This is a genomic window from Marinimicrobium sp. ARAG 43.8 (genome assembly GCF_050113635.1).
In the GTDB taxonomy this organism is placed as follows: Bacteria; Pseudomonadota; Gammaproteobacteria; order Pseudomonadales; family Cellvibrionaceae; genus Marinimicrobium.
On sequence record NZ_JBNJLT010000010.1, the window covers coordinates 1 to 57,671 of the forward strand.

Here is a 57,671-nt window from a genome sequence, read left to right on the forward strand (position 1 = left end):
TGGCGTCGCGTCCTTTAAACGATGCCCAATTTTATCAAAAAAGGCCTTGTTTTTGGAGTTTTTCTACGGCTTCAACGTGCTGTATATGTCCGAAGGTCTGGGCCGCACTTATCAAGCGGGTGTCAACATTCGTTTCTGATAACGCTTATACGTTTGGGCCAGGGCACGAGAACCGGCGCCTGGCCTCCTGAGAAAACACCGTATATAAGAATTAGGAGATCAACCAATGAACATGAAACTCAAAACACTGGCCGCGCTGATGCTGGGTGGAAGCCTGGTCGCCTGTGGCGGCAGCAGCAACGATGGGGACGCAGGTTCCGATCCGCGTGAGGGCGATGATGTGACCTGTGTGGATAATGCGTTTCAGGATAAATGCATTATCCTGCCGCGGGTCACTGAAATCGATATTACCAACGAGCCGGTGCCATTGCATGAAACCTTTGCGGTGCAAGGCGCAGGCAACCAGGCGGGGCAGTTCTTCTCGACAGACTACAAGAGCCTGAATACCGCACTGGAAAATGATCAATACGAAGATGACTACCCGTCTTTTTACTACCCGACCTGCTGTTTCTGGGAAACCGACGAGACCACGGGCGAACCCACCGGCAATTTGATTGAAGACCTGGATGAGCGTTTGTTCGTGGGCACGGATGCGGAAGGCGTGGGCTACCTGGCCATGTCCAGTTCGCGCTGGACGGTTGCCCAGCTGCAGCCCGACCTGGTGACCGATGCCGAGTCCGATGATAACGACGCAAAAAGTAAAACCACCGATGCCCCGGTGGCAAGCAGCTGGGGCGAACTGGATTTGAGCGTTCCCTATCGCGTGTCTTTCTGCCTGAAAGACAGCGGAAGAGCGGGTATCGGCACCGGCGGTAATCTGGAGTTGTACGTCGATAACAACTCCGGGGGCAACCAGGGTCAGTCCATTCACGGTAACCAGTCATTGCTGTTGCGCACAGCAGTACTGGATCTTGAAGCCGGCAACCGCCTCGTGGTGGATGTGCCCGGTGACGTTCGTGTGCAAAACAACGATGGTGAAGAAGTCAATCTTCTGGGGACTACCGCCGAGGTGTACGGCACGGAAATCTCGTTCCTGCAATTCCGGGTCAGCTCCGGTGGTTATGCGGTCATCAGTGACTTGATGGTAGAGCATCAAAGCAACCTGGCCAGCAGCTATATGCCCTGTACGGCGGACGATACTTTGTTTGAACCGGAAGCACTGTCCGGCGTCGCCTTTGCCGGGTTGCCACACAGCGTGAACTTCAATGTCAGCGAAGATGACTTCTTCGGCGGCGGCGAAAGCGCCAGCTTCGTGGCGTTTCCGGACAGTCTCACCACACCGTTCTATGCGCCGATCAGCGGTGGCAGTCGCACCTTGCTGGAAGAGGGCACCATTCGGTTCGGCAATGCCTATTGGAGTATCGGTAATCGTGGCGGAGCCACGACCAGTGAAGATACCGTGGACGATCTCACCGGTGGCCTGGATCTGAGCGAGCCTTATCGGGTTACGATTGAGATCGCCAGCTTGACCAACCCGGAAGAAGCCGGTGCGCAACTGCAAGTCTTCGTGGATAACAGCACCAGTGGTGCAAGCAACTCGATATGGGGCAGCGACTCGCGCCTGGTGCAATTTGAGCATCAAGAGTTGGAAACCGGCGAACTCATTATCAATGTGCCGGGCGATGTCACTTTGAATGGGACCGTGATTGGCACCGTCGATGAGCATTTCGGTACCGAGCGTTCTTTCCTGATGTTCCGCTGCCCCGGTAACTGCGGCAATGCGGAAGAAGGTAACGACCTGGGTGTGGCGTTCAGCGGTTTGCTGATCGAACAACAAGATGACGGCTCTGATCCGAGTGCCCTATGGCCAGCCAATACGTATGTATTAGCGGGCGGAACCATCGATGCAGAAGGGAGTGTTGATACCGAGTCGGAAACCTCCATTACTGTAACGGCTAGCGGTGGGAAAGCGGATTCCAGTGACCTGAATATTTTCTTTGCGGGACGGCAGGTGGAAATGAGTGATTTTGCGTTTACAGCGCGTATTGCCAGTATAGAAGGCGCAGTTGAAGATGCAGAGAACAGTTACCGGTTCGGTATTATGGCAATCGCTGGTTTGGAGCCCGGGGGTGTCATGAGTAACGTTGCGCCCTGGGCTGCGGCTGGCTTCTTTGCAGACGCAGTAGAAGATAATCCGGTGGAGCTGTTCGGCTCGCGTTCTAACATGAAAGCGGACGGCAGCCGCACCCGAAGTAATATTGTCGATCTGGAGGTGGGTGACTATCTTCGTATCGAAATATACGACGACCTCGATGAGCCGGGTAAAAAACGCGTGCGTCGCTGCACATCGCCCGATGGTGTAACCTGGACGCAGGCAAACAGTACCAACGATTTCAGTGCAACCGATGAGACAGACAGCTGGTACTACGGTGTCTGGGCAGCACCGGGAAGCAACGAAATCACCATGGAGGTGGACAATATCAGTATCGAGCCTTACGCAACGAGCTGCGAGAATTTGTAATCCTGATGGTTGTTCGTTAAACCCAAACCCCCGGCGTCAACCGGGGGTTTTTTATAGGCTTGAACGAAATTTTTATCGTTCTTCTTGGGCACCAGTTTACCGAAGTGACCGCAACAAATCCCTCGTCAACCGAATCCCCTCCGCTTCCGAGTGCTTTTCACCCTCGTATTCAACACCGACCCAACCGCTGTACCCCGTGGCCATCACAATGTCCATCATGCGTGGAAAATCGATGCTGGTTTCCTGCCCCTGTTCATTGAAGGCATAGCTTTTGGCGCTGACCGCTTTCGCGTAAGGCATTAATTCGCGCACGCCCTGGTAACGGTCGTAGCTTTCTCCGGTATCCCGGTCAATTACGAAATTACCAAAATCCGGCAGGGTGCCCACGCGCGGATGATGCGCGGTTTCCATCACCTGGCTGAGCCAGCGGGCGTTGGAGGACAGGCCACCGTGGTTTTCCACAATCACGTTCAGCCCCAGCGGATCACAGTATTCGGCGAGTTTGACCAGGCCATCCGCCGCCCGCTCGCGCTGCTCATCGTAGCTGCCTTCGCTTTGGGCGTTGACTCGAATCGAATGACAACCCAGCTGGCGAGCGGCGTCCGCCCACTTCTTGTGGTTGTCGACGGTCTGCTGGCGCTGGGCTTCGCTGGCGGCGCCGATGGCGCCTTCGCCGTCGATCATCATCAACAGGCTGCGCACGCCGGCGTTATCCGCACGGGTTTTCAGTGTGTTGATCAGGGCGTCGGACAAGCGGTCCTTGTAGAACTGGTTGACGTACTCCACGCCGCCGATATCAAACTCGTCCCGGGTAATAGTGGCGAATTCGTCGGGGTTGGCCTCACCGCTAAAAAACCGGCGGTGCAATGACCACTGAGCCAGGGAAATATCGAAATGGCGGCGCGAGACGGTGAGGTTGCCACAGCCGGGCAACGCGCTCACGGCGGCGGCGGTAGTGAGGATGGCAGCCTGTTTGAGGAACTGACGCCGTCCGGTATTGAGCCGGTCCATAAAGGCCTCTCCTATCTAAATGTGGTTGTTTTTAGAGGTTTTGGCGGGAAAATGAACAAAAATTAACCATGGAACCGGTTTCATTTGAGGGCTTCCTGGGTAATAATGGCCCGCCAGAGGGGGAGTGTACCCCCAAATGTGGTTAATAACGATAGAGTGATTAGGGTGCGGTTATGTCTCAAACCAAGGTCCGTTCGACCATTCTCGGTCCCGGCAAGCAATCCCATACCTACGATGCCATTGTGATTGGTTCTGGTATTTCCGGCGGCTGGGCCGCCAAAGAGCTCTGTGAGCAGGGTCTTAAAACACTGGTGCTTGAGCGCGGTGGGCACATCGAACATATCGAGGATTATCACACCGCACACAAAGAGGCCTGGGAGCTGCCCATGAACGGCGAGCTGTCAGCGGAGTTCCGGGCGGCCAATCCGGTGCTGTCGCGCTGCTACGCGGTAAGTCAGTCCACCAAGCATCATTTTGTCGAGGATAACGACCACCCCTACCGGCAGAGCAAACCGTTTGACTGGATTCGCGGTTATCAGGTGGGCGGGAAGTCCCTGATGTGGGCGCGCTGGGTGCAGCGCTGGAGCGATTTCGATTTTGAAAGCAACGCCAAGAACGGTGTCGGCGTCGACTGGCCTATTCGCTACCAGGACATCGCACCCTGGTATAGCCACGTCGAAAAGTTTGCCGGTATCAGTGGTAACAAAGACGGCCTGCCGCAAATTCCCGATGGTGAGTTTTTACCGCCAATGGAAATGAACGCGGTGGAAAAGTATTTCAAAGGCGCCATCGAGAAGAATTTCCCTGGCCGCCATCTGGTTATTTCCCGCACGGCCAACCTGTCGCAGCACCACAAGGGCAGAGGCCCTTGCATGTATCGCTCGCGTTGCGCGCGCGGGTGTCCGTTCACCGGCTACTTCAGCAGTAACGGTGTCACGCTGCCCGCGGCGGCGGCTACGGGTAACCTGACCATGCGCCCGAACTCGGTGGTGCACTCGATTATCTATGACGAGAAAAGCCAGCGGGCCACGGGCGTGCGCGTCATTGATTCGGAAACACTGGAGGCGACCGAGTTTTTTGCGAACGTTATTTTCGTGAACGCCAGTACCCTGAATACCACACTGATTCTGAAAAATTCCACGTCGGATCGTTTCCCGAATGGCTTGGGCAATGACAGCGGTGTGCTGGGCCACTACCTGATGGACCACAACTATCGCGCCCGCGCCAGCGCCCACGTCGAAGGCATGGAGGAGCTGTATTACTACGGTCGCCGTCCTACCGGCACCTATCTGCCGCGGTTCCGAAATTTGCCGGGCGATCAGCGCGATGACTACATCGGTGGTTTTTCATACTCCGTGGGTGCCTATCGCCAGCAAGGAAATGTGCAGCCCGGTGATGCACCGCTCGGTGCCGCCTTCAAGGACAAAATGAGTGAAGTGGGTCCCTGGCGGATCAACATGACCGGCATGGGCGAATTCCTGCCCCGGTTCGACAATCGCGTGACCTTCAGTAAGGACAAGACGGATCGCTGGGGCATGCCGATCATGGATATGCATTGCGACTATTCCGAGAACGAGCACAACATGACCAAGGATATTCGTAACAGCGCGGCGGAAATGTTGGAGCGAGCGGGCTTTACCAACATTGAAACCACCGACAGTATGCAAGCGCCGGGCCTGGCCATTCATGAAATGGGCACCGCCCGAATGGGTCGCGACCCGAAAACGTCCATGCTTAATGGTCACAACCAGTTGCATGCCGTGCCCAATGTCTTCGTTACGGACGGGGCCTGTATGACCTCCACCGCTTGCCAGAACCCGTCGCTGACCTACATGGCACTCAGCGCCCGGGCCGCGCATTATGCGGTTGAACAACTGAACAAGCGCAATATTTAAGGGGGTTGCTGTGAATCGTAGAGATGCATTAAAAACGATGATGGGGGCGTTGGGGCTGGCCTCGGCATCGCAGGTATTTGGCGCGTCGGCTTTTTTGGCGGGAGCGCCACCGGCGGCGGGTTCTCTGCTACTGGCGAAGTCGGACCTCCAGTTAGTGGAAGAAGTGGCGGACACAATTCTTCCCACCACCGAGAGTTCCCCCGGTGCCAAGGCCGCGGGCATCGGGGCGTTTATGCAGGATATCGTCAGCCACTACTACGGCCCTGCCGATCAGAAACAGTTTCTGGATGGCCTGGCGGAACTGCGCGAGTACGCTCAGAAGCACGCCGGTAGTGGCTTTATTGAGCTGGCTCCAAAACAGCGCGAAGCGCTGTTGCTGGAACTGGAGAATGCCGATGAGACACCGCCGTACTATCGCATGATCAAGCAGCTCAGCGTATGGGGCTATTTCAGCTCGGAAGTGGGCACCAAACAAGCACTGCGGTTCCTTCCCATTCCCGGTCGCTACGACGGAGAAGTGAAAATAGAGCCGGGTACCAAAGCCTGGGCAAACCTGCTGGCCTGATAGCGGCTCTACCGGGCCGGGGCTTTAACGCTCCGGCCTTTTTTGTTCCAGCAGCCACTGGTATAAGTCATCGCTCTGATACACCCGCACCCAGGCGTCGTGGCCCATGTCTTCATGGTTGGTAAAGCGCACAGCCGGATGCCCGAGTGTTTCCAGCTCGTTCAGTCCCGGATAAAAATGTTCAATGCTGACCACCCGATCCCGGCCCGCGGCAAACGCCCACAGAGGTAGCCTGGCCTCGGCAATGGGCGCCATCAGATCGGGATGTCCCCAGCCGACCACCGGGGCAATCGCCGCGAAGCGCTCCGGATGCTTGCTGGCGATATACCAGGTGCCAAAGCCGCCATAACTCAAACCGGTCAAATACAGCCGCCGGGAATCCACCTGATATTCGCGCTCGACGCGCGCGAGCATGCTGATTAAATCCGTCTCGATCCGGTCCCACCCGTTCGGCAGGGTGATTGGAACGTCCGCCATGGACTCCGGTGCAGCGACGCCGTCCATTGGTTGCGGGGTGGCAAATCGCGCTGGACGTGCCGGTACACCACCGGGCATCCGCTGGGGTATATCAGACAGTTTACGGTCCCGCAGATAATCGGCGTGCTCGTCCATACCGAACATGGGAAGTTGCGGTACGATCATAATAAAGGGCAAATCTTTTTTCTGAATCCAGGCTTCGTACAGGGGACCGTGGTTCAGCACATACCCGAGTTCGTCCCTTCCGTTACCGCGCTCGCCATTGCCGTGCAAAAACATCAGGACCGGCCACTGACGATCCGGGTCGGAGTAATAGCCCGTGGGTAAGTAAACAAAGAATTGCCGTTCGCTTTGGTCCAAGGCACTGGTGTAGTCGAGCCGTTGCAATGTGGGAGGCGAGATCATCCCGGTCGTGTGGCTACAAGCAGCCGTCAGCGCGACGAGCACGGCGATGCACAGACAAGTGAGAGATTTCATGGCAAATATCCTGTAGGGAGCCAGTGATGTGGTTTAAAACGAATCGCTCCGTACATTAGCAGAAATTCACGTCCCTGCGGTGTGATCGCCTGGAATGTCAGGTAGATTTTGAACTCAGTCATCAAGTTCGACGCAAAGCGTATTTTTAGGAGTGTAACCGATTTCATCGTAGTTGATAAGGCATAAATTTATGCTCAGTTTTTAACCATACAAAGCGATAAAGCAAGTGTGAGAATCGGTTACATTGCGGTTTTGGCGGTCTCTTGAACTATTGACCGCTCGCCTGGCAGGTTTCATAGTAATTTTGAACGTTGCGGATCAGCGCTCGCAAAAACATCACAATGAATAACAAGGGCTCGCCGCTTCAGAGCGGAGTCCAATAAGAGAGAGAATCCATCATGACCTTCAAAAAATGTGTTTTGGTGGCTGCCATCAGTGCAGCCCTGACGGCTTGTGGCAGCTCAAGCGATCCGGATCAGCCCGGCTCGCTTAATAGCTCCTCCTCCAGTAGCGGCGATGAAATCGCGTGGGACTCCTGTGAGCGATTCAATACGGCACAAGGCTTCGCCACACTGGGAGACGGCACCACTGGTGGTGCTGATCTGGGGTCGGGTAACCATGAAGTGGGTGCGACCACCGGGGCGGAAATTGTGGCGCTTCTCGCCAGCGATGAGTACGCCGACCAGCCGTTGACGATTTATATCGATGACTTGATCACCTGGGAAAACTCCGACAACAGTTCAGTAAAAATTACCCGCAATAACGTCAGCCTGATCGGACGTTCAGAGAATGCGGGTTTTGAAGGCGTGGGTATTGAGCTGCGCGAAGGTGCCAGCAACGTGATCATCCGCAACCTGGAGCTGCGTCTGGTGCCGCAGTCTCACAGTCCGGGCGACTTGATCAGTCTGGATGGCCGCAACGGTGCGATTTCCAACGTCTGGATTGACCACAATGAAATGTACAACAGCCGCACGGCACCGGACAGTGCCAATTGCTCAGACGAAGATTGCCACAAAGACTACTACGACGAATTAGTAAGCGGTCGCAGTGAAGTCCATAACGTCACCATTTCCTATAATTACATGCACGATAGCTGGAAGACGTCACTGTGGGGTTCTTCGGATGATGCGGCGGAAGACGTTGGTCGCAACATTACCTTCAATCATAACCTCTGGGAAAATACTAACTCCCGTTTGCCGCTGTTCCGCTACGGTGAGGCACACTTGTTCAACAACTACTTTGTGGATGTCGATGGCTCGGCGATCAATATGCGCATGGGTGCGGAAGCCCGGGTCGATGGAAATGTCTTTGAGAATGTCAGTCATCCCATCACCTCCCAGTTCAGTTCGGAAAGAGGTTATTGGGACGTCGAGGACAACATTTTCAACAATGTGTCTGCCGAGGGCGACTGTCCCACGACCGGTGGTGAATGCAAGGGTGCCCACGAAGAATCCACCACAGCCTACACACCCGGCTATACCTATGATCGCCTACCGGCCAGCGAGGTGAAAGACTACGTCACCACTTATGCCGGCCTGGGTGTTCTGGATGATTGCCTGGATTTACCGCCGGTATCCGAAAGCCGGTAACACAGAGTTCAACCTCCTAATGGCTTGAGACAGCGGCAACGCTGGTTGGCCCCACCACCAAACGGTAGTGGGGCTTTTTTTGGGTGCGATGATGTCTCAACGTCGCCAGAACATCGGGCTGAACAAGACCAGCAGTGTAAACACCTCCAGCCGACCCAGTAGCATGGCAAAAGAGAGAATCCATTTGGCGGGGTCGCTGATGTTGCCGTAATTATCCGTGACGGCGCCCATGCCGGGACCCAGGTTGGTGATACAGGCTCCCACGGCGGAGAACGAGGTTTCCAGATCCAGACCGGTCATTAGCAGCAACAGGAACATCACAATGTAGGTGACCACGTACATGGCGAAGAATCCCCAAACGGATTCAATGACGCGGTCCGGGACGCTGATTTTCCCGATCTTCACCGGAATAACCGCATTGGGATGAATCAATCGGTTAATTTCCCGCACGCCCTGCTTATACAGCAGCAGTACGCGGATCATTTTGATGCCCCCACCCGTAGAGCTGGCACAGCCACCGAGAAAGGCCAGGATGAACAGCATATAAGGCAAAAAGGAAGGCCAGTAATTGAAATCGGACGCAAAGCCTGCGGTAGAGAGCGTGGAAGCGAGATTGTAAAAACCGAGCACCGAGCTATCGAGGCCATTCAGAGTGTTGCTCACATAGAGCACCGTAATCGTCACCGCCGTGCCAAACACAATCCAGCCAAAGTAAAACCGGAACTCCGCATCGCGCATGTAGTGCCACAGGCTTTTATCCCGCCAGGCTACAAAATGCAGCGCAAAGTTAGCCCCGGCGATCAGCATGAAAACCCCGCAAATCAATAAAATGGCGGGGTTATCGTAGTAACGCAAGCTTTCGTCGTGACTGGAAAAGCCACCGTTGGACACAGTGGACATGCTGTGGCCCAGCGCTTCGAACCAGCCCATGCCGGCGATTTTGTAGGCGACCAGACAAGCGATGGTAAACATCACATAGATAAGGAACAGGGCTTTGGCGGTTTCGGTAATACGTGGAGTGAGCTTGTTGTCTTTCACCGGCCCCGGTGCTTCGGCGCGATACAGCTGCATGCCACCAATCCCCAGCAGCGGCAGAATCGCCACCGCAATCACAATGATCCCGATCCCGCCCAGCCATTGTAGTTGGTGACGGTAGTACAGGATGGAGGGGGGCAGTTCATCGAGTCCGCTGATGATAGTGGCCCCGGTGGTGGTCAATCCGGAGAGGGACTCGAACATGGCATCGGTGACGGAAATATCGAGACCGAGCGAAAAATACAAAGGGATGGAGCCGAAAGCGCCCAGTACAAACCAGAACAGCGCGGTAATCAAAAAGCCGTCGCGTGAACGCAGTTCCTGGCGCCGGCCCCGCACGGGGAGCCAGACCGAGACGCCGACACCGAACGTCAGGGCAAACCCGATCACAAAGGTAAGGTAGTTATGGTCGTGGAACCACAGCGACACGGCGATGGGCACCAGCAACGTCAGGCTGAACAACATCAGCAAAACGCCCAATACCCGGGCAATGGTCGCAAACTGCATAGCGGTTCCGAACTTAGAAGAAGGTAAAACCGACCTGGAAGAGTTTTTCCAGATCCCGAATGTGTTCTTTTTTCAGCAGGAAAACAATCACGTGATCGCCCGGTTCCACCACGAGGTGGTCGTGCGCAATCAATACTTCGCTGCTTTCGTCATCTTTCTCCCGCACAATCGCACCGATGTTGGCGCCTTCCGGCAGATCAATGTCTTCCAGGGCGCGGCCCACCACTTTCGACGAACTCGGGTCGCCATGGGCAATCAGCTCAATGGCCTCGGCGGCCCCACGGCGCAGAGAGTACACGTTCACCATGTCGCCGCGTCGCACGTGAGTCAGCAGGCTGCCGATGGTGGTGCTCTGTGGTGAAATAGCGATGTCGATTTCGCCCCCCTGCACCAGATCCACATAGGCGGGGTTGTTGATCAGTGCCATGACTTTACGCGCACCGAGCCGCTTGGCCAGCATCGATGACATGATGTTGGCTTCGTCGTCGTTGGTCAGTGCCAGGAAAACATCCGTATCCTCAATGTTTTCTTCCAGCAGGAGATCTTTGTCGGAGGCGTTGCCTTGCAAAACAATCGTGCGTTCCAGTTGCTCGGACAGACGATTGCAGCGCAGTTTATTGTGCTCGATCACCCGCACGTTGTAACGGCCTTCGAGCTTTTTCGCCAATCGCTGACCGATGTTCCCGCCGCCGGCAATAATGATGTGCTTGTAAGCAGTTTCCAGTCGGCGCAGTTCACTCATCACCGTGCGAATATCATTCTTGGCGGCAATGAAAAATACTTCATCGTCGGCTTCAATCACGGTGGAACCGTGAGGCATGATGGCGCGATTGCGACGGTAGATGGCCGCCACGCGGGTGTCCACGTTGGGCATGTGCTGCCTCAGAAAGTGCAGCTCCTGTCCCACCAGAGGCCCGCCGTGATAGGCCTTGACCGCGACCAGTTGCGCCTTGCCGTTGGCGAAGTCCACCACCTGCAGCGTACCGGGCTGCTCAATCAAGCGAAAGATGTAATCCGACACCAGCTGCTCGGGGCTGATCAGCACATCAATGGGGATGGCGGAATCATCGAACAGTTTGTCGTAGGTGAGATAGGCGGTGGAGCGCACACGGGCGATTTTGGTCGGCGTACGGAACAGGCTGTAGGCCACCTGGCAGGCGATCATATTGATCTCATCATTGCTGGTGACGGCGATGAGCAGATCGGCATCTTCGATGCCGGCCTGAACCAATATATCCGGATGTGACCCTTCGCCGGTGACGACACCGATATCGAGCCGGTCGCGCAGTTCGCGCAGGCGGACTTCGTTGGTATCGATGACGGTAATGTCGTTGTCTTCACTGGCGAGGTGTTCGGCAACGCTGCCACCGACTTGCCCAGCGCCAAGAATAATGATTTTCATAGATCAGGGCCTGTCCGTACCACCGATGTAAACATGCGATTCAAACCTGTCGGGTGCCACTATCATGGTTTCGCCAGCGGAGAGGTCGAAACGTTATCGCTCTGACAAGGCATAGCGCGCAGTATAGCAGTGTCTGCCTCTATCCGGTCTTGAGCTATCCCGCCGGCGGTTTGCGCAGCCGGGCGTAATAAAAACCATCGTGCCCGCCGGGGTCGGGCAGCAGTTGTCGGCCACAGGGTTGCGCCAGCCCCCAGTCGACGGCCAGGGTATCGCACTGCGCATCGTGTTGACGCTGCAGGAACGCTTCGACGATCTGAGTATTTTCTTCCGGGAGCACGGAACAGGTCGCGTAGAGCAGGACACCGCCTGGGGCCAGAGTGGGCCATAGCGCATCGAGCAACCGGCCTTGCAGTTGACTCAGCCGCTGGATGTCTTCGGCACGGCGCAACAGCTTGATGTCCGGTTGCCGACGTAGAATGCCGGTCGCGGAGCAGGGCGCATCCAGCAGAATTCGGTCAAACTTCTGGCCCTCCCACCAGGTGGCTGGCGTTTGCGCATCGCCGTGCAGCAGGCGGGCATGCTGGCCCAGCCGGTCCAGGTTTTCCTGCACGCGAGTGAGGCGACGCGCATCATTATCCAGCGCCACCACCTCGGCCAGTGCGGGCTCGGTTTCCAGAATGTGGCCGGTTTTACCGCCGGGGGCCGCACAGGCGTCAAGCACCCGTTGCCCGCTTTGCAGTTGCAACAAACCGGCGCTCAATTGCGCGGCTTCATCCTGAACGCTGACGCCGCCCTCCGTAAAGCCCGGCAACGCTTGCACCGGGGCCACCGTGTCCAGGGTGACGCCCACCGGACTGAACGGCGTGGGGCGGGCCTCGAAGCCGGCGGCGGTCAACTGTTCCAGATACGCCTCCCGCGAGCAATAGGTCGGAGCAACGCGCAGTGTTAGTGGTGGATGGGCATTGTCCGCACCGATTAATGCGTTGGCCTGTCGGGGCCAGTGGTGATGCAGTCGATCCAGTAACCACTGGGGGTGGGCCGTGGCGAAGACACGGTTGCGCTCAAGGGCCTGATCGAGCACTTCCTGTTCGCGCTGAAAGCGGCGCAGGACACCGTTGACCAGACCTTTGGCCCAGGGCTTTTTCAGTTCGCGGGACGATTCGACCGTCGCGCCAATAGCCGCGTGGTCCGGGATGCGGGTGTGGAGCAACTGGTAAAGCCCGAGCAGCAGCAGTGCGTGAACATCGCTGTCCTTGCTCTTGAGAGGCTTGTCCAGCAACTCGTCGAGGTAGGCGTCTAGGCGCGGATACCATCGGCAGGTGCCGTAGGTGAGCTCTTGCAAAAGAGGGCCGTCGCGCTCCGGGATACGGGATTGGTACTCCGGCATCAGGCTGGCCAACGAGCCGCGCTGGCGCTGTAGATCCGCCAGCAGTCGGGCGGCCGCTGTGCGCACCTTCATGAGCGGGACTCCGGCAACGCGAAGCGCTGCCCGGTTTGAAACAGGTCGGCGCGGCCGCGCCGCAACTCCTCGACGGGCAATGCTTTTTTGCCGGGCAGTTGTACGACTTCCAGTGCGAGCACGCCCTCCCCGCAGGCCACCCGTACCGCCGCATCGTCTACGCTCACAATGGTGCCAGGAGCGGCATCCGAGGTGTCGGTGACGGCGCTGGCCCGCCATACCCGGATGGGCGCCGAGTTGTCCTCGGGGCGGGTATGGCTGATCGGGAACGGATTGAACGCCCGAACCTGCCGAGCCAGCGTCGCCGCCGGTTGCGACCAGTCCAGCGCCGCTTCCGCTTTGGTAATTTTGGCCGCGTAGGTGCTTTGGTCGTGCGCCTGGGGTTCGGGCTGGGTGCGGCCGCCGCTTAGCTCGCTCAACGCCTTCAGCAGGGCAGGGGCACCGAGGTCGGCGAGGCGGTTGTGCAGGGCACCGGCGGTATCGTCTGGTTGAATGGCGCAGTGGGCCTTTACCAGCATATCGCCGGTATCGAGCCCCACATCCATTTGCATAATGGTCACGCCGGACTCAGTGTCGCCCGCCTCAATGGCCCGCTGAATGGGTGCCGCGCCGCGCCAGCGCGGGAGCAGAGAGGCGTGCACGTTGACGCACCCCAGCCGGGGCGTATCCAGAATAGCCTGGGGCAACAGCAGCCCATAAGCGACAACCACCATCACATCGGCGTTCAGAGCCGCCAGCTCGGCCTGGGCTTCCGGCGCTTTCAGGCTGACGGGCTGGTAGACCGGCACCTCATGGCTCAGGGCCAGCTGCTTGACCGGAGAGGGCTGCAACTTCTTGCCTCGGCCAGCCGGGCGGTCGGGCTGTGTGTAAACGCCCACTAACTCGTGAGGCGAGTCAATCAGGGCGCGAAGATGGTGAGCGGCAAAGTCAGGTGTACCTGCAAACACCAGGCGCAAAGGAGAAGGGGCGACGGTCGGCATGACGTCCTTATTAACGGTTGGGGTTTGGTTTTCGGGACAGCGCGGGCCCTACACTGGCCCGCTGTCGAACTCAGGCCCGCTGGCGATGCTGTTTTTCCAGCTTTTTGCGAATGCGCTGGCGTTTCATGGCCGAGAGGTAATCCACGAACAGCTTGCCGTTCAAATGGTCCAGCTCATGCTGAATGCACACCGCCAGCAAGCCTTCCGGCTCCAGCTCAAAGGGCTGGCCATCGCGGTCCAGCGCGCGTACCCGGATCTGTTCCGGGCGTTCCACCGTTTCGTAAAACCCGGGCACCGACAGACAGCCTTCATCGTAAGGGCTGCAATGTTCACGGTCCAGCACCTCCACCTCCGGGTTAATGAATACCATCGGCTGGCTTTGATCTTCGCTCAAATCCATGACCACCACACGTCGATGAACGTTGACTTGCGTCGCTGCCAGTCCGATACCGGGGGCGGCGTACATGGTTTCAAACATGTCGTCCACCAGCTGGCGTACCTTATCGTCCACCTGCTCCACGGGTTTGGCGATGGTGCGCAAGCGGGGGTCAGGAAATTCGAGAATCTCGAGTTTCGCCATAATCTTTGTGACAAACCTCTAGTAAAGAAAGAAAAAGCGCTGCTAACATAATGATCGCACAGCGTTTACTTGCTATGCTTCGAATACCGTTTGTCGGTTTGGCCGCCGACACGGATTCCTTGGGGTGCGGCCACGTCTTTTCAGCGGCGTCGAGCCACAAATCCGCCAGCTCTGTGACAGGATTATAACCGGTTAAGCTCCGCCGGACCTAACAATACAGGATCGGTTTCTATGAAAAAAATGACGCTGGGCCTGCTGCTGGTCCCGCTGCTCGCGTTGCTGAGCTGGGCGGATGACGCAGCATTTCGCGATGATCATCCCGAAGAATATACGGTGCGCAAAGGCGATACCCTGTGGGATATTTCCAATACCTTTCTTCAGTCTCCCTGGCTTTGGCCGGAAATCTGGCACGTAAACCAACAGATTGATAATCCTCACCTCATTTTCCCCGGCGACGTGATTACCCTGGTGTATGTGAATGGCCAGCCGCGCCTGACCGTAGAGCGCCCCGTCAAACTGGCGCCGGGCGTCACTCGGCTGAGCCCCAGCGTGCGCGTGCTGCCGCGAGACGAAGCGATCAGTACCATACCGCTGGATCGCATCAACAGCTTTTTGTCGCGCAGCCGTATCGTGACCGATCAGGAACTGGAAGCGGCGCCCTATATGTTGGCTGGCCCTGAAAAGCGCCTCATCGTCGGGGCTGGCGACTATGCCTATGCGCGCGGGGAGTTTGAAGATGGCGTGAGCAATTACGGTGTCTATCGGCGTGAAACCGCGTATCGGGATCCGCTCAGTGGCGAGTATCTGGGCACCCATGCGTCGAACATCGGATCGGTTCGACTGGGTCGGGCCGAGGAGGATATCAACCGTATCCAGGTGGTGCGTTCCCAGGAGGAGCTGCGCATGGGCGATCGATTGCTGCCCAGCGAAGAGCGCACTATTGAATCGAATTACTACCCGAGTGCCCCGGACGACGACATCAACGCCCTGATTCTGGATGTCGAGGGTGGATTGAGTCAGGTCGGCAAGCTGGACGTGATCATGGTGAATAAAGGCGAGCGCGATGGCTTGCTGGTGGGCAATGTGCTGGCTGCCTACAAACGGGGTGAGGAAGCGCTGGACCCGGTAACCAGAGAGCGGGTAACTCTGCCCGACGAGCGTGCCGGACTGGTGATGATTTTCCGGACGTTTGAAAAAATGAGTTTGGCGCTGGTGCTGGAAGCCGATCGCCCGCTGGCGGTGAACGACAAGCTGCTCAACCCCTGATCGACGATTCAAGAACACGCTTTACCGGCGGCCCGTTATCGGGCCGCGTTTTAAGGACGAAACGAGGATGTTATGGAACAACACCATTACGCTCATCTATTGTTGCAACATCTCCCCGCCGTTGGTGCCGCGACCCGCGCCCGCTTGTTGGAGCGGTTCGGCTCGGCCAGTGCCGTTCTGGAACAGGCGCCGGAACGGCTGAAGGACTGGCTAAAACCCGACGCCGTCTCCGCTTTGAAGGCGTACCACCGGGCTCCTGGTGATAGCGCCCTGACCAACCGGATAATGAAAGACGCGGAGTGGCTGTCCCGGAATCCGGACGTACAACTACTCAGCGTGGAAGACGACCATTACCCACCGCTGCTCAAGGAAATCCGGCGCGCGCCGCCGTTGTTGTATGTGCGCGGTTCAGTGGATGCCTTAAGCCTGCCGCAAATTGCCATGGTGGGCAGTCGCAACCCATCGGTGGGTGGGCGCGATAACGCTCGGCAGTTTGCGGCCTTTCTCGCCGGTCGCGGGTTTGCCATCACCAGCGGTCTGGCCACGGGCGTGGATGGTTTTGCCCACGGCGGCGCGCTGGAGGTAGAGGGCACCACCGTGGCGGTGGTGGGCACGGGCATTGATCGCGTCTATCCGGCGAGGCATCGCAAGCTCGGCAACGATATTCTCGATAATGGGGGCGCCATTGTGTCCGAGTTCCCTCTGGATACACGGCCCCAGCCCGCGAACTTTCCCCAGCGTAACCGCATCATCAGTGGTTTGAGTGGCGGTACACTGGTGGTAGAAGCCGCGCTGAAAAGCGGTTCTTTGATAACCGCACGCTACGCGCTGCAGCAAAATCGTGAAGTGTTTGCCATTCCGGGTTCGATTCACAACCCGCTGGCACGTGGTTGCCATCGTTTGATTCGCGAAGGCGCGACCCTGGTGGAAACTGCGCGGGATATTGTCGAGCAACTCGGCGGTTACCTGAGTTATCAGCACGGCTTATTACCCCCGGATGAACCAGCCCCGGCGATGAATCTGACGGATATTGAACAGCGTATCCTCGATGCCCTGGGGCATGACCCGCTCGATCTCGACACACTGGCCGACAACAGCGCCATGGATATCGGTGAACTATCGGCGCATTTAATGAGTTTGCAGATCAAAGGCGTGGTCGAGGAAACCGCCGCCGGGTTTGAGCGCACGGCGGCGGCCAGGGTATAGCACGTCGGGTATTGTTGTGCCTGCCGGTATCCGTTATTTTTGCGGCCTTACATTGATTGCGGTGAGTGATATCTATGTCGAGCCTTTCTGCCTCTAGCCTTTCTGCTTCGGGCTTTTCTGCTTCGAGCTCTGCGGCTTCTTACAATCCCCGTATCCAGCGAGCGGCGCATCGCCTGGCGGCGGGTGGTGTGGTGGCCTATCCCACCGAAGCGGTGTGGGGGCTGGGGTGTGATCCCAACAACCCCGAAGCGGTGGGACGCATTCTCGCGCTCAAACACCGCCCCTGGGACAAGGGGCTGATTCTGGTGGCAGCGGATATAGCTCAGTTTGCGCCGCTGGTGGAACGTCTGGATAAAGGATTGCAGGCCCAGCTCACGGACTCCTGGCCCGGGCCGGTGACCTGGCTGGTGCCCGCCGCCGGGCTGGTGCCGGAATGGATTCGTGGCCGGTTTGATTCCGTGGCTTTGCGCGTGACCGATCACCCGATAGCGGCCGCACTGAGCCGCGCATTTGGTGGACCGATTGTCTCCACTTCGGCCAACCCGGCGGGCAAACCCGCCGCGCGGTCAGCGCTGGGGGTGCGTCGTTATTTCCGCAACCAGCTCGACGACATCACGCCCGGCCTCGTTGGCGAGCGCACCCGGCCTTCGGAAATCCGCGATTTGCTCAGCGGCGACGTGCTTCGCTAGGCGCCGACGCTGCATACGTATTCAATCGATTCCAAACGGTGTACTGTGCTATTTTCAGCCCATCCCGGTGCGCCGCTGCTGCCGCTTTGATGGGTCCTTCCATCCAAAGTCAGCTGACAGCGTTAGCTTAAAAACCTTTAATAAATGAACGCCACAGTCTTATGGAGAGTGGTATGACTCTTTCGTCTTTTTCACGTCGCGCTGTTGCGGCGGCTATCGCTCTGGGCACCGTTTTGCTGCTCATCGGCTGCCAGAAAACCACCAAGGCCCCGAATCCCCAGCCCGCACTGCCAGCGACCTTGCAGGGAGACATGACGGCGTTTCGCTCTACGCTGGATAATCATGCCCGAGTGCTGACACTGAGCCAGCCCGATGGTATTCACCTGGCGTACGATGCGGAGCGTGGCCACCTCTACAAAGTATGGCGTGGCGACGTGCACTTCTCGGGCGCCGTTTACGATACCCGGCATGGGCCGCAACCGGCGTCCGAAGGTTTGCTGTATCTGGTGCAGCAAAACCCGGCCTGGCAGGTGGTGGCTCTGACCGGACCGAAGCAGGGGTTGAGTGCCGAGGAGGGCGGCCCACACGTGGTCTATCGAGGGCATCGCCTGTCCGGCCAGGCCCCAATACTGCGTTACGATGTGATCGGTGATAACTGGCGGGCGGAAATCTGGGAAAAGCCGCGCGCGGTGCTCGACGGTAATACCGTGACGCTGACCCGTGAATTCGCCGTCCAAGGCCTGCCGGATGGCTATGATCTTCGGCTTGCCGGTCTGGCCACGGGCCCTGAATCGTCGGCGAAGCCGACGTTGAGTGGCGCGTCCGAGTGGCAGAGCCATGACCGGTTGCGGCTGAAAAACGGCGTTAGCCGCTTCACGCAAACTCTCGCCAATCCCGAACCGATTCGCTCGTTTAACGAGCCCGAAGAAGGGCAACATCCGGGACAGGCGCTGATGGAAGGCAGCGATTGCGCAGCCTGCCACAACGAGGACGTCAAAACCGTGGGTCCGGCCTACCGGACGATCGCCGCGCGCTATGAACACAATGCCAAATCCGTGACGCTGCTGGCGAATAAAATCATTGAGGGCGGCTCCGGCGAGTGGGGCACTGCGCCCATGACGCCGCACCCGGACCTGAGTGTGGAGCAGGCCGCGCAAATGGTGCAATACATACTGTCACTGCGCCCGGATGACGAGGCCGATCTGGCCGAGCAGCCGGCGGTCATCGAAGCACTGGAATCGCTGATGCCTGGCGACCGCTCGGAAGTGGCCGGGGTGCATCCGGCGTTTGATCGTTACCAGGCCCGCCCCGAAGGGTTTGAACCTAAAGTGGGCGGCATCGACTTCCTGCCCGATGGCCGTCTGGTGATTTCAACCTGGGACCCGGAAGGGTCTATCTACCTGTTGGAAAACTATCAGTCTGGTGACCCAGCGCAGATCAAGGTTAAGCGGATTGCCCGTGGGCTGGCCGAACCCCTCGGCGTAAAAGTGGTGGACGGCGATATCTATGTCATGCAGAAGCAGGAACTTACGCGACTGGTGGATGATAACGACGATGACATCATCGATTTCTACGAAATCGTCGCCAACGACTGGAGCGTCACCAGCAATTTCCATGAGTTCGCCTTTGGTCTGGAATACGAAGACGGCTATTTTTACGCAACCCTCGCGACAGCGATTCTACCCGGCGGCGCCAGCGGTGATCCCCAGGCACCGGATCGCGGCTCTTTGATGAAAGTGGCCAGGGACACCGGCGCCGTCGAGTTCGTGGCCAGTGGTCTACGCACTCCCAACGGCATCGGCCGGGGTGTGGATGGCAACTTGTTTATCGCGGATAACCAGGGTGACTGGCTGCCCGCCAGCAAAATTGTGGAAGTGACGCCAGGCGCCTGGTACGGCTCCCGTTCGGTGGATTTCGAGGGCACGGCAAACCGACGGGAAACCCTGCCGGTGGTGTGGCTGCCCCAGGATGAAATTGGCAACTCCCCCAGCGAACCGGCGCCGCTCAATGTTGGCCCTTATCAGAACCAGATGATCCACGGCGAAGTGACCCATGGCGGGATCAAGCGTGTGTACGCCGAGCGCGTCAACGGTCGCTTGCAAGGGGCTGTCTTTCGGTTCTCCCAGGGGTTGGAAGCGGGTGTGAACCGCCTGGACTGGGCGCCGGACGGCTCTCTGATTGTCGGTGGTGTGGGTAACCCGGGCAACTGGAGCCATCAGGGCAAATTGCATTATGGGCTACAGCGTCTGGTGTACAACGAGAACACCGCCTTTGAAATGCTCAGTGTCAGCGCCCGGGCGAACGGATTTGTGGTGGAGTTCACCGAAGCGATTGGCGACGAGGACGCCGTCAGCGAGGACAATTTTGATATCCAGCAGTGGCGTTACCAGCCCACGGCCGAGTACGGCGGGCCGAAGCTCGATCTGAAACCGCTGGCCGTTAAACGCTTCGCTTTGTCAGAGGATCGCAAGCGCGCCTATTTCGAACTGGAAGGCATGGAAGAAAACCGCGTGGTTTACTTCCGAATTGCCGAGCCGTTTGTGAGCGAAACGGACCAGCGCCTGTGGAGTACCGAAGCCTGGTACACCCTTAACGCCATACCGGAAGAACGCATCGAATTCCCTTGATGCCCTGATACAGACTTTCACCTGATAAGGATTTTCGCCCCGGCAACTTAAGTTGCCGGGGCGGTATCACCGGCCTTACAACGCGATCCGCTTACTGTCGTTCTCAGCGGATTCAAAAATGGCTTGCACGATGCGAATATCGCGCAGCCCTTCCTCGCCCGGCACCATGACCGGCTTATCCTGCAAAATGGAGAGCGAATCGTCGTCCATCTGCCGCGCTTGCTGGTTGGCAATGGGTTTGTCCAGCTTGCGCCCGTCGCTGGCGGCACCTTGCACTCCGTTGTAAGAGGACATGGGCTCGAGGTGGTACGAACCCTCCGCACAGTTCACGCGCAAGTAATTGCCGGGCTTGACGAAACTGGTCATACACTCGGACACCACTTCGTCCGGAAACTCCAGCGTAAAATGCGTGGTGGAGTCCGTGTACTTAAACACATCGGGGTGGGTAATCTCGTACCGCGCCGATACCGCCAGGGGCTCCTTGCCCACCGCATAGCGCGAACCGTTCAGCGCGTACACACCCATATCGTACATGGCCCCGCCGCCCATCTTGCGCTGCATCCGCCAATTGTCGTTCGAGCGATTCTCACCGCCGGAATAAGCCGCCGCGGAAGACACCGTTTCAATGGCACCAAAAGGTTTTTCCTCCGCAAAACGCATCACCGTTTGCGTATTCGGTTCGTGGTGCATGCGATAACCAATGCTCAACTTCACCTTGTTCTTCCGGCAGGCATCGATAATCGCCTGACACTCCGCCTCATCCATCGCCATCGGCTTCTCACACCAGACGTGCTTGCCCGCATTGGCGGCAATCACCGAATACTTCTTGTGCAACGAAGGCGGAGTGACCACATACACCACATCAATATCCGGATTGTCCGCAATCGTGTGCAAATTCTCATAGCTGTATACATTGGCATCCTTGATGCCGTACCGCTCCTGCCATTGTGGCACCTTTTCCGGACTGCCAGTCACAATACCGCGCAACTCACAGTGCTGCGTTAATTGCAGCGCCGGTGCCAACTGATGCGTGCTGTAGCCCCCCAGCCCAAGTAACGCCACCCCGATCTTGCGCGGCGGACCGCCCAGTACATGAGGTGCCCAACCGGACGAAACCAGAGCCGCCGACGCTCCGATCCCCTGAAGAAAGCGACGGCGATTAAAAGTAGGATGTGACATGGTAAGACCTCCTGGTTTAATGAATGAGGCAAAGAGGCACCCGGGAGGAGACACCGTTCGGAGACTCTCTGAGGCAAGGATGCCGAAGAGAAGCCTACAGGGATGTATTCACGGCGTGTCTCCGAACGGTGTCTCCTCCCGGGTGCCGGACTCGACGCTTCTGAAAGGTAGACCTTAAGGCATGTTTCGCGCTTGAGCCCTTGAATAAAATTCGACCATAACCCGATTTCGATCATCACTTCCATGAATTTCGCCTCAAAAGCGCCCGACAGGTACAATAGGCGGCACTTACACCCCCCGTCATTAAACCCACCGGGAGAACGCAGCATGGCTCAGGACACCCGCCCCGACAAACAGGCCGTCAAAGACTACCTGCTCAGCCTTCAGGACCACATTTGTGCCGAACTCGAAGCCGAAGATGGCCGCGGGCGTTTTGTACAAGACGAGTGGCAGAGAGAGCAGGGCGGCGGTGGGCGCTCGCGAGTCCTGACCGACGGTGCCGTTATTGAAAAAGGCGGAGTCAATTTCTCCCACGTGTTCGGGGAGCAAATGCCCGCCTCGGCCACCGCCCACCGCCCCGAGTTGGCGGGGCGCTCGTTTGAAGCCATGGGCGTCTCGCTGGTCATTCACCCGCGCAATCCCTACGTGCCCACCAGCCATGCCAATGTCCGCTTTTTTATTGCCGAAAAACCGGGCGCCGAACCCGTATGGTGGTTTGGCGGCGGTTACGACCTGACGCCTTATTACGGCAACGACGAGGATTGCCGCCACTGGCACTGCACCGCGCGCGATGCCCTGGCCCCGTTTGGTGACAATATCTATCCGTTTTTCAAAAAATGGTGTGACGACTATTTCTATCTTCAACATCGCGGGGAACCTCGCGGCGTTGGCGGACTCTTCTTTGACGACTTTAATGAACTCGGTTTCGAGCGCAGCTTTGAGTTGCTGCGCGCCGTGGGCGATAGCTACGTGCCCGCCTATCGGCCCATCGTCGCCCGCCGTAAAGACAGCCATTTCGGGGACGATGAGCGCCAGTTTCAGCTTTATCGGCGCGGTCGCTATGTGGAGTTCAACCTGGTGTATGATCGCGGCACGCTCTTTGGCTTGCAGACCGGAGGCCGCACCGAATCGATCCTGATGTCCCTGCCACCGCTGGTGCGCTGGGACTACAACTGGCAGCCCGAACCCGGTAGCCTCGAAGCGCGCTTGACGGAGTATTATCTCAAGCCCCGGGACTGGATCGAATAACAAGAGATGGAAGTGATATGACTGATACCTACGCCGTATTCGGCGACCCGATTGCCCACAGCAAATCGCCCTACATTCACCGTCAATTTGCCGAGCAAACCGGACAGGATCTCGCCTATACGCGCCAGCAAGTGCCGAGTGCCCAGTTCGAGCAGGCGGCCGATGCGTTCTTTGCCGGTGGCGGTAAAGGATTGAACATCACGGCACCGCTGAAGTTGGATGCCTACGGCTACGCGGCTCGATTGACCGTTCGCGCCAGGCGGGCCGGCGCCGTTAATACACTGGCCCGGCAGCCGGATGGTACGTTGCTCGGCGACAATACCGACGGCATCGGTATGATCAATGACATGCACAATCTGGGCTGGAAAATCGCCGATCAACGGGTGCTGATTCTCGGTGCGGGTGGCGCTGTGCGTGGGGTGCTGCAGCCGTTATTGGAGCAGGCTCCGGCGAGCGTGAGTATCGCCAATCGCACCCTGCACAAAGCCGAACAGCTGGCCAAGGGCTTCGTCGATCTCGGAACCATTGAGCCGCTGGGCTACGAATCACTTTCCGGTCGCCAGTTCGATCTCGTGATCAACGGCACCTCGGCCAGCCTCAGTGGCGACTTGCCGCCGCTGCCCGATGATCTCCTCGCCCCGGGCGCCGCCTGTTACGACATGATGTACAGCGCCGAGCCGACGGTTTTTCTCCAATGGGCCGAGCAGCACGGTGCTCGCCATCAGGCCGATGGGCTGGGAATGCTGGTGGGGCAGGCCGCCGAATCCTTTTACCTCTGGCGGCAGGTCAGACCGGAGGTCATCCCCGTGATTACCAGTCTCCGGCGTTCCCTGGGCGCCAAACGCTAAGTGAACCCGGTGAAAGCCCCGCCAGCCGGTCCTCCTGTTGTATGATGTCGTATAAATAGCCCATAAAAACTTCGACGATGGCGGGTACAACACAATGACAAAACTAGAGGCGGGCCGTAACCTGACGTATCAGGTGACGTACCAATTGGGTGCGGCCATTGTGCGTGGCGAATACGGCATCAACCAGCCCCTGCCCACGGAAGCGGCGCTGTGTCAGGCGTTCAATATCAGCCGTAGCGTAATCCGCGAGGCCGTAAAAATGTTGACGGCCAAAGGCCTGATTTCCTCGCGCCCGCGCCAGGGTATCCGGGTGCAACCTAACAACCGCTGGAATATGTTCGATGAGGACGTATTGGCCTGGGTGCTGAGCAGCCGGCCCTCGCTGGAATTGCTGCGGGAGTTTACCGAGCTGCGCCTGGGCATCGAGCCCGAAGCCACCATTCTGGCGGCGCGGAAACAGAATCGCGAGGGCATTGCCGACATTGAAAAAGCCCTGCGCCGGATGGCGCTGGCCGAGCGCGGCCAGGACGATCCGCTTGAGGCAGATATCGCCTTTCACACGGCCATACTGTTGGCCAGCGAAAATCGTTTCTTCATCCAGCTGCGCAACTTTATTCAAACCGCGCTGCGCTCCAGTATCGCCTACACCAACCAGCTTAAAGGCGTGGATATGGCCAGTGAGGCCGAACACCGCGTCGTTTATGAGGAAATCCTGGCCGGGCGTGGCGATGTCGCACGGGAAGCGATGGTGAGTATGCTGGAGGAGGTACTGCATTTAACGGACGAAGCGCTGGCGGCGCGCGAGCGGGCCGGGTAGTGCTTGTGGGTATCGACGTCGGGTTATGAGTGAACGAATTCCCCTGAGCCCGCTGGCCGTGGTGCGGGGTGATGATGAAATTGTATTGTGTCTGGATTTTTTGAGGGGCGCCAGCGGCGACCAGTTGGATCGGGAATCGCATTGATGACGATGTACACACGTTATGCCAGCCTGGCTGAGCGCTCGGTGTTTATCACCGGCGGCGCCACCGGTATTGGCGCCTGCCTGGTGGAAGCCTTTGTTGCCCAGGGCAGCCATGTCGCGTTTGTGGATATTAACCGTGAGGCCGGTGATGCGCTGGTCGCCCGATTGGCGGGCCAGAGCCAGGGGCGCATCGAATTTCGCGAATGTGATGTGACGCGCATTCCGGAACTGCGTGCGGCCATCCGCGAACTGTCGGGAACGTGCGGTGATTTCACCGTATTGGTGAACAACGTCGCCAATGACCAGCGCTATGACCCCCGCTACTTGTCCGAGCAGGCCTGGTACAACAGTCTGGCCATCAACCTACACCCGGCGTTCTTCGCCGCCCAGACGGTGCAGCCGATGATGGCCCGCCAGGGCGGCGGGGTGATTCTAAATTTCAGCTCGATTAACGCGCTCTCCGGCCCGAGCAAACTGCCCAGCTACAATACGGCCAAAGCCGCTCTGCTGGGGTTGACCAAATCACTCGCCCGGGATTTCGGGACGGACAAGATTCGGGTCAACGCCATCGTGCCCGGCTGGGTGATCACCGAACGCCAGCTCAACAAGTGGCTGACGCCGGAGGCGGAAGCCTGGTGGATGGATCAGGTGTGCTTGAAAGAGCGATTGTTGCCCGAGGATGTGGCCAAGCTGACCCTGTACCTCGCCTCCGACGATGCGCGCATGATTACCGGCCAGAAATTCGTGGTGGATGGCGGGCGTTTATAATTCGTCCTGGGGGTGTGCAGGGCATCACGCTCTGGCGGAGTCCACTTAACTGGGTCCCACTTTTGCCGCGCCGAACCGTGTATCGGCACTCGCAGTCCCCAGGGAATACGCGCATAATGGCGGCGCTTAAAAACCGGCGGCTTATCAGTATTATCGGCAATACCGCTCGTTGCACCATCCAATAACCAGCAGGTCAACGAGAACCAGCAGGTCAACGAGCGGACGTTGAGGGGACGTCCACTCCCAGACTCCGCCGGATCATAATCACATAAAATGGAGTACAACATGAGCTTGTCTGCTTTAGATATCACAGCAGTCGTCCTATACGGCGTGGCGCTGTTCGGCATAGCGTGGTGGGTTTCCCGCGAAAAAGCCGGGCACAGCAAAGATTCCACGGATTATTTTCTGGCCGGTAAATCGCTGCCCTGGTGGGCCATCGGCGCGTCATTGATTGCGGCCAATATTTCTGCCGAACAGATTATCGGCATGTCCGGCTCCGGCTTTGCCATTGGGCTGGGTATTGCCTCCTATGAATGGATGGCGGCGATCACTCTGCTGATTATCGGTAAATACTTTCTGCCGATCTTTCTGGAGAAAGGCATCACCACCATGCCCCAGTTCCTGGAGCAGCGCTACGACAGCCGCGTGCGCACGGTGATGGCGATCTTCTGGCTGGCGTTGTACACCTTCGTTAACCTCACCTCCATTCTGTGGCTGGGCGCGCTGGCGATTAACGCCATTACCGGATTGGAGCTGGTATGGGGCCTGGTTTTTCTGGCGGCATTCTCGATTGGGTATTCCATCTACGGCGGCCTGAAAGCGGTGGCGCTGACCGATATTATCCAGGTGGTACTGCTGATCATCGGCGGGCTGCTGGTTTCCTGGCTGGCGCTGGGCCAGATTGCCGAAAACGCCGGGGGTGCCGGGGCGTTCCAGGGCTTCTCCATCATGCTGGCGGAGATTCCCGAGAAGTTCGATATGATCCTCGATCCGAGCAACGAGCACTACATTAGCCTGCCGGGCATCTCCGTGCTGGTCGGTGGCTTGTGGATCATGAACCTGTCCTACTGGGGCTTCAACCAGTACATCACCCAGCGCACACTGGCGGCGAAAAGCCTGGCTGAGGCGCAAAAAGGTATCGCCTTCGCCGCTTACCTGAAACTGCTGATGCCGTTGATTGTGGTGCTGCCGGGTATGGCCGCTGCCATGCTGAAGCCGGATCTGGCCCAGCCGGACCAGGCGTATCCGGAAATGATGAAACTGGTTCCCCAGGGCCTGCTTGGTATTACCTTTGCGGCGCTGGTGGCGGCCATCGCCTCTTCTCTGGGTTCCATGGTGAACAGTATCTCTACCATCTTTACCATGGACATCTACGCCAAGCTCATCAATCCGGGCGCGTCCGAGCGTAAGAAAGTGATGATCGGGCGTATGGTGGCGACCCTGGCCATGGTCGTAGCGGTCATCATCGCCAAACCGCTGCTGGGCAATTTCCCGCAGGCCTTCCAGTTTATCCAGGAGTTTACCGGTTTCTTCACCCCCGGTATTGTCACCATCTTCCTGCTGGGCTTTTTCTGGAAACGCGCCACGGCTACCTCGGCCCTGGTGGCGGCCATCGCCTCCGTAGTACTGTCCGCCCTGTTCTGGCAGTTCTGGCCAGAGCTGCCGTTTATTGATCGCGTGGGTATCGTGTTCCTGGCCTGTGTGGCATTGGCGGTGGTTATTACCCTGATCGGTGGGGCGAAAGAGCAGCCCAACGCCATCCATCTGGAAAATACCGACTTCAGCACCCGCACCAGTTTCAATCTGCTGAGCCTCGGTGTTGTGCTGATTCTGGTGGTGCTCTACAGCGTCTGGTGGTAAATCGTGCGGCAACCGCAGTGGCTGTGCAGTCTGCCGGTACACAATACGCTCGGTGAGAACGTGCTGTGGCACCCTCACCGGGCGGAGTTGTGGTGGACCGACATTCACAGCCGCCGCTTATATCGCTACGCGCTGGGCTCTGGAGCCGAACCGGCTTCTGGAACGCTGACTCACTGGCAGACGCCCGAGCGCCTGGCGGCATTCGGGTTTGTGCCGGGTGACGGTGCACAGACCTTGATTGCGGCCTTTGATCGGGGGTTTGCGCTCTACACACCGGACACCGCCGAGTGCCACTGGCTGGCGCAACCCGAAGCCCACCTTCCTAACCACCGCTTCAATGACGGCAAGGTGGATCGCCAGGGGCGATTCTGGGCCGGTACGATGGTGGAGCGAGGCGACCCACTGGTGGGAGAGGGGGCTGCACTCTATTGCTGGTCGGGCGCCTCCGGTGCTCAACGTCATTTACAGGGCCTGGGGGTCAGCAATGGTTTGAGCTGGAGCCCGGACAGCCGGACCGCCTACCTGTCTGATTCCGCGCGCGGGGTCTATTACGCCTATGACTTTGACGCGCCCAGTGGGCGGTTCAGTAACCGTCGCGTGCTGGCGTTGGCGCCGGAAGGTGTCGGGCACGACGGCGCTTGCGTCGATACGCAAGGCAACCTGTGGAGCGCGCATTTTGGCGGGGGTCGAGTGGTGTGTTACGCGCCGGATGGCGAAGAGCGGCTGGTGCTGGACGTCCCGGTCAGCCAGCCCACCTGCGTCGCACTTGGCGGGCCGGACCTCTCCTGGCTGTGTATTACCACAGCCAGGGAGAACCTGTCAGAATCGCAACTGGCAAAAGAGCCGGAGGCGGGCAACGTGTTGATCTATCAAACCGGCGCTAAAGGATTACCCGTAGACTTTTTCCGGGGATAGCCTTACAGCGGCAGCACCTCAATCACGGCCGAGTAACCGCCGCGCCGCTGACTGGCCGGTGCCTTGGCCTTTTCGTCCTCGTATTCCACTTCCAGCCAGTACATGCCCGGCTCGTCGAACTGTACGTTTACCTGGCCTTTGTCGTCCGCCGTGGCCGTGATGGCATCGTCCTGGTCGCGGTACTTCTCACCGTCGCGCACCAGTGTCACGCTGGCTCCGGCAGCGGGTTCGCCGTCGAACAAAAATCCGAGAGCGATATCTTCACCGGTATACAAATCGTTCGGGTGCAGCCCGGGTGCCCACTCCAGGCCATTGCCGGTCGGTTTCAATACGGTGTTGGTGGGGGCGCCAGCGGTAACAAACACTTCCACGCGACTGGCGGAATCGGTCACGTTCAGGTCGTCGGCATCCTGTGGCACTTCCTTCCTGAACTCTTCAAGGGTTCCGGTGCGACCACGACCGGGCCAGAAGTGGCGTTCACCGTCCTCGTCCGTCCATCTTGCCACCAGCGTACGGCTGGCGGCGAACACTTTATAAGTGCCCGCCTCGGTCAACTGCACATCAAACACACTGCGGTACTGCAGCTTTTGGGTATTCTGCATATCCACGGGCTGGGCGTCTGGTCCCCAGGCGGTCAGGCGTTGCAGCGGGTAGGCGTGGTGGTCGGGGTTGAAAATGCCATTGGCGATGGCGGCATCGAAGGTGATCCATTCGTCACTGCCGGAGACGGCGGTGGTGTTGGGCTTGATCCATACGCGGTGGGCCTGCGCCGGGGCGGCCACCAGGGCGACCAGCAGGGAGGTCAGTGTCAGCAAAGTAGCGGGTTTCATCATTATTGAGGCTCCAAGGTCAAAGTGACGGCGCCGAGCTCGTGCTCGCCGCTGTGTGTCAGGGTCAGAGGGTCGGTAACCGGCAGCGTTAACGGCACTTCCACCGTTTCGCGGCCGCCCAGCTCCCGGGCCGCCTCCACGAAAATCGAATACTGGCCGGCAGGAAGCTCATTCATGGCGTTGCGGAAGGAGGATAAATCCACGGTCGTGCGACCTGGCCGACGAGTAGCGCCGGTCACGCCATCGATGGGCATTTCGGCGAAACGGCCACTGCGGCGCCACCACAGGCGCATATCTTTCAGCCATTTTTCGCCTTCACGGTTGGCCAGTTTTACGTCGTACCACACGGCGAGATCCATGACCCGTTGCCCGCGCTCATCCGCCAGCCAGATGGCGACATAGGGCTCGTGGTACTCGGCTACCGACAGGCGGGGAATTTCTACGGTCAGCTGATCGTTGGCACTGGCGTGCACCGGGATCATCAACAGAAGAATGGGGATGACAATACCGGCGATAATCAGCGGCCAGGTGGATTTGCGCTTTTTGCTCGCTTTCCACAACAGCATCAATCCGGTGATGGAAAAGACAATGCAGGCGACCGAGAAGACATCGATAAACAGCCGCCACACCCAGCCCGTGTTGCGGCCTTTATGCAGGTCATTGAGATAGGCCAGCCAGCCGTTATTGGTCACCTCCTGGTAAAACTCACCGGTTTCCAGGTCCACCGTAAACCACCGGTCGCCACCGGCGCGGGGAAAGCTGGCGTAGAGTTCATAGGGGCTCCAGGTGACCGGTGTTTCCGGATGCAGGTGGTAGGAGGTGTTGTCGTTGTACCAGCGGGTAAAGGCCGAAGGCAACGGCTGCCCGGACATCAGCGCGGGCAGCACAGTGTCGGGCACTTGTTCTGTTTGAGTCTGCACGTCGGGTTCCCCCCCTATCTGGGCAGCGTGGTTGAGAGTGATGCCGGTAATGGCAAACAGCAGAATCCCTGCCAGACAAATGGCGGAACTGACCCAGTGCCAGTTCCTCGCATTCCAGATTTTGCGTTGCAGTTTCCCCATTAAAAACTCCAGGCGAGTGATAACCAGAGGCGTCGGCCGTCTTCGATATAGCCGTACTCCTCCACGGTGATGTCTTCATCAAACAGGTTGTACAGCCCGGCGCCGAGTTTCAGGTTCTCGGAGAGCTGCTTGTTCAGGGCGGCGTCCACGGTGGTGTAGGACGGGGCGATCAGGCTGCTTTGCGAGGGGCCGGTGGTCGGCTGGCTTTCCTCGCCGCGGTAAGTGACGCGCAGCCAGCCATTTAGGGTGTCACTCGGCTGCCAGTTCACTGAGCCGCGCACCATGTGTTTGGGCAACTGATTGAGCGGACTGCCAGCATACTCGCCGGTTTTCTGCTCGGAGTCGGTGTAGGTGTAGTTACCGCTGACGGACCACTGGGTATTCAGGTCAGCGGATACCGTGAATTCCACGCCCTGGGTGACGGCTTCATCGACGTTGACGCGGGTGGTCGGCATTGACCCAAACTGGTTGAGGCCAGCGTCGCAAATGCTCTCCGGGCAGGCCACGCGGGTGATCTTATCGTCGAACTCGTTGTAGAACACGGTCAATGAGGTTTCGACACCGTTGCCCAGGGTGGTGTACAGCCCCAGCTCCTGGTTGATGGAGGTCTCCGCTTCCAGGTTGGGGTTACCGAACACATCGCCGCCGCGGCTGACCTGGCCCCAGTCCGGTGCGGTTTCCCGCAGGTTGGGGGCGCGGAAGCCGGTGGATACGCCGCCTTTGAGCACGGTGTTTTCGCCCAGGGACCAGTTGCCGTACACCCGCGGGCTCCAGTGGCCGCCAAATTGCTCATCGTCGTCATAGCGCACGCCGGTGGTCAGCGCAAAAGCGTCCAGTAATTGCCATTCGTTTTCCGCAAACAGGGACCACTGTGAGCCGTCGATTCGGGTGCGGTCACTGATCTGGTTACTGGTTTCATCGGTGAGTTTTTCTTTCTGGTAAGAACCGCCAAAACTCAGGTGATGGTCGGCCACCGGCAACGACCAGATGCTTTGCAGGTCCGTGTTGGTCACCTTCATCAGGCGTGCTTTATTGTCGTACTCATCCCGCTTGAGGTAAGAGCGTACGCGCAGGTCGTTCCAGCGGCTGTTGTGACTGAGTGAGAGCGAGGTATTGTCGTATTCCGTGGTGCTGGAAGACGGGCAGCCGCCCCGGCCGCAAGACTCGCCCGGCTCAAGCGGCGCTACGGTTTTGCCGAGAGTGGCATCCAGCGTCTGGTTCGACTTGCCGGCCTCGAGAATAATGTTGTGGTTCTCGCTGGGGGTGTAGGCCAGCTTCACATTGAGATTTTCGGACTCCTTGCCGCGATACCCTTCGGGAATGCGGTCTTCTTCGCGTTTAGTAAAACGGCCATTCACCTGCAGGCCAAGGCGGTCTGGAATTAAAGAACCTGCGGTAAATACGTTGACCTGGTTAATATTGCCGGATTCGCTGCGTTCCTGAATGGTGGAGTCCAGGCGGATTTCGGAGCGCCATTCGTCAGGCGTTTTCTTGGTGATGATATTAATCACCCCTCCAATGGCATCAGAACCATACAGGGACGACATGGGGCCACGTACCACTTCAATGCGCTCAATGGCGACCAGTGGCGGGGTCCATTCGCCCTCCACGCCGGGGCCGTCGCTATTGGGGCGGGTTTCCCGCGAGGAAACGCGCTGGCCGTCGACCAGAATCAGGGTGTATTGGCTGCCCATCCCGCGAAGGCTGATGTCTTGCCGGTCACCGCCGCCAGTGACGATGGCGCCGGGCACCTCGGCCAGGGCGTCTGTTACGTCGCGGTAAAAGCGCTGAGCAAGGCTTTCTCCATCAATGACGCTAATGGAGGCCGGGGCATCCAGTACGGATTGCTCGTAGCCACGGGCCGACACCACAATGGTTTCCAAAGCGGCGGCGCCAGCGGTTTCCGCTGCGGGTGATTGGGCGAGAGCAGTCATTGAGCAGGCAGTCAGAAGTCCCAGCGAGAGGCTGGTTTTCAGGGTTCCCAAGAGATATCCTCCTAAGTATAAATGGATGCGAATGATCTTTCAAATGAGAATTGTTTTCATTGCAAAAGGTAATGATGTGTCACCCTCCAAGCAAGGGTGAGTGTCTGTAAACTGCTTTAAGGAGTACTTAAACGTCATGCACAGTAAATTGATGCGCTCTCTCAAGGTGTTTACCCGCACCGTGGAATTAGGGCGCATGAGCGCGGCGGCCGAGGAGTTGCACATGACCACCTCGGCAGTGAGTCAGCAGCTGCAAAAACTGGAGCGCGACTTGGGGTTGAGCCTGTTCAACCGCAATACCCGCCAGCTCAGCCTCACCGAAGCCGGGCGCGTTCAGTACCAGAGTTGCAGAACTATTCTGGCGACGGCAGAGCAGGCTCAAGAGGATATTGAAGCGCTGCAAAAAACCCCGTCGGGTAAGCTCAAAATCATTGCTCCGGTGGGGTTTGGGGGTGGGTTGATGAGCGAACCCATGAAGGGGCTGCTGGAGGATTTCCCCAAGCTGCGGTTGGAGATGACCTTTACGGACGAGCCGCCCAATCTGATTCGGGCCGGAGCCGATCTGGCATTGCGGATTGGACCCCTTGCCGACTCTTCCCTGGTGGCGAGGCATTTGGTGGATTGGCGCATGGTGTTGTGTGTGGCGCCGAAGCACCCCCTTGCACAGCGAGAGGTACGCTCACCGACAGACCTACCCGACGATGGTTACATTGGCCATATTCGGGAACGACAGATAGAGTCGGTCATGGTGTCGCCGGAAGGACGGGAAACTCTGGGGCTGCCTCGGCCCCGGATGGTGATTAATAACATGCAGGTGGTGATTCGCCTGATTCAGGACGCCGTGGGGTATGCGCTGCTGCCAGAGCCGGAAATTCAGGACGACCTCAAAGCCGGTCGGCTGATCCAGTTGCTGCCGGACTGGCAGCCGCCGAGCTACAGCGTCTACGCCGTGGCGCCAAGCCGGGAAACCATGCCGGCGAAAACCCGGGCGGTAATTGACCGCTTGCAGGCGTGGTTTGCAGAGGTTTCCGAAGGGCTGCCGAAAGCGGTGTAATTAGACATGATCTTTCAACCAGATAGCCAGGGAGCCTTTATCGGAAATTCCCAGTTTTTGATAAACCCGGGCCAAATGCGTCCGTACCGTGGTGGGTGAAATGCCCAGCGTTTTTGCGACTTCTTTATGGCTGCTTCCCGCCGCATAAATCCAGGCGACTTCTTTTTCCCTTTCGCTTAATACCGCCGTTGGCACTAAAGCGGCCCGGATCAATAAGCGCTGACCAACCCGCTCTGCATTGAGCGCCAAATGGCGGCCGTTTTGATAGTGTCCTCTGCGCCACAGGGCGTAAGTGACGTTTTCGGGCAAACGTCGCGTAGCAGCGCCGCCCCACTCATCGGCAAGCAGAACGGTCATATTGGGTAAAGCCGCGTGCAAAATGCCGTGTCGATCCACGAGCGCTGCCGGTGCCTGATGGGTGCGCAAGCTGTGCATATCATTATGGCGTGCAGCCAGAAAAAGATGCTGAGTAATCAGGCTTTTCATTTGCATGTGCTGGGGAGTAAATATCGATTCCTGTTGTTCCCGCGCTAACGTTACAAAAATATGTAAACCCGTACGATCGTCAACTTCCATGGTCGAAATCATCTGCCGGGCATAGTACCGGCCCCAGTGTTCATGGTAAGCGCGGCTTTCGTGAAAGTCGGGAAGTTGTTCGATAGACCAGGTCTTACCGGTGTTGCCAATCACCAGATTGGCGAACGGATCCTCTTCCTTTACCGCTTCCCAGGTTTCAAAAAGCGTATCGGTCTGGTCAAGAATCGTGGCCTGGCTGAGCTGACGGCTTTGGCCGTCGCCTGCCCCCCAGATAGCGAAGTCGAAATCGATATACCGCCGAATTTCCTTTAGCGTCCAGCGGTGAAAGTCCATTGGGGAGAGATGCATGCTGGCATCGTGCACGGAAAGAATAAAGTCACTTATTTTTTTAGGCATAGCGGGAAAATGCGCTTTCTTCGGACAGCCCCTAATCTATCACAGGTGCGGCGCTGAGTTTTGGGAAGTCGCTCCCATTGTCCATACAAAAACCCCGTTATTCGTGACGTTGTAAGAGGGATGTAAGGTCGTTTGCGGCATGGTTTCTCCTGCGCGGCCAAGCAATGAGTCTGACAAGGCCGGGCATCAATAACGAAACTGAATAAATACAGAGGTTGCCAGCCCGCAGTGTAAAGGGGGTGCGACTCTCAATGGAGTGTGAGGCCATGAATATGTCCAGTAAATTAATAAAGTGTGTGCCGGTCATGCTGCTCAGTGCGGCTCTTGTCGCCTGCGGTGGCGGTGGCGGCGGGAGTGATCCCTCGCCCGGCAGCAGCTCCAGGAGCAGTAGCGATACAGGCAGTGCCAGTAGCCGCTCTTCCAGTAGCGAGAGCAGTCAGTCCAGCGACAGCAGTAATCCAGGCAGCGCCAGCAGCAGTTCTTCCAGCAGCGAGAGCAGCCAATCCAGCAGCAGTGATTCAAGCGATGCAAGCTCGGCGGCCTTCACCCCTTGGCTGGAAAAACCCCATCAGGGTGATGTGATCACCGTTGAGCGGCAAAGCCCGACCACAGCGGAAATCCACTGGGCCACGGGTGAAAGCTATAACCTCTACATCAGCCAGAACCCGGAAACCGACCTTCATAACTACGCCAGCTACGGCGCCACACTAGAGCAGGGGGTCAGCTCGCCCTATGTACTGAACGACCTGGTGCCCGGCGAGCCGGTTTACGTGGCTCTGGTGGAAGATAACAACACCCCTCTGGGCTGGACCAGCTTTGCCACAGGCGGCTGGGGCGTTGCCGGGGCAAACAATAGGGTCACAGCCCAGGCCATCGGTGATGATGGCACCCGCTACGTGGCAGGCAGCTTTACTGAAATCAGCCTGGTGACCGGCCACGGTGTGGGCTTGTCCACCGAGATGAATGCGCCCCATGCTCTGGCATTTCCGCCGGTGAACGGCGAGGTGCTGGCATCGACGCCAGACAGCGAAGGGGGCTGGTATATCGGCGGTCGTTTTACCCAAGTTGGCGAGCAAGAGCGACTGGGGCTGGCACATATAGATAGCAGCGGTCGACTGACCGATTGGAACCCTGGGGTCACCGGTACAACGACAGGCGTTGGTAGCGTATATAGCCTGGCAATCTTCGACGGGGTGATTTATGCCGGAGGAAACTTCCTCGGGGCGAGTGGCGAAGCGCGTAATCACCTGGCGGCCTTTGATACTGACGGTAACCTGGCTGGCTGGAACCCTGGTGCGAATAACACAGTGAACAGCCTGGTGGTTGCCGAGGGTGTGATCTATGCCGGAGGACAGTTCACTGAGGCAGGTGGCGAAGCGCGTGGTTACCTGGCGGCCTTTGATGCTGACGGCAACCTGGCTGGCTGGAACCCTGGTGCGAATAACAGAGTGAACAGCCTGGCGATAGCCGAAGGTGTGATCTATGCCGGAGGACAGTTCACCGAGGCAGGCGGCGAAGCGCGTAATCGCTTGGCGGCCTTTGATGCTGACGGTAACCTGACCGATTGGAATCCCGATGCCAATAGCACAGTGAACAGCCTGGCGGTTGCCGAGGGTGTGATCTATGCCGGAGGGCGCTTTACCGAGGCAGGTGGTGAGGCACGTGGTTACCTGGCGGCCTTTGATGCCGACGGCAGTCTGACCGGTTGGGCGCCTGGTGGAGCCTTCGTAGTTAATACGTTAGCGGTTTCTGGTGGGGTTATTTATGTTGGGGCGAGCTTTAGTTCAACGTATCTGGCGGCCTTTGATACCGAGGGTAATCGGACTGACTGGAACCCCGAGGTCAAGGGTCCGGTGAGCAGTCTGTCCGTTGCCAGAAATGCGGTCTATGTTGGGGGGGAGTTTAGTACCGTTGGTGCGGGCAGAGCCGCCAGGTCGGCTCGCTTGGTCGCGTTCGCACCCGACGGGACGCTGACAGACTGGAATCCGAACCCGAATGGTGAAGTGAGAGCCTTGGCCCACGCCGATGGGGTGCTGTATATCGGTGGTTCTTTTGGTTACGTTAACGACGAACAGCGCGTCGGCCTTGCCGCCTTCAAGACCGACGACCTCACCCTGACCGACTGGAACCCTAGTGCATCTTCAGTGAACGCGCTGCTTGTTGTCGATGATGTGATTTATGCCGGGGGAGATTTCACCGAGGCAGGCGGCGAACCACGTAACCGCTTGGCGGCGTTTGATCTGGGCGGCAATGTCACTGGTTGGAGCCCAGAGGCTAATAGCACGGTATGGTCCCTGGCCCATGTGGATCTGCAGGAGAGCTGGATTGTCGCGGGTGGCGCTTTTACCGAAATGAATGGGCAGGAACGAAACCGCCTGGCAGCTTTGCTTGCATCATCAGGCAGTCTGACCTCTTGGAACCCGTCGTTTAACGGAACGGTGAATACCCTGGCTGTCGACTACAGCGGTGGGGCAGGCAGTGGGGTGTTGTATGTCGGTGGAGGCTTTACTCAAATCGACGGAACAGGCCGGGCCTACCTGGCGGCGTTTGATATGGATTTTGGGTTGACTGGCTGGAGTCCAGTACTTAATAGCCTTGTGAAAACGTTGGTGATGGGTGATGGCGTACTGTATATCGGTGGTCTTTTCACCAGTGCCGATGGAGAAGCGCGCTCGCGCCTGTCCGCCTATGAGAAGGACGGCGACCTGACCGACTGGAACCCCGGTGCAAATAGCGGCGTAGAAAACCTAGTGGTTGATGAAGGGGTCATCTATGCGGGAGGGCAGTTCACCGCGGCAGGGAATGGTGGCACTGGCACCACCCTGAAAGGACGTTTGGCCGCGTTTGATACCGAAGGAGAACTGCTGGATTGACACCTCGCTTCTCGTTCCCGGGGTTCGCCCTGGGAACGAAATCTAATAGATAGAGAATGCTTTGATAGAGAGGACTTTTAAAGGAGAACATTTATGCAAAAAGTAACGATCATCTTCCTGACCCTCTTGTCAGTGCTGTGCAGTACACCGGCTCTGGCCAAAGATTTAAGCCCGGCCGTGATCGACCGCTGGATAGCGACGTTAACCGCCTTTGAGAACCAGGAAGCCGACTGGCCCAATAGCGGTGCCTTGGACATGAATGACGGCGAATTGGGTGGCGATATTCTCGCCATGCAGCAACAGCTTCAGGCACGACTGGCGGAAGAAGTGGAGCGTTACCCGGAGGCCATGGCCATTCTCCGACAAAACGGCTTTTCCAGCGGTGAGGCCTGGGCAGCCACTTACCTGCAAATTGGTCGGGCTTTTGGGGCACTCCAAATGGAGGAGCAGGGTGGTATAGGAGAGCTGGATCAGGAAATGCGCCAGGCGTTGGCGCAACTGGACAGCAATCCTCACTTGAGCGAGGCCCAAAAAGCGCAAATTCGTCAGCAAATGGGTGCGGCCACACAGACGCTGGAAACGTTCACCCACGGCGTGTCAGCCGCCGACAAAGCGGCCGTTCGCGCCAGACTAAAACCATTGCAAACCCTGTTTGACACCGAGTAATCGCGCAGCACCTTACACGTTACTCAAATTGACTTCACGATTCGACTTTCCCGGAACTTTCCTTCTATCGGCGAGGTGACGCATGCCAGGTGCGCGCCACGCCTTTTGTTGTCGTGCATTTGCAGGATAACGATGTCGGCGTTGATCCCATAAGCTGGAGGGCATCGAAAGTCACCACTCAAGTTCGCCTCACACGGGATTGCCCGCAAGAAGTGCGCAGGGTCAATGAAGGGAGAACAAAAATGAAAACAGCACAGGTCATGGACGGCCGTTTCGTGCAGCGTGATATGACTCGGATTCCGGAGCCCTGGCGGAGCGCATTCGACAATCTGCCCCCTGCCCAGTTGGAATCCCTTTTAAGCGCCTTGCGCTTGCTCGAAACAGAGCCGCACCGGGCTGCCGATCTGGCTGAAGCCGTATTTTCGGTTGTGAAAAACGAAACCGGTCTGGCTCCCTGGCTGGCGCTGGTGATTGCGATCCGGGGTCGAATCCACTCGTTATCCTGCTTTGCCAGACTCGATATTTTTCTGGAATTCTTTGCAAAAAAACGTGACGCACTCAGTGCCCCAGGTGTGGTGTTGCAGCATATCGATACGGTCTGTTTTGGTGCGCTGGTATTTCGAGACTTGCCTAATCCGGATACCGCTCGCTGGGCAGACTCAGCACTCAAGCTGTTACACAGCAGCGGAGATGTGGTCTTGCGCCTGGAAAGCGGCAATTACTTGCTGTTGTATCGCATTTGGAATGGCGATCTGCTCGGCGCGGACATGTTACGCCGACAGCTTGTTCCACTGCGGGAGCAGTGTGACAGTGTCAGTGTCCGTCTGCTCTGTCATTCTATGAGCGCCATGAGCTTGCGTCTGTTTATAGATAATGACGGCTGCCACCGTGAAATTGATGCAGGGCTGGCACTGGCCCGGCAGACTGGCCAACACTTCTGGGATTCCCACCTGTACATGCAGGGCGGCTTTCTCGCGCTCAGTATGGCAAACCTGGTGGAAGCCAAAGAATGGCTGGAGCGAATGGAGCGGGCAGCTCAGCCGGAAGATTACCTGGATCGTTCGGGCTATCACTATCTGTATGCATGGTACAGCCTGGTACAGGATGAGCAGAAATTTGCTTTGACCCACGCGCACGAATCCGTTCGGCTGGCGGAATGCTCCGGGGCGCGTTTCCCCATCGCGGTCACCCACATGGGCCTGGCTCAAGTGTTAATGGAACAACGCCAGCGCGGACAAGCGCTGCGACACATCGCGAAGGCTCGCAGAGTGTTGCGCAAAATGCCGGGCAACCCCGCCATAAAATTTGCCCGTGGGCTTGCCCAGGCCCAGCTTTGTTTCAAACTCGATATGCGCGGTCGTGGCCTCAAGGTGTTGGCTCGAACCCTGGCGGTGGGGCGCGAACAACATTATTTAAATTTCCCCTGGTGGCGCGGTGAACCCATGGCGCAGTTGTGCGCTCAGGCGTTGTCGCATGGCATCGAGCGCGACTATGTACTGTGGCTGATTCGCCAGCGAAGGCTACAACCCCCCGAAGGTGTTCATGATTGGTATTGGCCGCTGACCGTAGACGTGCTGGGTATTCCGGATATCCGTCTGGATGGAGAGCGCGTTGAGCTGGGAGCCAGGCAGGAAGCACTGCTGGTGGCGTTGGCCGCGCTGGGGCGGAGCCAACAGTGGGTGGACCGTACTCAACTGTTAGATCAATTGTGGCCGGATGCTGAAGGTGACCGGGCCGAGCGCGCGCTGGACACCGCGATACACCGCCTGCGCAAACAACTGGGTAGCGAAGCCATGGTGCTGACTCGCCCCGGGGCTCTGGCGCTCAACCCCCGTTTGTGTCGAGTGGATTATCGGTTATTGCGTGAGACGCTCAAAAATCCCTCTTCAGCGGATGTCCCCGCGTTGTTGACGGCGCTGCATAACGTGACGACGTTGCCCGAGCGGGTCAGGGTGATGCTTCCCGTCCATCACCTTCAACGTCGGTTGGTGGAAAGCGTGCTGGACTTGCTGAAGGGGCAATCCGATGAGCAGTCACAACGTTACCTTGAGCGCTTGGTTGAGGCGGTGCCTGGCAATGAAAAAGCCTGGCAGGTATTAATTCGCGGCTACGTTCAGCAGGCACTGCACAGCGCCGCCTTGAACGCCTGGCAACGCTGTAACGACACCTTGGCCGACTCGCCCGGCGGAGTGTCGCCCACGACACGGGAACTGGTGGAACCGTGGCTGCATAAAGTAAAACCACAGTAATTGTCCTCTCCTCTGTGCTGTTGATCACAAACCATTTTCTATCTGTGAGGCGGTAAGAAGAATGTAAGGCGCGCTGCGTCATGGTTCCCGTATGCGGCCAAGCATAAATAACGAAATCCAAAAAAAGGGTATGACGTCATGATTCTGTACGGTAAAACAGTAAAAAATGTAGCAATGCTTTTGTTAAGTGCCACTATCGCTGCCTGCGGTGGTGGTAGTGGTGGTGGCAGTGAGCCGCCCCCGGTTGGAGGTTCCAGCAGCAGTGATCCAGGCAGCGCCAGCAGCTCCTCAAGCAGCGACTCGATCAGTTCAAGCAGTCGCTCCAGCAGCAGCGACTCGAACAATAACCTGTCCGGCCTGAATGGCGATGCAGACAATCAGGATCTGCTGTACTTCAGCCACTCCTACGAAACGGGTGAGAACCCGGACACCGGGCAAACACAGTATCGTTCAACTTTATACGCCATTGACCCGGCCACTCCCGACATTGCGACCGCTTTGCCGCTGGATACTCAGCAATCAGCGCAAGGCGACGATATGGGCCGCACACACTATACGTCGCTCTACGAAGCCGATATTGATCCGAATGATGGCAGCGTCACCCACTATCGCGTTGCGGACGTGCTGTTTTTGCATAACCGGCACGAGGGTGATGAAACCTCTGAAGGCTTTGCCCGCGTGAGTACAGCAGTGGCAACCACGCCTGAAGCGGTGCGGGTGTCATCGGAAACCTACCTGGGCGCGGCGGTTACCGGGGCGGGAACGCTGGTTCGGCAGAACTATGCCGACTCAGACCATGCGGCCGTGGTGTATGGCTTGCCGGGCATTGAAGCGCGAATCCGCATGACCTTTAGGTCGGGCGAGGCACGCGGGTCGAGTGGCAACGGAACGCTCTATCATATCGCCGCCATGGAAGAAAATGATTCACCGGACAGACAGAGCTACCTGGTGCTCAGCAGCTATGGCGGTACGCAGTGTAGTGACGGTTATCGGTTGAGCAGAGATATTATGGCGCTCGATGGCAGTCCTATTCTTGCCAATAGCAATTTGTTGCCCGGCAACAGGGAAGCAAAAAGCGCCGCGCCTTTGGGTGGCCCATTGAGTGATGGCCATCAGTATCTGGTTGTTGAGACGCTGGTGGATACAGGGGTTGTCGGACGCCCCTGCGTTTCTGAAGGTGCCTCTTTATGGCGTTACGATACCTCCCAGCCGTTTGACGAGGTGGTGCAGGTACTGGACGAGAATAACGATCCCCTGATTTTCCCCGAGGGGATCGCCGGACCCATGATGCCCGCCACGAGACACATTGCTCATCAAGGCGGTGTTCTCTACTTCGGCATAGGCAACAGCCTGACCGAACCGCAAGATCTTTATCGGGTGGAAGACGATAACTGGTCTGTATTGGCGGAAAGCGAAGAGCCGCTGGGAGCTGATACCGGCTTTGTTATCACAGGTGATGGTCGAGTCGCCGCCTCCGTGGGTAATACGGTGGTGAGCTGGGCGGCGGATGGCGGTGATCGCCAGGAACTCGACAGCAGCGATGCGGCGTGGTTGGGCATCCAGACCGAAGTGCTGGGCAGTCGTGATGGCTGGATCTTCTACAACCGGCCGGATGCGATTGGCAGGGACTACGCCGTAGCAATGAAGATTGACGGCAGCGATTCAATGGAAATCGTCGATGCGCAATGGATCGGCGCGTCCCTGAGCGGTAACGGTGAAGCCATTCGTTACATGACCGAACTGAGCGAAGTCTTTCTCTGGAATAACGAGCGAGAGATTGCGGCCGTCAGTGCTGCCGATCCCAAGGCCGGCAAGGTGGTGCTCGGTGAACTCGACAACGCGCCTGAAAACGTGGCCATGTACGGTCTGGCACCCGGTCCGCACCGCTTGATCCAAGTGCACCTGGATACTGACAACAGAGAGGTGTATTACGTTAATACGCGGGAAGAAAATTCGCTGCGCAAGAGCCTCGACGAAGCAGAGGGCAACCAACGACCGGTGCAGGGGTTTTAATCGGATGAAAACGACTAAACCCCTCGTCAACATTGGCTGGGTGGCTCTGCTGGGTTTAATGCTGGTTGGCTGCGGAGGCAGCAGCAATAGCCCCGAGCCTGCCAGCAGTCGCTCAAGTGCCAACAGCAGCCAAAGCAGTGACAGCCAAAGCAGTGACAGTCAAAGTAGTGAAAGCATAAGCAGCGACAGTAGCAGCAGTGCAAGCAACAGCAGTGCGTCTGTTAGCACCAGTAGCAGCTCCAGCAGTGCAGGCTCGTCGGAGGGCGAGCCGCAACCGGAAGACCCTGACCCCGAATCACCGGACGTTTTACCGGAGCTGGTGTTGGAGAGCGAAGCGGCGGATAGTCGCCTTATCCTGAGCTGGAACGATTCCGCTTATCCGCAAGACGTTATCTTTAATTTATGTCTTGCCAGCGAACCGGTCCCGGAGGATCTTGATCAGTGTGCCGGCCTTGAAGGAAGCGACTATCGGGCGGATGTGACCAGTCCCTACACCCTTGATGGTCTGACCAACGGCGAACGTTATTATCTTCGTGTCGAGGCGGCAGCGGAAGGTTTTACTCCGGCGTTGTCTCCTTTGGTCAGCGCCACCCCGGAGGCGTCGCTCAATAATCCCGGCGATTACGCGGTTCAAGTCACCGGTTTGGACCCGATGCCGAGCGATATTGTCGCGCTGGATGACCAGGCCATTATCTACTACGAGACACCGGAAAGCCGTTCGGCATTCACTGTGAGCGATGGCACTAACCCGCCTCTTGAAATCGTCGTTGAAAGAGTCGTAGACGGAGACACCGTCCCATACCAAAAACTGTTTCTTGGCGATAGTCAAAACGGGGAGAGCCGCTTGGTCGGCAGCAAGCGCTACTTCAAAGCACAGGATGGTGTAGCCGTTAATGATCTCTGGGTAACCGATGGCACCCAGGCGGGTACACGCTTACTGGTAACAGGGCAGGACATCGGGGTTTATCGTTTCTTTGATATCACCCAGGCCGGGGATCAGTTGCTCTTCTCTTCACAGAATGCGCTCTACAAACTGGATGAGGATGCGCCCGCCGGTGCGGAAAGAATAGCGGTAGGTCTCGATGTCAGCCGCGGTTCACCGGGTCCGTATTTGGTGGGTTATTCACGGGACGATAATGACTTCCTCTGGTTGTCCGGAATGAATGGCACCCACCGTGGATTATTCCGCATTCATCCAAATGATGGGGACGTGGTTGCATGGCATATAGCCGGGGAAACCAGCAGCGTTCAACAGCCCTATAACCTGATCGTAAACGGCGATCATCTGTATTTTATCGCGGACGATTTAACGGGCAGCAACCGGACGGTATGGCGCACGACTATAAGCGCCGATGAACCTCAGGCGCCGGTACGTTTGTTCGACTCCAGCAACACCGCTGAAAGTTTTGCCAATCCCGTACAGTTACACTCGGTGGGAGACAGCATCTACTTTGCGGCTGATCGCTGGAACAGTGACAGCCAAAGTCATCAGGATTGCAAAGTTCTTGTGGCCAACGAACAAACGGATGCCGCTGGTCCCCTTCCACAGCTGATCAGTAGCGAGAACTTTTCCTGTGACAGTGATTTTATCCATCCCTCAGTAACGCTGGATCAGCAGCTCCTGTTGCTGTCCCCCTACGATGACCCCAGTGAGGCTCGGCAATGGTGGCTGGTGGATAACGGGACGCCCCATACAGTGACCTTGGAAGGCGTAGCGCTTGATGCGCCCACCTTGACCGTTACCCCGGAACCGTCAGCTCGTACTGCCGCTTCCGTTGGATCAGGGGCGTGGGTGACTAATGAAGATAAAAATCGCCTGATATACATCGATGGTGAAAGCCAGGAAACCTTCTTTGTCACGGAAGAAGGCGTGGGTGAGCCGAACCTTGTGCACACGCTGACCAATGTGGCGGGCAATCTCTGGTTTACCGCCTGCCCACCGGAGCAGACCTATTATGGCTGCCGGGGTGTCTGGTGGGTGCCACCAGATGAAAGCGATGATGAGCCTGCCGGTTCCGACGGATAAACCGTTAACCTCAATCAATAATCAACAGGAGAAATGCAGTGAAGTTGAGTAAAGTACTGGGAAAAACAAACTGTCTGATCACCATGACGATGGTGATGGCACCCATGGCAATACAAGCCGAAAGCTTGAGTTACAGTTATGCTGACCTGGGTTATCAAACGATGACCGGTGATGGCAGTTTTGATGGATTTCTGGTGGGTGGCTCCTACCAAATCAATGAGCAGTTTTACGTGGCAGGCAGCTACGATGAACTGGAAGATGAAGGGCTTAGTCAAAACGTATTGTCCGTGCGTGGGGGAATGCGGTTTGCACTGAACGATACTATCGACTTGTACGGGGAAGCCGGTGTGGCGCGGGCCGAGGTGGAAGTTTCCTATTACGATGAATGGTCGGACCAAAGCTTTAACTCCAGTGCCTCTGAAACCGGCGTTCAGATAGAAGGTGGTGGTCGGATGCGGATTGCCGAACCACTGGAAGCCGGGGCCTATTTGCGGCACATCAAGGTTGGTGATACCAGCGAAACTTTCCTTGGACTCCAGGGCACCTACTATTTTTCTGATCGGTTTGGTGCACACGCCAATGTCTCACGTTTATTCGATGCGTCGGAATTCCTGCTGCAGGCGGGTGTGCGGCTTAACTTCTGATGCTAAGTGCGACCGCGCCGATCCAATGTCCGATAGCCCAGCGCTTCGTTAATATGAACGGTGTCCAGCGTCGGGCTATCGGCCATATCTGCCAAGGTTCTGGCCACCTTTAACACGCGGTGGTAAGCGCGGCTGGATAAGCCCAGCGTCTCAATCGCGTCTTCAAGCAGCGTACGGTTAGCGCTGCTTAAGGCGCAATGGCGCTCCAGTTCCGGCACGGTCAGTTGATGGTTGGCTTTGCCTTGCCGGTCGAGCTGGCGCTGTCGGGCGTTCACCACACGAGCGCGAACGGCAGCGCTGGCTTCGCCAGCCGCTTTGCCCTGCAACTCTCCGCGTTTGAGCAGTCGCACCGGAACGTGCATATCAATGCGATCCAATAACGGCCCGGAAATCTTATCGCGGTAGCGACGGATCTGATCCGGTGTACAGGTACATTCCCCCTCCGGGGATCCGTGATAACCGCAGGGGCAGGGATTCATCGCCGCCACCAGTTGAAAGCGGGCGGGGTAGGTGGCTTGCGCCCGTGCTCGGGAAATATTGACTTCACCACTCTCCAATGGCTCGCGCAACACTTCCAGCACATGACGGTGAAACTCGGGCAGCTCATCCAGAAATAGCACGCCGCTGTGTGCCAGCGAGATCTCTCCGGGTTTGGGGTGGGAGCCTCCCCCGATCAGGGCAATGGCCGAGGCCGTGTGATGAGGGGCGCGAAAGGGCCGTTCAGCATGGGTGTGAGTGGGAGCGCCGGGGGCGACCGAGTACAGCGCCGCGACTTCCAATTTCTCCCGTGATGACAGCGGTGGCAGTATACCGGGCAGCCGACTGGCCAGCATGGTTTTGCCGGTGCCGGGCGGACCATACATCAAGAGATTGTGGCCGCCACTGGCGGCAACCTCCAGCGCACGCTTGGCTTGCGCCTGCCCTTTGACATCCATCAAGTCCAGCAGCGTTGCGGTGTCCATTCCGGCGCCCAAAGAAGGCTCGGCCAGAGGCAGCCGTTCGCGCTTGTGCAGATGCGCGCAGACGCTCAGCAGATTTTTCGCGGCAAGCACTTCCGTGGTATCGCACAGGGCGGCTTCGTCGGCGTTATCGGCACTGATAATGAGCGAGCGTTTAGCGTCGCCCGCCGCCAGCGCGGCGGGCAGGGCGGCCGTTACCGGGCGCAGTTGACCGGACAGCGCCAGCTCCCCCATAAACTCCGCATCCTTTAGACAATTCTCAGGAAGCTGACCCGAAGCCGCCAAAATACCCAGCGCGATGGGGAGGTCAAATCGACCGCCCTCCTTGGGTAAATCCGCCGGTGCCAGATTCACCGTAATGCGCCGGGCCGGGAATTCCAGATGACTGTTGAGAATCGCACTGCGCACCCGGTCCTTGCTTTCCTTCACGGCGGTTTCCGGCAGGCCCACCATATTCAACGCGGGCAGCCCGTTGGAGAGGTGAACCTCAACGGTAACGAGTGGGGCTTGAACGCCGAGCTTGGCGCGGGAGTAAACAATGGCGAGTGACATTTGCGATCCTTGCGGTGATAGTAAATCCTTAACGGCGACTATACCTCAACGCCGACGGAGAACAACAGGAACCCGATTCCATTTTCTCTTAAAATCATCTGTCGATCTTTCCGGAAAAGCCGAACTGAACGTCGCTGTATGCTTTAAGAGCGCGAGACACTGTGCTGGCGGTATCTGAAATATGAAAATATTCTCCACGCGCAAAAGTCGCTTTTGCACCCGGAGCTTCATTCGCTTCCAGGTGTAACTTCTGTTCGTGTAGAAACCATTCAGGCACAGCTTGGTGGTCGGCTACAATTTGATGTGCATTTATAGAGATACCGCCAGATCGAGGAGAATCCATAGAGGCTTTGAAAGCCTGGTTAAAGGCTTCATAGGCGGCTTCCAGAGTTTCGTTTGTTATTTCCAGGCCCTTGGATTCCCAGGACTCGACTTGCGACGGGCCGAGCGCAAGCCGCCCAAGTGCTAAGATATTATCGTAGCCAGTAAGCAGTACCGGGCTATCACCAGCTGACCTTGTTTCAGTTGGTTGTCGGGCGGCAACTTCTGGCCGGTCAGTTGCCGCTTTTACCGACCTAATATGACTAAGGATGTTGTTTGAAGTGCCAATCTCCATAACCATCGCCTCTATCAAAGGTTTTTCAGATTGATAGAGGCAATGATTGAGCCAACTATTGGTACTGGACTGTTACATTGACAGCACCAAAGGAGGGGCCGTTGTAAATTCTTAGGTTTGGAGAGCGGTCTACGATATAACCGAATGCCACGCGATAGTCAGCTGGGTAAGTGTTCACGGGTGTGCTTACACTACCAGAGGTATTGGAAGTAACGTCTGCATTACCAACAATATTGCCACTAGGATCAACAACTAATAAGTAAACAATCGTATCAGACCAACCATTGAAGGTTCCCGACCAACTGTAGGTAATGTTTGTCATGTATCCAGACGCGAATGAGCCACTCATTATAGAGCTGGTGTAGAGCTGATATTGGTACTCCAATGTGCCGGGTCCGTTACCTGCTGCGAACCAACTGGCCAAGGCTGCTTGAGGAGATTGATCTTGTTTCGCAGAGAAGCTTGTTGGTGGAAAGGGTGCGCCTATATCTTGACCGGTCGAGTCGACCAAATTAATACTGTTGGGAAGCCTATCCGGAGCGTCGGGTGATAAAGCTATATCGGATGCCATTACAGAAAATGAAAAGAGAGTGGAAAATATAAAAATGAAATAGATTTTTGAAGCGTTCATGCTCATGTCTCCTCAGTATCGATCCAATGACACACGTAGAGAAAATTCCTACGTAATAAATAAAGTAGCACAATCTTCCGGTGTGCGCCGGAAGTCGAGTTTGGCGCGTGAATAAACGATGGCGAGTGACATTCGCGATCCTTGCGGTGATAGGCGCTGGCGGTATCTGAGATTTAAAAACGTTTCTCTCGTACGATGGCTATCGTGTTTCGAGGAGCTGATTACACGTCATCTCGTTCTGAGTGTAATAAAATTTACTGTATAAAAACCAGCGGTAACTTGCGGCTTTGCAAATGTCATAATGCCGTTGTTGCGCAGAGTTGGCCACCAGGTAATGAGCCAGTTGTGGGGTTACAAGCATTAACATTACGCTAATAATTATTCCCCGTTTGAATAAGATTTCTGCACGATGGGATAATTCTCTTTTGAGCACGCCTTGTATGAATCCCGTTATAGTCAGCAGAAGAAGCCCAAGCCCAACACCAAGCATGTACATCGCGCCCTTATCAAAAGTAATCACGGGCTTATTTAAGCGAAACAGCGTTATCACTCCAATTAAGCTGACAAAAAACCACGCCAGTGCAGATAGCGTTCCTATTGAAAAAAAGGTGATACTGAGAGTTCGAGCTAGAACGGAAGAGGGAGGTTGATTTATCATCGCTGCAGTCTCGGTCTTCCGGAAAGAAACTCGTTAATGGTATGTTGTGCTGTATCTATCAACAAGGTTTTTGCGGAGTTAACGGCGTAGTCAAAGATGGACTCTGTTAGTTCACTGATTTGTTGATAGACACCCTGCTTGGCGGCTTCGATGTTATCGTCAATGCCTGCACTGATATCGTCGAGGCCTGCAATGACTCGCTCAGTTATTCCGTACTGCTCGTCTAGAGCGCTCAAAGCCATAGATGTGCCAACTCCAACCAGAATCACCGCAGCAATAGGTCCTATCGCTATGGTGATACCCAGTGCAGCGGTGGCGGAGGCCGCCGCAATGGATGCACCTGTCGTAATGCCGACTTTCACAACATCGGTCGCCAGGGAGCCGATGAGTTGACTCAGGGTGGCCTGATCGGTAAAAAAATAATCCGCCACTCGATAAGCAGACAGCAGAACAACAGACAGAATACCTCCCGACTTTGCGGCATGTATTGCTCCTGCCTTGCCCAGTCCCATGGTGATGACTTTTGGGTTCTTTATGCCGTATTTAGTGCCGGTTAGAACACGCCGTAACCCCGGATGCCCTTTTAAAATGATATGCGGCTGATGGCTTTTGGGGGAAGATTGGACGATGCTATCCATTTCATCAAGCGACAGCACAAAAATGTCGTGCTGGTTGGATTGGATGTGTTCTTTTAAAGCGTACTTTTCCTTGTCCGAAAGCATTTCGATATCGTCCTTGCATAAGCCTGAGGTTAAAAAGGTAGGCTTGAGGTTAACGGTCGCTCAGGCTATCAATCGCGGTAAATCCTGGCAATGGGGAGGTGGGCGTTCTGTGACCCCGTTCAAACGTCCCGGTTTTGCGCGCGCTGTTCCATCTCGGCCAACTGTTTTTCCAATTGCTCCAGGCGTTCACGGGTGCGCTGCAATACCGCGGTCTGGGCGTCGAATTCCTCGCGGGTAACCAGATCCATTTTGCCCAGGGCGGATTGCACGGCGGCCTGTAGCTCCCGCTTGGGGAAGAGATCTTTCAGGGCCGGTGCGTGCCGGTCGATTTCCTGAAATACTTTTTGCGCGAAGTCATTGATCATACGTCGATAGGGTCCGTGGTTGGGTGGCAGGCAGCGAACACCAAACCAGTGTAACGCTGCCAAGCGCGTTTGTCAGGCGCTCAGCCCAGCCCATGCCATTGCTTGATGGTACGGCACACCATGTCGAGAGGTTGGGGGGCGGTGAAGTGATAACCCTGCATTTGATCGCAACCGGCCTCCAGCAGCCAGTCGCGTTGAGCCTGGGTCTCCACACTTTCGGCGACCACGGTTTTGTCGAGGTTGTGCGCCAGATTGATCATGGCCCGGACCAGGCGCTGGTCTTCCTCGCTGTGACTGAGAGCGGAGAGAAACTGGGCGTCGATTTTGACCGAGCGAATGGGCAGGCGCTGTAGCTGCAGGAAAGAACAGCAGCCGCTGCCGAACTGGTCCAAAGAGAACGTCAGCCCCAGATGCGACAGCGGTCGCATGCACAGGCTCACCAGCTCCAGATTGTCCATGAGGCTGGTTTCGGTCAGTTCGAACTCAAGGTGATGGCCGGGAATCGACAGCTCCTTGAGAATGCCCGCCAGCCGGTGGACCAGCTGTTCATCCCGGAACTGGCGCACGGACAGATTGACCGCCATCAACAGATCCAGCTGGCACTCGTCCTGCAATTTACGCCAGTCCCGGCAGGCTCGCTCAACCACCCAATACCCTACCTCGCTGATCAGGTCGGTATCCTCGGCCACATTGATAAACTCTTTGGCATCCAACAAGCCCCGCTTGGGGTGTTGCCAGCGCAGCAGCGCTTCCATGGCGACGATAGCGCCGGTTTGCAGATCGATGCGGGGCTGATATTGCAGGCTGAGCTGTTGGTTTCTCATCGCCATGCGCAGCTCCGATTCCATGCGCAGCTGCTGGCGCACCGCTCGGTTCATGGCTTCGGTAAAAAAGCGGTAGCTGCTGCCTTCCTGTTGTTTAGCCTGATACATGGCGGTATCCGCGTTTTTGAGCAGGGTGTCCGCGTCGCGACCGGTATCCGGAAAGGTGGCGATACCGATGCTGCACCCGATGCTCATCTCGTAACCGCCCAAATGGTAGGGGGCGCCGATGCGTTGAATGATTTTCTCGGCAATGTGTGCAATATCGGCGGCGCTGTCTGTGTTTTCCAGAAGCAAGGTGAATTCATCGCCGCCCATGCGGGCCACGGAGTCACTGCTGCGCATACATTCCTGGAGGCGCTCGGCACACACCCGGATCATGGTATCGCCGGTGTCGTGCCCGAAACTGTCATTGACCTGCTTGAAGCCGTTCAGGTCGATAAACATCAGGGCGAATTGCCCGCGATCCCGCTCGGCCAGCAAGATGGCGTGCTCCAGGCGGTCGCGAAACAGGATGCGATTGGGAATATCGGTGAGGCTGTCGTAGTGAGCCAAATGGCTCAGGTGCTGCTCGGTGCGCTTGCGCTCGATGGCGTAGCGCAGAGTGCGTTCGAGCAGCTGGGTATCGATCTGGCCTTTGATGAGGTAGTCGGCGGCGCCAGAGCGTATGGCTTCGCGGTCCACCTCGGTTTCCATCTCGCTGGTCATGACCACAATGGGGGTAGTGCAGGCCTGGGTTCTGGCGGCGGTCAGTAAATCGCGGGCAGTGTCGCCTCGCCAAAAGTAATCCAGCAGGATCAGGTCGTAATCGTCGTCAAAAATGGCAGGCAAAGCGCCGTCAAGCCGGTTGTGCCAAACCAGCTGATAGTCGGTGTGATGAATCTGCGACAACAAATCGGCCAGTAATAAATACTCGCCCTCTTCGCTGTCAATAAAGAGGATCTTTACGATTCTGTCCATCGCCCACAGTCTACTGTTCCTTCGGCATCGTCAATGGGGCCAACTGCGCTCAACCCTGACGCCATGATCCGGTCTGCCGTCAGGCAGCCGGTCCCGATAAGCTAGGCGGGATCACACAGCAAGAAGAAATCCGTGCCAAGTCGCGACTTTACACCACCTATCGCGCATAATAAACCTCTTTCCGGCCGCTGCCTTGAAAGCGCTCCGGCCCCTGCTACAATGCCGGCCCGCTGACATTCCCCCGCATTCAGTGCGCTCGTGAGGCGCCAAAGGTAAGGTTCTGTGCCCAAGCTCAACCCTCGTCAAAGAGAAGCCGTACATTACATCGACGGCCCCTGTCTGGTGCTGGCGGGGGCCGGCAGTGGCAAAACCAGCGTCATCACGCGCAAAATTGCCTATTTAATAGAGCAGTGCGACCTGCCGGCGCGCCACATCGCGGCGCTGACGTTCACCAACAAGGCGGCCCGGGAAATGAAAGAGCGGGTGAGCTCGCTGGTGCGTGGTTCCGCCGCCAAGGGGCTCACGGTATCCACCTTCCATAACCTGGGCTTGAACATCATTCGACGTGAGTATAAAGCGCTGGGCTTCAAACCCGGTTTTTCGATATTTGACGCCGAAGATGCCCGGGCGCTGCTCAAGGAATTATTGCTCAAAGATGGTGAACTGGACAGCGATCACCTCAACCGGGTTCAACACCAGATTTCCAACTGGAAGAACGACCTGACGGCCCCCGAAGCCGTTATGGCACTGGCCCAGAGTCCGGGTGAGCAAACGATTGCTCGCGTGTATGAGCGCTACAATCAGGCGCTGCGCGCCTACAATGCGGTGGATTTCGATGACCTGATTCTGGTCCCCGTCCAGCTGTTCCAAAGCGAGCCAGAGGTTCTGGCCCGCTGGCAGCGCAGAATTCGTTATTTGCTGGTGGACGAATACCAGGATACCAACTCCAGCCAGTACCTTCTGGTCAAGCAGATTGTCGGCGTCCGTGGCTCGCTCACCGTGGTGGGGGATGACGACCAGTCCATCTATGCCTGGCGCGGGGCACGGCCCGAGAACATGAGCCTGCTCAAAGAAGACTTCCCGGCGCTGCGGGTGATCAAGCTCGAACAGAACTACCGCTCTACCAGTCGCATCCTGCGAGTGGCCAACCATCTGATTGCCCACAACCCCCACGAATTCGACAAGGCGCTGTGGAGTGAAATGGGGCTGGGCGATCCGCTGCGGGTGGTGCGTTGCGCCAATGAAGAGGCGGAAGCCGAGCGCGTTGCCACGGAAATTCTCACCAGCCGGCTGCGCTACCAGCGCCGTTTCCGCGACTACGCCGTACTGTATCGGGGCAACCACCAGGCCCGGCTGCTGGAAATCAAACTGCAACAGCACCAGATTCCCTACAAAATCAGCGGCGGTTCGTCGTTCTTCTCAAAGACCGAAATCAAGGATGTGATGGCTTACCTGCGGCTGCTGGTCAATCCGGACGACGATAACGCGTTTCTGCGCGTGATCAATACCCCCCGCCGCCAGATTGGCACCAGTACACTGGAAACCCTGGGACGCTACGCCACTGAGCGTCATATCGGTCTGTTCAGTGCCGTCGAGGAACTGGGCCTGCAGAGTCAGCTGAATGAAAAGGCGCTGGAACGGTTGCGCCGCTTCACGCTCTGGATTCAGGGGATTGTGCGGCGCTGTGAGGGAGACAGCCCGATTGGCGCGATTCGGGAAATGCTGGAAGACATGGATTACGAAGCGTGGCTCCATCAGAACGCCAGCACACCCAAGGCCGCCGAGCGACGTTGGGATAATGTGCAGTATCTGGTGGAGTCGCTGGGCCGCACGCTGGAGCCGGACGAGGACGGTGAAGAAACCACCATCAAGGAAGCGATCGCCAAGCTGGTATTGCGCGATCTGCTGGAGCGGCAGGAGGAAGAGGACGACATGGATCAGGTGCAGCTACTGACGCTGCATGCTTCCAAGGGGCTGGAGTTTCCTCATGTGTTTATGGTGGGCATGGAGGAAGATCTGCTGCCTCACCGCAACAGCATCGAAGATGACAACATTGAGGAAGAGCGTCGCTTGACCTACGTGGGTATCACCCGCGCGCAAAAAACGCTGACCATGACGCTGGCCCACAAGCGCAAGCAGTTTGGGGAAGTATCGGAAACCACGCCCAGCCGTTTTCTGGAGGAATTGCCGCCGGAGGACATTGAATACGAGGGCTTTGGGGAGCACAGCCCCGAGAAGAATGTGGCGAAGGGCGAGGAAACCCTGAACAGCCTGCTGGGAATGTTTGATTAACCCGCAGGCTGCCGCCAAGGAATGCCGCTTAGCGGCTTTCCTTTTAGCTTTTAGCTGCTTTCTTCCACCATGTAATCCACGGTGGCCTTGATCTCGTCTTCCGAGCAGTTGCCACACAAGCCCATGGCGGGCATGGCGTTGAAACCGTTGATCGCGTGATCGTACAGGGTTTCCGTGCCTTTCTCGATGTGCGAAGACCAACTGTCGACGTCACCCATGATCGGGGCGCCGGATACACCGGCGGCGTGGCAGGTGGTGCAATGGGCGTCGTAGATTTCCTGTCCGGAGCGAGGCTCGTCACTTGCGCTGGCCACTGGCGCTGCCGCGCAATCGTCACCGGACATACAGACTTCGCCGACGGGCGCCAGGCGGGATTTAATGCCCTCGTTGACCTGGTTGGATTGCGCAATGGCCAGCGCAGAAAGCAAACCCAGGCTGACAGCCACCAACAGGCCGATACGTTTTTTGACTAGACTCACGGTGCTTGGTCCTCGTTGTCAGAGGCAGTGCCTCTTGGAAACAGTGGGAGCGGTCTTTGCCGCGAGGGCGCATTATAGCCACAAGTGGGGGGCCGGGTGAAGTTTGCCCCAGCCCTGTAGTGGTTACTCGGTCGCCGGGGGGACGGCGTTGGCGATCAGCAAGTAGCTACTGAGGTTGGAAGTCCAACGCTCCATCAGGCGGCTGAACTGGCGATAGTTGGTGGCGCGCGTGGTCCACTCCAGATCCTGCCCGGCGAAACCCTGGGTTTCCCGGTGATCAATAAATTGCGCCAGTACCTTGCCGTTGGGCTCTTCAATCACCAGATCAAACGTGGCGTTGCCCACCTCCCGGGTGTAATAGCGGTTGTTGCCGGGCACACTCAGGTCGGGGGCGTAGATATTGAGGTTGCGCAGCCGCGGACGAAACACCATATCGGCGCTCGTTCGGTCTTCCACGATCTTGAGCCCGGTCTCCTCGGACAATCCCTCGCTGAGCGCTTCATTCAGGTAACGTCCATAGTCTTCCTGAATACGGTCCAGATCCCGCTGGGTGTATTCCGTGCGGCGTTCACGGAGCCAGTAATCACTCAGGGCGACCGTTGCCGGTTCAATGAAAACGGTGCTGAATTGCGGAAGGCGCTTGTCCTCGGCGACAAACACATGATCGAAATTGCCGGGCTCCGCTGAGCGAAGATGGTCATCCGCCAGTGGCAGCGAGGAAGGGCTGGTGCAACCGGCCAGCCATAGCGTGGCCAGGACGAGGGTCAGCGCACGGCCGAGTAATGGGGTCCGGCGCACCCGTTTGAGAACACTGGGCATAAGCAGCCTCCAGAGTAGACGCTCGACGGTCGAAATGACGGCCGATCTTCAGGATCATACGCCACTCTGGTGCGGTTGGAGGTGGAAAACCGGGTTTTAAAGCGTAAAAAACTGTGAGTGTTGTGTACGTTTATCCCTCATGGGTTCGCGCAAAATAATCTTTCGCGGCCCGGTTCACCCGGGGAGCGAGCAACAGGGCGGACACCATGGTCGGAATCGCCATCATGGCATAAAAGCCATCCAGCAATCCCACAATGGCCTCGATGCTGACCACGCTGCCGAACAAGACCAGCCCCACATAAATCCACCGGTAATGGTGCTGGTGTTGAGCACCGATCAGGAAGCCGAGGCATTTGCTGCCGTAGTACCAGAATGTGAACAGCGTACTGAGCGCCAGCAGCGCCACCACCAGCACCAGGGCGCGGGCACCGAATTCCGGGAACGCGGTTTCAAAGGCCTCTGCCGTCAACAGCACACCGTTCACGTCGTCACCGCCGTGCCAGCTGTTCGTGACCAAAATGGCCAGCGCCGTGCAGGTACAGACCAACAGCGTGTCGATTACCGGCCCCAGCATGGCCACCAGCCCTTCGCGCACAGGCTCTTTGGTCTTGGCCGCACCGTGGGCCATGGATTCGGTGCCGACACCGGCTTCATTCGAAAAGGCGCCGCGGCGCACGCCCATTAAAATCACCGTGCCGAGAGCGCCGCCCGCAGCGGCCTGCCCAGTAAAGGCATCGGTCACGATTTGCGTGAGCGCGGCGGGTATTTCCCCCGCGTAACGCACCAGCAGCACGGCCGTGAGCCCCAAATAGAGCAGCACCATAAAGGGCACTAACCTGAGTGTAATGCGGCCCACCCGCTGCACTTGCCCGCTGATCACCAGCAACACCAGCGCCGCGATAAGCGCGCCCAGCAGCAAATCAAAGGTAAAATGGTTCTGCTCTGTGGTCACTCCCGCCGGAATCGCCACTACCACCCGTACAATTTCCACCAGCTGGTTTACCTGAAAGGCGGGCATGGTGCCGAGCAGCCCGGCAAACGCGAACAGGGCAGCCAGTGGCCACCACCGTTTGCCCAGCCCCTCGCGCACCACATACATAGGGCCGCCCTGCACGCGGCCCAGGCTGTCTTCGCCCCGGTACATCACCGCCAAGGTGCAGGTATAGAATTTAGTGGCCACGCCGATCACGGCTGTGACCCACATCCAGAACACCGCGCCGGGCCCACCCATGGTAATCGCCAGCGCCACGCCGCCGATATTGCCCAGCCCCAACGTGCCGGACAGCGCCGTGCTCAGTGCCTGGGCGTGGGGAATATCGCCCGCGTCCTCGGCGCGGTCATAGCGTCCGGTCAGTATTTGAAAGGCGTGGCGGAAGTGCCGGTAGGGGAGGCCCCGGGAGAAGAGCACGAAGAAGAGGCCACCACCCACCAGCAAAATAACCAGCGGTGTTCCCCACATGAGATTGGCGAACTGCTTGAATATTTCTTCCATTCTCTCCTCGGTTGGCGGTCGGGCGGTCGCCGCGGTGGGACATAGCCCCTTGGGAGACCCGCCGTGAATACGTCCCTGTAGGCTTCATGTCGGCATCCATGCCTCCAAGAGTCTCCCAAGGGGCTATGTCCCACCGCGGCTTGTGCGGTCGTCGTCCGGGTGAGGAGAGCTATTCGGCGGCAAATTCCCCGGCTTCATAGCGGCGAAGCAAGTTTCGCGCCGCGGCTTCCTGAGCGTCTGGCACCCACAGGGAGACGGTGTTACCGGCCGGAATACCACCCGCTGCGCCGGAGAGGTATTCGCCGCGAATTTCGCACTCGATGCCTTCCGACTCCAGCAGTCCCTGAACCAGGTGGGCTTCCAGGTTGTTTTCCGGCAGGTAGACTTCACGCATGGCCCGGGTTCTCTTCGAGTTGGCTTTCAAGAAGGTAGCTTTCAAGATACGTGTTTTTGAGCTTGACGTAGTTCTGCGCCGAGTAGCGGAAGAACTCGCGCTCGCTGTCCTTGAGGGGGCGGGCCTGCTTGCAGGGAGTACCGACGTAGAGATAGCCGCTTTGCAGCCGCTTGCCGGGCGGTACCAGCGTACCTGCCCCGATGATGACCTCATCCTCCACGACTGCACCATCGAGTACCGTGGCACCAATGCCCACCAGTACACGATTGCCCACCGTGCAGCCGTGCAGGGTGGCGGCGTGGCCTACGGTCACATCATCGCCAATGGTGAGCGGATAGCCTTCCGGGTTGAAAGGGCCAGCGTGGGTGATGTGCAGTACGGCGTTGTCCTGCACACTGGTGCGTTCGCCGATGCGAATGCGGTGCATGTCGCCCCGAATGACGGCGCAGGGCCAAACCGAGCTGTCGGCACCGAGTGTGACATCGCCGATGACGACGGCGGCCGGGTCGATAAAAACCCGGTCGCCGAGTTGTGGCGTGTGGCCCTGATACGGTCGTACATTCTTCAGGGGCAAAGAGTCTGTCATGGGTTTACCTGATTGCGTTACGTCTCCTGCACAGTGTACCTGCGCCGAGCAGTAACACAACCAGACCACTCAACAGTCCCATGCTGCCACCGGGTTGTCGGACTCGGTATTTTAGCCCAGGCCCTTGAATTCCGGGGCTGGAGCCTCGACTGATGCTGTAGGATAATGCCATGTTGCCCAAAGCGAACGTCGGAGAAGTACTCTATGACCAACCCCCTGCTGGACACCCACGAACTGCCCCCGTTTTCCGCCATTGAGCCGGAGCATGTGGAACCGGCGATTCGCCAGTTGATTGATGAAAACCGCGCTCACCGTGAACAGCTGCTGGAAAACCTCGGGCAACCAACCTGGGAGAATCTGGTACTGCCGCTGGAAACCGAGGACGACCGGCTGGAGCAAGCCTGGTCGCCCGTAAGCCACCTGAACGCCGTGCGCAATAATGAAGCGTTGCGTAACGCCTACAACGCCAGCGTCGCCTTGCTGACCGAGTACGGCACAGAAGTCAGTCAGGATCGGCGTCTGTACGACGCCTACCAGGCGCTGGCCGACAGCCCCGAATACGACGACCTCAGCCAGGCGCAACGCCAGGCCATTGATCACGCACTGCGGGATTTCCGTCTCGGTGGTGTCGCCTTGGAGGGCGAGGCCAAGCAGCGCTATGGCGAGGTTAAAAAACGCCTGAGCGAGCTGTCCACCCGCTTTGCCAACAACGTGCTCGATGCCACCCAGGCCTGGTACAAACACCATACCGACGCCACCGCACTGGCTGGGCTGCCAGACTCAGCGCTGGAACAGGCCGCCCAGACCGCGCAACAGAAAAAGCGGGAAGGCTACGTCACCACTCTGGATATTCCCTCGTTTCTCGCCGTCATGACCTACGCCGAGGATCGCGCCCTGCGCCGGGAAACCTACACCGCGTTCGTCAC

General features: G+C 57.6%; 46 protein-coding genes (1 of these 46 running past the window's edge). 23 read left to right on the plus strand and 23 right to left on the minus strand.

Annotated features, from left to right (window positions below):
* Nucleotides 1-226: 226 nt before the first annotated feature.
* Entirely contained in the window at nt 227-2,521 is a 2,295-nt protein-coding gene (locus tag ACQCLF_RS14920; RefSeq protein WP_426988697.1) for a hypothetical protein, read from the plus strand.
* Nucleotides 2,522-2,617: 96 nt separating this feature from the next.
* On the opposite strand, the gene ACQCLF_RS14925 is transcribed toward ACQCLF_RS14920, so the two are convergent.
* Complete coding sequence (locus ACQCLF_RS14925) at nt 2,618-3,532, minus strand: sugar phosphate isomerase/epimerase family protein (protein WP_426988699.1); 915 nt, start codon at nt 3,530-3,532, stop codon at nt 2,618-2,620.
* A 173-nt stretch (nt 3,533-3,705) separates the two neighbouring features.
* Between ACQCLF_RS14925 and ACQCLF_RS14930 the strand changes: the two genes are divergently transcribed.
* Nucleotides 3,706-5,427, plus strand: a complete 1,722-nt coding sequence (locus tag ACQCLF_RS14930; protein ID WP_426988701.1) for a GMC oxidoreductase — start codon at nt 3,706-3,708, stop codon at nt 5,425-5,427.
* A 10-nt stretch (nt 5,428-5,437) separates the two neighbouring features.
* The gene (locus ACQCLF_RS14935; protein WP_426988703.1) at nt 5,438-5,992 is read left to right on the plus strand and encodes a gluconate 2-dehydrogenase subunit 3 family protein; all 555 of its coding nucleotides are present in this window, start codon (nt 5,438-5,440) and stop codon (nt 5,990-5,992) included.
* Between the two features lie 24 nt (nt 5,993-6,016).
* Here ACQCLF_RS14935 and ACQCLF_RS14940 read toward each other — a convergent pair whose 3' ends face one another.
* Nucleotides 6,017-6,946: a prolyl oligopeptidase family serine peptidase gene (locus tag ACQCLF_RS14940; RefSeq protein ID WP_426988705.1), complete on the minus strand. Its 930-nt coding sequence runs from the start codon at nt 6,944-6,946 to the stop codon at nt 6,017-6,019.
* Between the two features lie 398 nt (nt 6,947-7,344).
* Between ACQCLF_RS14940 and ACQCLF_RS14945 the strand changes: the two genes are divergently transcribed.
* Nucleotides 7,345-8,535 carry a pectate lyase family protein gene (locus ACQCLF_RS14945; RefSeq protein ID WP_426988707.1) on the plus strand — a complete coding sequence of 397 codons (1,191 nt, stop codon included), beginning with the start codon at nt 7,345-7,347 and terminating at the stop codon, nt 8,533-8,535.
* A 96-nt stretch (nt 8,536-8,631) separates the two neighbouring features.
* Here ACQCLF_RS14945 and ACQCLF_RS14950 read toward each other — a convergent pair whose 3' ends face one another.
* The 5 genes from ACQCLF_RS14950 to def form a co-directional block, all read right to left on the minus strand.
* On the minus strand, nt 8,632-10,077 hold the full coding sequence (locus tag ACQCLF_RS14950; RefSeq protein WP_426988709.1) for a TrkH family potassium uptake protein: 1,446 nt from the start codon (nt 10,075-10,077) through the stop codon (nt 8,632-8,634).
* Nucleotides 10,078-10,090: 13 nt separating this feature from the next.
* Nucleotides 10,091-11,479 carry a Trk system potassium transporter TrkA gene (gene trkA, locus ACQCLF_RS14955; protein WP_426988711.1) on the minus strand — a complete coding sequence of 463 codons (1,389 nt, stop codon included), beginning with the start codon at nt 11,477-11,479 and terminating at the stop codon, nt 10,091-10,093.
* A 154-nt stretch (nt 11,480-11,633) separates the two neighbouring features.
* Nucleotides 11,634-12,938, minus strand: a complete 1,305-nt coding sequence (rsmB, locus tag ACQCLF_RS14960) for a 16S rRNA (cytosine(967)-C(5))-methyltransferase RsmB (protein WP_426988713.1) — start codon at nt 12,936-12,938, stop codon at nt 11,634-11,636.
* On the minus strand, nt 12,935-13,918 hold the full coding sequence (gene fmt, locus ACQCLF_RS14965; RefSeq protein ID WP_426988715.1) for a methionyl-tRNA formyltransferase: 984 nt from the start codon (nt 13,916-13,918) through the stop codon (nt 12,935-12,937). Before fmt ends, rsmB begins: the two co-directional genes overlap by 4 nt.
* Nucleotides 13,919-13,988: 70 nt before the next feature.
* Nucleotides 13,989-14,498: a peptide deformylase gene (gene def / locus ACQCLF_RS14970; RefSeq protein ID WP_426988717.1), complete on the minus strand. Its 510-nt coding sequence runs from the start codon at nt 14,496-14,498 to the stop codon at nt 13,989-13,991.
* Between the two features lie 231 nt (nt 14,499-14,729).
* Here def and ACQCLF_RS14975 point away from each other — a divergent pair, with 231 nt between their 5' ends.
* The 4 genes from ACQCLF_RS14975 to ACQCLF_RS14990 all read left to right on the plus strand — a co-directional run bounded on the left by ACQCLF_RS14975 (nt 14,730) and on the right by ACQCLF_RS14990 (nt 20,286).
* Nucleotides 14,730-15,764 carry a LysM peptidoglycan-binding domain-containing protein gene (locus tag ACQCLF_RS14975; protein WP_426988719.1) on the plus strand — a complete coding sequence of 345 codons (1,035 nt, stop codon included), beginning with the start codon at nt 14,730-14,732 and terminating at the stop codon, nt 15,762-15,764.
* A gap of 72 nt (nt 15,765-15,836) precedes the next feature.
* Entirely contained in the window at nt 15,837-16,970 is a 1,134-nt protein-coding gene (gene dprA / locus ACQCLF_RS14980; RefSeq protein WP_426988721.1) for a DNA-processing protein DprA, read from the plus strand.
* A 74-nt stretch (nt 16,971-17,044) separates the two neighbouring features.
* A complete protein-coding gene (locus ACQCLF_RS14985; RefSeq protein WP_426988723.1) occupies nt 17,045-17,659 on the plus strand; it encodes an L-threonylcarbamoyladenylate synthase in 615 nt (204 codons plus the stop codon).
* Between the two features lie 173 nt (nt 17,660-17,832).
* Nucleotides 17,833-20,286: a c-type cytochrome gene (locus ACQCLF_RS14990; RefSeq protein ID WP_426988725.1), complete on the plus strand. Its 2,454-nt coding sequence runs from the start codon at nt 17,833-17,835 to the stop codon at nt 20,284-20,286.
* Nucleotides 20,287-20,361: 75 nt separating this feature from the next.
* On the opposite strand, the gene ACQCLF_RS14995 is transcribed toward ACQCLF_RS14990, so the two are convergent.
* Nucleotides 20,362-21,465 carry a Gfo/Idh/MocA family protein gene (locus ACQCLF_RS14995; protein WP_426988727.1) on the minus strand — a complete coding sequence of 368 codons (1,104 nt, stop codon included), beginning with the start codon at nt 21,463-21,465 and terminating at the stop codon, nt 20,362-20,364.
* Between the two features lie 327 nt (nt 21,466-21,792).
* Here ACQCLF_RS14995 and hemF point away from each other — a divergent pair, with 327 nt between their 5' ends.
* The 6 genes from hemF (at nt 21,793) to ACQCLF_RS15025 (ending at nt 28,065) form a co-directional block, all read left to right on the plus strand.
* The gene (hemF, locus tag ACQCLF_RS15000; protein WP_426988728.1) at nt 21,793-22,713 is read left to right on the plus strand and encodes an oxygen-dependent coproporphyrinogen oxidase; all 921 of its coding nucleotides are present in this window, start codon (nt 21,793-21,795) and stop codon (nt 22,711-22,713) included.
* 17 nt (nt 22,714-22,730) lie between these two features.
* Entirely contained in the window at nt 22,731-23,561 is an 831-nt protein-coding gene (gene aroE / locus ACQCLF_RS15005) for a shikimate dehydrogenase (protein WP_426988730.1), read from the plus strand.
* 94 nt (nt 23,562-23,655) lie between these two features.
* Nucleotides 23,656-24,378: a FadR/GntR family transcriptional regulator gene (locus ACQCLF_RS15010; protein WP_426988732.1), complete on the plus strand. Its 723-nt coding sequence runs from the start codon at nt 23,656-23,658 to the stop codon at nt 24,376-24,378.
* A 144-nt stretch (nt 24,379-24,522) separates the two neighbouring features.
* Nucleotides 24,523-25,290: an SDR family NAD(P)-dependent oxidoreductase gene (locus ACQCLF_RS15015; RefSeq protein WP_426988734.1), complete on the plus strand. Its 768-nt coding sequence runs from the start codon at nt 24,523-24,525 to the stop codon at nt 25,288-25,290.
* A gap of 285 nt (nt 25,291-25,575) precedes the next feature.
* Entirely contained in the window at nt 25,576-27,150 is a 1,575-nt protein-coding gene (locus ACQCLF_RS15020; RefSeq protein WP_426988736.1) for a sodium/sugar symporter, read from the plus strand.
* A gap of 3 nt (nt 27,151-27,153) precedes the next feature.
* Nucleotides 27,154-28,065: an SMP-30/gluconolactonase/LRE family protein gene (locus tag ACQCLF_RS15025; protein ID WP_426988738.1), complete on the plus strand. Its 912-nt coding sequence runs from the start codon at nt 27,154-27,156 to the stop codon at nt 28,063-28,065.
* Between the two features lie 2 nt (nt 28,066-28,067).
* Here the strand turns inward: ACQCLF_RS15025 and ACQCLF_RS15030 are convergent, their stop codons facing one another.
* Genes ACQCLF_RS15030 through ACQCLF_RS15040 form a run of 3 tightly spaced genes read right to left on the minus strand, consistent with a single transcriptional unit; the run spans nt 28,068 to nt 31,941 of the window.
* The gene (locus tag ACQCLF_RS15030) at nt 28,068-28,898 is read right to left on the minus strand and encodes a DUF4198 domain-containing protein (protein ID WP_426988740.1); all 831 of its coding nucleotides are present in this window, start codon (nt 28,896-28,898) and stop codon (nt 28,068-28,070) included.
* Complete coding sequence (locus ACQCLF_RS15035; protein WP_426988742.1) at nt 28,898-29,956, minus strand: PepSY-associated TM helix domain-containing protein; 1,059 nt, start codon at nt 29,954-29,956, stop codon at nt 28,898-28,900. Before ACQCLF_RS15035 ends, ACQCLF_RS15030 begins: the two co-directional genes overlap by 1 nt.
* On the minus strand, nt 29,956-31,941 hold the full coding sequence (locus ACQCLF_RS15040) for a ligand-gated channel protein (RefSeq protein WP_426988744.1): 1,986 nt from the start codon (nt 31,939-31,941) through the stop codon (nt 29,956-29,958). The genes ACQCLF_RS15035 and ACQCLF_RS15040 overlap by 1 nt, the downstream gene beginning before the upstream one ends.
* A gap of 136 nt (nt 31,942-32,077) precedes the next feature.
* Here ACQCLF_RS15040 and ACQCLF_RS15045 point away from each other — a divergent pair, with 136 nt between their 5' ends.
* Nucleotides 32,078-32,995, plus strand: coding sequence for a LysR family transcriptional regulator (locus ACQCLF_RS15045; RefSeq protein WP_426988746.1), 918 nt, complete (start codon nt 32,078-32,080; stop codon nt 32,993-32,995).
* Here the strand turns inward: ACQCLF_RS15045 and ACQCLF_RS15050 are convergent, their stop codons facing one another.
* A complete protein-coding gene (locus tag ACQCLF_RS15050; protein WP_426988748.1) occupies nt 32,996-33,928 on the minus strand; it encodes a response regulator transcription factor in 933 nt (310 codons plus the stop codon).
* 272 nt (nt 33,929-34,200) lie between these two features.
* Here ACQCLF_RS15050 and ACQCLF_RS15055 point away from each other — a divergent pair, with 272 nt between their 5' ends.
* The 6 genes from ACQCLF_RS15055 (at nt 34,201) to ACQCLF_RS15080 (ending at nt 44,399) form a co-directional block, all read left to right on the plus strand.
* Nucleotides 34,201-36,801, plus strand: a complete 2,601-nt coding sequence (locus tag ACQCLF_RS15055) for a hypothetical protein (RefSeq protein ID WP_426988750.1) — start codon at nt 34,201-34,203, stop codon at nt 36,799-36,801.
* A 93-nt stretch (nt 36,802-36,894) separates the two neighbouring features.
* A complete protein-coding gene (locus ACQCLF_RS15060) occupies nt 36,895-37,467 on the plus strand; it encodes a hypothetical protein (RefSeq protein WP_426988752.1) in 573 nt (190 codons plus the stop codon).
* Between the two features lie 242 nt (nt 37,468-37,709).
* The gene (locus ACQCLF_RS15065) at nt 37,710-39,716 is read left to right on the plus strand and encodes an AfsR/SARP family transcriptional regulator (RefSeq protein ID WP_426988754.1); all 2,007 of its coding nucleotides are present in this window, start codon (nt 37,710-37,712) and stop codon (nt 39,714-39,716) included.
* Between the two features lie 174 nt (nt 39,717-39,890).
* The gene (locus tag ACQCLF_RS15070; RefSeq protein ID WP_426988756.1) at nt 39,891-41,729 is read left to right on the plus strand and encodes a hypothetical protein; all 1,839 of its coding nucleotides are present in this window, start codon (nt 39,891-39,893) and stop codon (nt 41,727-41,729) included.
* Between the two features lie 4 nt (nt 41,730-41,733).
* The gene (locus tag ACQCLF_RS15075; protein WP_426988758.1) at nt 41,734-43,755 is read left to right on the plus strand and encodes a hypothetical protein; all 2,022 of its coding nucleotides are present in this window, start codon (nt 41,734-41,736) and stop codon (nt 43,753-43,755) included.
* 38 nt (nt 43,756-43,793) lie between these two features.
* Nucleotides 43,794-44,399: an outer membrane beta-barrel protein gene (locus ACQCLF_RS15080; RefSeq protein WP_426988760.1), complete on the plus strand. Its 606-nt coding sequence runs from the start codon at nt 43,794-43,796 to the stop codon at nt 44,397-44,399.
* Between the two features lie 2 nt (nt 44,400-44,401).
* On the opposite strand, the gene ACQCLF_RS15085 is transcribed toward ACQCLF_RS15080, so the two are convergent.
* From ACQCLF_RS15085 to ACQCLF_RS15110, 6 genes are all read right to left on the minus strand, one after another.
* The gene (locus ACQCLF_RS15085; RefSeq protein ID WP_426988762.1) at nt 44,402-45,910 is read right to left on the minus strand and encodes a YifB family Mg chelatase-like AAA ATPase; all 1,509 of its coding nucleotides are present in this window, start codon (nt 45,908-45,910) and stop codon (nt 44,402-44,404) included.
* 94 nt (nt 45,911-46,004) lie between these two features.
* The gene (locus ACQCLF_RS15090; protein WP_426988764.1) at nt 46,005-46,526 is read right to left on the minus strand and encodes a hypothetical protein; all 522 of its coding nucleotides are present in this window, start codon (nt 46,524-46,526) and stop codon (nt 46,005-46,007) included.
* 55 nt (nt 46,527-46,581) lie between these two features.
* Nucleotides 46,582-47,157: a hypothetical protein gene (locus ACQCLF_RS15095; protein WP_426988766.1), complete on the minus strand. Its 576-nt coding sequence runs from the start codon at nt 47,155-47,157 to the stop codon at nt 46,582-46,584.
* 654 nt (nt 47,158-47,811) lie between these two features.
* Nucleotides 47,812-48,537, minus strand: coding sequence for a hypothetical protein (locus ACQCLF_RS15100; RefSeq protein ID WP_426988768.1), 726 nt, complete (start codon nt 48,535-48,537; stop codon nt 47,812-47,814).
* A gap of 119 nt (nt 48,538-48,656) precedes the next feature.
* On the minus strand, nt 48,657-48,902 hold the full coding sequence (locus tag ACQCLF_RS15105) for an accessory factor UbiK family protein (RefSeq protein WP_426988770.1): 246 nt from the start codon (nt 48,900-48,902) through the stop codon (nt 48,657-48,659).
* A gap of 80 nt (nt 48,903-48,982) precedes the next feature.
* Nucleotides 48,983-50,683 (minus strand): putative bifunctional diguanylate cyclase/phosphodiesterase, encoded by a 1,701-nt coding sequence (locus ACQCLF_RS15110; protein ID WP_426988772.1) that lies wholly within the window; start codon nt 50,681-50,683, stop codon nt 48,983-48,985.
* Nucleotides 50,684-50,965: 282 nt separating this feature from the next.
* Between ACQCLF_RS15110 and rep the strand changes: the two genes are divergently transcribed.
* Nucleotides 50,966-52,975, plus strand: a complete 2,010-nt coding sequence (gene rep / locus ACQCLF_RS15115; RefSeq protein ID WP_426988774.1) for a DNA helicase Rep — start codon at nt 50,966-50,968, stop codon at nt 52,973-52,975.
* A 50-nt stretch (nt 52,976-53,025) separates the two neighbouring features.
* On the opposite strand, the gene ACQCLF_RS15120 is transcribed toward rep, so the two are convergent.
* From ACQCLF_RS15120 to ACQCLF_RS15140, 5 genes are all read right to left on the minus strand, one after another.
* Nucleotides 53,026-53,454 carry a c-type cytochrome gene (locus ACQCLF_RS15120; protein WP_426988776.1) on the minus strand — a complete coding sequence of 143 codons (429 nt, stop codon included), beginning with the start codon at nt 53,452-53,454 and terminating at the stop codon, nt 53,026-53,028.
* A gap of 123 nt (nt 53,455-53,577) precedes the next feature.
* A complete protein-coding gene (locus ACQCLF_RS15125; protein ID WP_426988778.1) occupies nt 53,578-54,273 on the minus strand; it encodes a hypothetical protein in 696 nt (231 codons plus the stop codon).
* A 130-nt stretch (nt 54,274-54,403) separates the two neighbouring features.
* Nucleotides 54,404-55,765 carry an alanine/glycine:cation symporter family protein gene (locus ACQCLF_RS15130; RefSeq protein ID WP_426988780.1) on the minus strand — a complete coding sequence of 454 codons (1,362 nt, stop codon included), beginning with the start codon at nt 55,763-55,765 and terminating at the stop codon, nt 54,404-54,406.
* 169 nt (nt 55,766-55,934) lie between these two features.
* Entirely contained in the window at nt 55,935-56,159 is a 225-nt protein-coding gene (locus ACQCLF_RS15135) for a DUF2007 domain-containing protein (RefSeq protein ID WP_426988782.1), read from the minus strand.
* Nucleotides 56,152-56,745, minus strand: a complete 594-nt coding sequence (locus tag ACQCLF_RS15140; protein ID WP_426988784.1) for a gamma carbonic anhydrase family protein — start codon at nt 56,743-56,745, stop codon at nt 56,152-56,154. The genes ACQCLF_RS15135 and ACQCLF_RS15140 overlap by 8 nt, the downstream gene beginning before the upstream one ends.
* A 204-nt stretch (nt 56,746-56,949) precedes the next feature.
* Here ACQCLF_RS15140 and prlC point away from each other — a divergent pair, with 204 nt between their 5' ends.
* Nucleotides 56,950-57,671, plus strand: the start of a protein-coding gene (gene prlC / locus ACQCLF_RS15145; protein ID WP_426988786.1) for an oligopeptidase A. 1,342 nt of this gene lie beyond the right edge of the window; the window shows 722 of its 2,064 coding nt (coding positions 1-722); its start codon is at nt 56,950-56,952; its stop codon lies beyond the right edge, outside the window.

Excerpts from the sequence above, each read along its gene's own strand:
- def (WP_426988717.1), bottom strand. The coding sequence starts at position 14,498 with ATGGCGAAACTCGAGATTCTCGAATTTCCTGACCCCCGCTTGCGCACC.
- ACQCLF_RS14925 (WP_426988699.1), bottom strand. The coding sequence starts at position 3,532 with ATGGACCGGCTCAATACCGGACGGCGTCAGTTCCTCAAACAGGCTGCC.
- ACQCLF_RS15030 (WP_426988740.1), bottom strand. The coding sequence starts at position 28,898 with ATGATGAAACCCGCTACTTTGCTGACACTGACCTCCCTGCTGGTCGCC.
- ACQCLF_RS14945 (WP_426988707.1), top strand. The coding sequence starts at position 7,345 with ATGACCTTCAAAAAATGTGTTTTGGTGGCTGCCATCAGTGCAGCCCTG.
- ACQCLF_RS15140 (WP_426988784.1), bottom strand. The coding sequence starts at position 56,745 with ATGACAGACTCTTTGCCCCTGAAGAATGTACGACCGTATCAGGGCCAC.
- ACQCLF_RS15065 (WP_426988754.1), top strand. The coding sequence starts at position 37,710 with ATGAAAACAGCACAGGTCATGGACGGCCGTTTCGTGCAGCGTGATATG.
- ACQCLF_RS14975 (WP_426988719.1), top strand. The coding sequence starts at position 14,730 with ATGAAAAAAATGACGCTGGGCCTGCTGCTGGTCCCGCTGCTCGCGTTG.
- ACQCLF_RS15045 (WP_426988746.1), top strand. The coding sequence starts at position 32,078 with ATGCACAGTAAATTGATGCGCTCTCTCAAGGTGTTTACCCGCACCGTG.
- ACQCLF_RS15125 (WP_426988778.1), bottom strand. The coding sequence starts at position 54,273 with ATGCCCAGTGTTCTCAAACGGGTGCGCCGGACCCCATTACTCGGCCGT.
- ACQCLF_RS15070 (WP_426988756.1), top strand. The coding sequence starts at position 39,891 with ATGCTTTTGTTAAGTGCCACTATCGCTGCCTGCGGTGGTGGTAGTGGT.
- ACQCLF_RS14995 (WP_426988727.1), bottom strand. The coding sequence starts at position 21,465 with ATGTCACATCCTACTTTTAATCGCCGTCGCTTTCTTCAGGGGATCGGA.
- ACQCLF_RS15095 (WP_426988766.1), bottom strand. The coding sequence starts at position 47,157 with ATGAACGCTTCAAAAATCTATTTCATTTTTATATTTTCCACTCTCTTT.
- ACQCLF_RS15050 (WP_426988748.1), bottom strand. The coding sequence starts at position 33,928 with ATGCCTAAAAAAATAAGTGACTTTATTCTTTCCGTGCACGATGCCAGC.
- trkA (WP_426988711.1), bottom strand. The coding sequence starts at position 11,479 with ATGAAAATCATTATTCTTGGCGCTGGGCAAGTCGGTGGCAGCGTTGCC.
- ACQCLF_RS14920 (WP_426988697.1), top strand. The coding sequence starts at position 227 with ATGAACATGAAACTCAAAACACTGGCCGCGCTGATGCTGGGTGGAAGC.
- ACQCLF_RS15010 (WP_426988732.1), top strand. The coding sequence starts at position 23,656 with ATGACAAAACTAGAGGCGGGCCGTAACCTGACGTATCAGGTGACGTAC.
- fmt (WP_426988715.1), bottom strand. The coding sequence starts at position 13,918 with ATGCCGACCGTCGCCCCTTCTCCTTTGCGCCTGGTGTTTGCAGGTACA.
- dprA (WP_426988721.1), top strand. The coding sequence starts at position 15,837 with ATGGAACAACACCATTACGCTCATCTATTGTTGCAACATCTCCCCGCC.
- ACQCLF_RS15035 (WP_426988742.1), bottom strand. The coding sequence starts at position 29,956 with ATGGGGAAACTGCAACGCAAAATCTGGAATGCGAGGAACTGGCACTGG.
- ACQCLF_RS14930 (WP_426988701.1), top strand. The coding sequence starts at position 3,706 with ATGTCTCAAACCAAGGTCCGTTCGACCATTCTCGGTCCCGGCAAGCAA.
- ACQCLF_RS14950 (WP_426988709.1), bottom strand. The coding sequence starts at position 10,077 with ATGCAGTTTGCGACCATTGCCCGGGTATTGGGCGTTTTGCTGATGTTG.
- ACQCLF_RS15135 (WP_426988782.1), bottom strand. The coding sequence starts at position 56,159 with ATGCGTGAAGTCTACCTGCCGGAAAACAACCTGGAAGCCCACCTGGTT.
- ACQCLF_RS15075 (WP_426988758.1), top strand. The coding sequence starts at position 41,734 with ATGAAAACGACTAAACCCCTCGTCAACATTGGCTGGGTGGCTCTGCTG.
- ACQCLF_RS15090 (WP_426988764.1), bottom strand. The coding sequence starts at position 46,526 with ATGGAGATTGGCACTTCAAACAACATCCTTAGTCATATTAGGTCGGTA.
- ACQCLF_RS15020 (WP_426988736.1), top strand. The coding sequence starts at position 25,576 with ATGAGCTTGTCTGCTTTAGATATCACAGCAGTCGTCCTATACGGCGTG.
- hemF (WP_426988728.1), top strand. The coding sequence starts at position 21,793 with ATGGCTCAGGACACCCGCCCCGACAAACAGGCCGTCAAAGACTACCTG.
- ACQCLF_RS15100 (WP_426988768.1), bottom strand. The coding sequence starts at position 48,537 with ATGCTTTCGGACAAGGAAAAGTACGCTTTAAAAGAACACATCCAATCC.
- ACQCLF_RS14985 (WP_426988723.1), top strand. The coding sequence starts at position 17,045 with ATGTCGAGCCTTTCTGCCTCTAGCCTTTCTGCTTCGGGCTTTTCTGCT.
- ACQCLF_RS15085 (WP_426988762.1), bottom strand. The coding sequence starts at position 45,910 with ATGTCACTCGCCATTGTTTACTCCCGCGCCAAGCTCGGCGTTCAAGCC.
- ACQCLF_RS15130 (WP_426988780.1), bottom strand. The coding sequence starts at position 55,765 with ATGGAAGAAATATTCAAGCAGTTCGCCAATCTCATGTGGGGAACACCG.
- ACQCLF_RS15055 (WP_426988750.1), top strand. The coding sequence starts at position 34,201 with ATGTCCAGTAAATTAATAAAGTGTGTGCCGGTCATGCTGCTCAGTGCG.
- ACQCLF_RS15110 (WP_426988772.1), bottom strand. The coding sequence starts at position 50,683 with ATGGACAGAATCGTAAAGATCCTCTTTATTGACAGCGAAGAGGGCGAG.
- ACQCLF_RS15060 (WP_426988752.1), top strand. The coding sequence starts at position 36,895 with ATGCAAAAAGTAACGATCATCTTCCTGACCCTCTTGTCAGTGCTGTGC.
- ACQCLF_RS15015 (WP_426988734.1), top strand. The coding sequence starts at position 24,523 with ATGACGATGTACACACGTTATGCCAGCCTGGCTGAGCGCTCGGTGTTT.
- ACQCLF_RS15105 (WP_426988770.1), bottom strand. The coding sequence starts at position 48,902 with ATGATCAATGACTTCGCGCAAAAAGTATTTCAGGAAATCGACCGGCAC.
- rsmB (WP_426988713.1), bottom strand. The coding sequence starts at position 12,938 with ATGAAGGTGCGCACAGCGGCCGCCCGACTGCTGGCGGATCTACAGCGC.
- aroE (WP_426988730.1), top strand. The coding sequence starts at position 22,731 with ATGACTGATACCTACGCCGTATTCGGCGACCCGATTGCCCACAGCAAA.
- ACQCLF_RS14990 (WP_426988725.1), top strand. The coding sequence starts at position 17,833 with ATGACTCTTTCGTCTTTTTCACGTCGCGCTGTTGCGGCGGCTATCGCT.
- ACQCLF_RS14940 (WP_426988705.1), bottom strand. The coding sequence starts at position 6,946 with ATGAAATCTCTCACTTGTCTGTGCATCGCCGTGCTCGTCGCGCTGACG.